The 57,671-nt window shown below is 39.8% G+C and carries 49 protein-coding genes, 1 tRNA gene and 3 pseudogenes (2 of these 53 running past the window's edge); 23 read left to right on the top strand and 30 right to left on the bottom strand.

Features of this window, described 5'->3' with window-relative positions:
• The 8 genes from PVV57_RS02890 to PVV57_RS02855 form a co-directional block, all read right to left on the bottom strand.
• On the bottom strand, positions 1-776 hold the 5' portion of the coding sequence (locus tag PVV57_RS02890) for a DUF6990 domain-containing protein (RefSeq protein WP_273783401.1). It extends 367 nt beyond the left edge of the window; 776 of the gene's 1,143 nt are visible here — the first part of the coding sequence; it begins with the start codon at positions 774-776; its stop codon lies off the left edge, out of view.
• Between the two features lie 13 nt (positions 777-789).
• Positions 790-1,167 (bottom strand): hypothetical protein, encoded by a 378-nt coding sequence (locus PVV57_RS02885; RefSeq protein ID WP_273718934.1) that lies wholly within the window; start codon positions 1,165-1,167, stop codon positions 790-792.
• Positions 1,168-1,420: 253 nt separating this feature from the next.
• On the bottom strand, positions 1,421-1,771 hold the full coding sequence (locus PVV57_RS02880; protein ID WP_273783399.1) for a hypothetical protein: 351 nt from the start codon (positions 1,769-1,771) through the stop codon (positions 1,421-1,423).
• A gap of 587 nt (positions 1,772-2,358) precedes the next feature.
• Positions 2,359-2,703 carry a hypothetical protein gene (locus PVV57_RS02875; RefSeq protein ID WP_273718932.1) on the bottom strand — a complete coding sequence of 115 codons (345 nt, stop codon included), beginning with the start codon at positions 2,701-2,703 and terminating at the stop codon, positions 2,359-2,361.
• Positions 2,700-2,897 (bottom strand): hypothetical protein, encoded by a 198-nt coding sequence (locus PVV57_RS02870; protein WP_273718931.1) that lies wholly within the window; start codon positions 2,895-2,897, stop codon positions 2,700-2,702. The genes PVV57_RS02875 and PVV57_RS02870 overlap by 4 nt, the downstream gene beginning before the upstream one ends.
• Positions 2,887-3,444 carry a hypothetical protein gene (locus PVV57_RS02865; protein WP_273718930.1) on the bottom strand — a complete coding sequence of 186 codons (558 nt, stop codon included), beginning with the start codon at positions 3,442-3,444 and terminating at the stop codon, positions 2,887-2,889. Before PVV57_RS02865 ends, PVV57_RS02870 begins: the two co-directional genes overlap by 11 nt.
• A 45-nt stretch (positions 3,445-3,489) precedes the next feature.
• Positions 3,490-4,050, bottom strand: coding sequence for a hypothetical protein (locus PVV57_RS02860; RefSeq protein ID WP_273718929.1), 561 nt, complete (start codon positions 4,048-4,050; stop codon positions 3,490-3,492).
• Between the two features lie 12 nt (positions 4,051-4,062).
• A complete protein-coding gene (locus tag PVV57_RS02855) occupies positions 4,063-4,578 on the bottom strand; it encodes a hypothetical protein (RefSeq protein ID WP_273783398.1) in 516 nt (171 codons plus the stop codon).
• A gap of 2,319 nt (positions 4,579-6,897) precedes the next feature.
• On the opposite strand from PVV57_RS02855, the gene PVV57_RS02850 reads away from it, so the two are divergent.
• On the top strand, positions 6,898-7,467 hold the full coding sequence (locus PVV57_RS02850) for a hypothetical protein (protein WP_273718927.1): 570 nt from the start codon (positions 6,898-6,900) through the stop codon (positions 7,465-7,467).
• 677 nt (positions 7,468-8,144) lie between these two features.
• Here the strand turns inward: PVV57_RS02850 and PVV57_RS02845 are convergent.
• Positions 8,145-8,387 (bottom strand): hypothetical protein, encoded by a 243-nt coding sequence (locus PVV57_RS02845; RefSeq protein ID WP_273718926.1) that lies wholly within the window; start codon positions 8,385-8,387, stop codon positions 8,145-8,147.
• A gap of 890 nt (positions 8,388-9,277) precedes the next feature.
• Positions 9,278-9,451 (bottom strand): hypothetical protein, encoded by a 174-nt coding sequence (locus tag PVV57_RS02840; RefSeq protein ID WP_273718925.1) that lies wholly within the window; start codon positions 9,449-9,451, stop codon positions 9,278-9,280.
• 782 nt (positions 9,452-10,233) lie between these two features.
• Here PVV57_RS02840 and PVV57_RS02835 point away from each other — a divergent pair.
• The 3 genes from PVV57_RS02835 (at position 10,234) to PVV57_RS02825 (ending at position 13,866) form a co-directional block, all read left to right on the top strand.
• Entirely contained in the window at positions 10,234-11,202 is a 969-nt protein-coding gene (locus tag PVV57_RS02835) for a YopJ/AvrA family T3SS effector serine/threonine acetyltransferase (RefSeq protein WP_273718941.1), read from the top strand.
• A 391-nt stretch (positions 11,203-11,593) separates the two neighbouring features.
• Positions 11,594-12,526, top strand: a complete 933-nt coding sequence (locus tag PVV57_RS02830) for a YopJ/AvrA family T3SS effector serine/threonine acetyltransferase (protein WP_273783408.1) — start codon at positions 11,594-11,596, stop codon at positions 12,524-12,526.
• A gap of 389 nt (positions 12,527-12,915) precedes the next feature.
• On the top strand, positions 12,916-13,866 hold the full coding sequence (locus PVV57_RS02825) for a YopJ/AvrA family T3SS effector serine/threonine acetyltransferase (protein WP_273783396.1): 951 nt from the start codon (positions 12,916-12,918) through the stop codon (positions 13,864-13,866).
• A 265-nt stretch (positions 13,867-14,131) separates the two neighbouring features.
• On the opposite strand, the gene PVV57_RS02820 is transcribed toward PVV57_RS02825, so the two are convergent.
• Complete coding sequence (locus PVV57_RS02820) at positions 14,132-14,362, bottom strand: hypothetical protein (protein ID WP_273718923.1); 231 nt, start codon at positions 14,360-14,362, stop codon at positions 14,132-14,134.
• A 142-nt stretch (positions 14,363-14,504) separates the two neighbouring features.
• Here PVV57_RS02820 and PVV57_RS02815 point away from each other — a divergent pair, with 142 nt between their 5' ends.
• Genes PVV57_RS02815 through PVV57_RS02800 form a run of 4 tightly spaced genes read left to right on the top strand, consistent with a single transcriptional unit; the run spans position 14,505 to position 15,741 of the window.
• On the top strand, positions 14,505-15,167 hold the full coding sequence (locus tag PVV57_RS02815; protein ID WP_273783395.1) for a lysozyme: 663 nt from the start codon (positions 14,505-14,507) through the stop codon (positions 15,165-15,167).
• Positions 15,164-15,400, top strand: a complete 237-nt coding sequence (locus PVV57_RS02810; protein ID WP_273718921.1) for a hypothetical protein — start codon at positions 15,164-15,166, stop codon at positions 15,398-15,400. The genes PVV57_RS02815 and PVV57_RS02810 overlap by 4 nt, the downstream gene beginning before the upstream one ends.
• The gene (locus PVV57_RS02805; protein ID WP_273718920.1) at positions 15,324-15,536 is read left to right on the top strand and encodes a hypothetical protein; all 213 of its coding nucleotides are present in this window, start codon (positions 15,324-15,326) and stop codon (positions 15,534-15,536) included. Before PVV57_RS02810 ends, PVV57_RS02805 begins: the two co-directional genes overlap by 77 nt.
• Complete coding sequence (locus PVV57_RS02800) at positions 15,529-15,741, top strand: hypothetical protein (protein ID WP_038474185.1); 213 nt, start codon at positions 15,529-15,531, stop codon at positions 15,739-15,741. Before PVV57_RS02805 ends, PVV57_RS02800 begins: the two co-directional genes overlap by 8 nt.
• A gap of 907 nt (positions 15,742-16,648) precedes the next feature.
• Here PVV57_RS02800 and PVV57_RS02795 read toward each other — a convergent pair.
• Positions 16,649-16,813: a hypothetical protein gene (locus PVV57_RS02795; RefSeq protein WP_273718919.1), complete on the bottom strand. Its 165-nt coding sequence runs from the start codon at positions 16,811-16,813 to the stop codon at positions 16,649-16,651.
• A 908-nt stretch (positions 16,814-17,721) separates the two neighbouring features.
• Between PVV57_RS02795 and PVV57_RS02790 the strand changes: the two genes are divergently transcribed.
• Together PVV57_RS02790 and PVV57_RS02785 are read left to right on the top strand one after the other, a co-directional pair.
• Positions 17,722-18,564 (top strand): radical SAM protein, encoded by an 843-nt coding sequence (locus tag PVV57_RS02790; RefSeq protein ID WP_273783394.1) that lies wholly within the window; start codon positions 17,722-17,724, stop codon positions 18,562-18,564.
• Complete coding sequence (locus PVV57_RS02785; RefSeq protein ID WP_273718917.1) at positions 18,557-20,341, top strand: MFS transporter; 1,785 nt, start codon at positions 18,557-18,559, stop codon at positions 20,339-20,341. The genes PVV57_RS02790 and PVV57_RS02785 overlap by 8 nt, the downstream gene beginning before the upstream one ends.
• A 63-nt stretch (positions 20,342-20,404) precedes the next feature.
• Here PVV57_RS02785 and PVV57_RS02780 read toward each other — a convergent pair.
• The 3 genes and pseudogenes from PVV57_RS02780 to groES form a co-directional block, all read right to left on the bottom strand.
• Positions 20,405-20,864 (bottom strand): annotated as a pseudogene (locus PVV57_RS02780) (integrase arm-type DNA-binding domain-containing protein); the annotation flags it as partial.
• 336 nt (positions 20,865-21,200) lie between these two features.
• Entirely contained in the window at positions 21,201-22,844 is a 1,644-nt protein-coding gene (gene groL, locus PVV57_RS02775) for a chaperonin GroEL (protein ID WP_273718916.1), read from the bottom strand.
• 60 nt (positions 22,845-22,904) lie between these two features.
• Positions 22,905-23,201, bottom strand: coding sequence for a co-chaperone GroES (gene groES / locus PVV57_RS02770; RefSeq protein WP_005774667.1), 297 nt, complete (start codon positions 23,199-23,201; stop codon positions 22,905-22,907).
• A 232-nt stretch (positions 23,202-23,433) separates the two neighbouring features.
• On the opposite strand from groES, the gene fumC reads away from it, so the two are divergent.
• Entirely contained in the window at positions 23,434-24,822 is a 1,389-nt protein-coding gene (gene fumC, locus PVV57_RS02765; RefSeq protein WP_273718915.1) for a class II fumarate hydratase, read from the top strand.
• Between the two features lie 390 nt (positions 24,823-25,212).
• Here the strand turns inward: fumC and PVV57_RS02760 are convergent.
• Positions 25,213-25,982, bottom strand: a pseudogene (locus PVV57_RS02760) (Arm DNA-binding domain-containing protein); the annotation flags it as partial.
• Between the two features lie 1,040 nt (positions 25,983-27,022).
• Here PVV57_RS02760 and PVV57_RS02755 point away from each other — a divergent pair.
• Positions 27,023-27,916 (top strand): outer membrane protein, encoded by an 894-nt coding sequence (locus PVV57_RS02755; protein WP_273718914.1) that lies wholly within the window; start codon positions 27,023-27,025, stop codon positions 27,914-27,916.
• Between the two features lie 2,614 nt (positions 27,917-30,530).
• Here the strand turns inward: PVV57_RS02755 and PVV57_RS02745 are convergent.
• A tRNA-Leu gene (locus tag PVV57_RS02745) sits at positions 30,531-30,615 on the bottom strand.
• 194 nt (positions 30,616-30,809) lie between these two features.
• On the opposite strand from PVV57_RS02745, the gene PVV57_RS02740 reads away from it, so the two are divergent.
• The 3 genes from PVV57_RS02740 (at position 30,810) to PVV57_RS02730 (ending at position 33,076) form a co-directional block, all read left to right on the top strand.
• The gene (locus PVV57_RS02740) at positions 30,810-31,415 is read left to right on the top strand and encodes a YqaA family protein (RefSeq protein ID WP_273718913.1); all 606 of its coding nucleotides are present in this window, start codon (positions 30,810-30,812) and stop codon (positions 31,413-31,415) included.
• A 12-nt stretch (positions 31,416-31,427) separates the two neighbouring features.
• Positions 31,428-31,997, top strand: coding sequence for a disulfide bond formation protein B (locus tag PVV57_RS02735; RefSeq protein ID WP_273718912.1), 570 nt, complete (start codon positions 31,428-31,430; stop codon positions 31,995-31,997).
• A 548-nt stretch (positions 31,998-32,545) separates the two neighbouring features.
• On the top strand, positions 32,546-33,076 hold the full coding sequence (locus PVV57_RS02730) for a type II toxin-antitoxin system PemK/MazF family toxin (protein ID WP_273718911.1): 531 nt from the start codon (positions 32,546-32,548) through the stop codon (positions 33,074-33,076).
• Positions 33,077-34,669: 1,593 nt separating this feature from the next.
• Here PVV57_RS02730 and PVV57_RS02725 read toward each other — a convergent pair.
• The 3 genes from PVV57_RS02725 to PVV57_RS02715 form a co-directional block, all read right to left on the bottom strand.
• The gene (locus tag PVV57_RS02725) at positions 34,670-34,879 is read right to left on the bottom strand and encodes a hypothetical protein (protein ID WP_273783392.1); all 210 of its coding nucleotides are present in this window, start codon (positions 34,877-34,879) and stop codon (positions 34,670-34,672) included.
• A gap of 287 nt (positions 34,880-35,166) precedes the next feature.
• On the bottom strand, positions 35,167-35,352 hold the full coding sequence (locus PVV57_RS02720; RefSeq protein WP_273783390.1) for a hypothetical protein: 186 nt from the start codon (positions 35,350-35,352) through the stop codon (positions 35,167-35,169).
• Positions 35,349-35,810, bottom strand: a complete 462-nt coding sequence (locus PVV57_RS02715) for a hypothetical protein (protein ID WP_273783389.1) — start codon at positions 35,808-35,810, stop codon at positions 35,349-35,351. Before PVV57_RS02715 ends, PVV57_RS02720 begins: the two co-directional genes overlap by 4 nt.
• 1,112 nt (positions 35,811-36,922) lie before the next feature.
• Here PVV57_RS02715 and PVV57_RS02710 point away from each other — a divergent pair.
• Positions 36,923-37,741 (top strand): VIT1/CCC1 transporter family protein, encoded by an 819-nt coding sequence (locus tag PVV57_RS02710; RefSeq protein WP_273783387.1) that lies wholly within the window; start codon positions 36,923-36,925, stop codon positions 37,739-37,741.
• A gap of 397 nt (positions 37,742-38,138) precedes the next feature.
• Positions 38,139-38,675 (top strand): dUTP diphosphatase, encoded by a 537-nt coding sequence (gene dut, locus PVV57_RS02705; RefSeq protein WP_273718906.1) that lies wholly within the window; start codon positions 38,139-38,141, stop codon positions 38,673-38,675.
• A gap of 999 nt (positions 38,676-39,674) precedes the next feature.
• Here the strand turns inward: dut and PVV57_RS02700 are convergent.
• Positions 39,675-40,274: a biopolymer transporter ExbD gene (locus PVV57_RS02700; RefSeq protein WP_273718904.1), complete on the bottom strand. Its 600-nt coding sequence runs from the start codon at positions 40,272-40,274 to the stop codon at positions 39,675-39,677.
• Positions 40,271-41,146 (bottom strand): MotA/TolQ/ExbB proton channel family protein, encoded by an 876-nt coding sequence (locus tag PVV57_RS02695; RefSeq protein WP_273718903.1) that lies wholly within the window; start codon positions 41,144-41,146, stop codon positions 40,271-40,273. The genes PVV57_RS02700 and PVV57_RS02695 overlap by 4 nt, the downstream gene beginning before the upstream one ends.
• A gap of 1,070 nt (positions 41,147-42,216) precedes the next feature.
• Here PVV57_RS02695 and PVV57_RS02690 point away from each other — a divergent pair.
• On the top strand, positions 42,217-42,555 hold the full coding sequence (locus PVV57_RS02690) for a YqjD family protein (RefSeq protein ID WP_273718902.1): 339 nt from the start codon (positions 42,217-42,219) through the stop codon (positions 42,553-42,555).
• A gap of 3 nt (positions 42,556-42,558) precedes the next feature.
• The gene (locus PVV57_RS02685; RefSeq protein WP_273718901.1) at positions 42,559-43,011 is read left to right on the top strand and encodes a phage holin family protein; all 453 of its coding nucleotides are present in this window, start codon (positions 42,559-42,561) and stop codon (positions 43,009-43,011) included.
• Here the strand turns inward: PVV57_RS02685 and PVV57_RS02680 are convergent.
• On the bottom strand, positions 42,994-43,170 hold the full coding sequence (locus PVV57_RS02680; protein WP_273760952.1) for a hypothetical protein: 177 nt from the start codon (positions 43,168-43,170) through the stop codon (positions 42,994-42,996). The genes PVV57_RS02685 and PVV57_RS02680 overlap by 18 nt on opposite strands.
• Before the next feature lie 492 nt (positions 43,171-43,662).
• Here PVV57_RS02680 and PVV57_RS02675 point away from each other — a divergent pair, with 492 nt between their 5' ends.
• Both PVV57_RS02675 and PVV57_RS02670 read left to right on the top strand, forming a co-directional pair.
• Positions 43,663-43,956, top strand: a complete 294-nt coding sequence (locus PVV57_RS02675; RefSeq protein WP_273718900.1) for a hypothetical protein — start codon at positions 43,663-43,665, stop codon at positions 43,954-43,956.
• A 65-nt stretch (positions 43,957-44,021) separates the two neighbouring features.
• Positions 44,022-44,396, top strand: coding sequence for a hypothetical protein (locus PVV57_RS02670; protein ID WP_273718899.1), 375 nt, complete (start codon positions 44,022-44,024; stop codon positions 44,394-44,396).
• 687 nt (positions 44,397-45,083) lie between these two features.
• On the opposite strand, the gene glmM is transcribed toward PVV57_RS02670, so the two are convergent.
• From glmM to PVV57_RS02640, 6 genes are all read right to left on the bottom strand, one after another.
• Positions 45,084-46,442: a phosphoglucosamine mutase gene (gene glmM / locus PVV57_RS02665; protein ID WP_273783385.1), complete on the bottom strand. Its 1,359-nt coding sequence runs from the start codon at positions 46,440-46,442 to the stop codon at positions 45,084-45,086.
• A 520-nt stretch (positions 46,443-46,962) separates the two neighbouring features.
• Positions 46,963-49,104 carry an ATP-dependent zinc metalloprotease FtsH gene (gene ftsH, locus PVV57_RS02660; RefSeq protein WP_273718897.1) on the bottom strand — a complete coding sequence of 714 codons (2,142 nt, stop codon included), beginning with the start codon at positions 49,102-49,104 and terminating at the stop codon, positions 46,963-46,965.
• A 115-nt stretch (positions 49,105-49,219) separates the two neighbouring features.
• A complete protein-coding gene (gene tilS, locus PVV57_RS02655; protein ID WP_273718896.1) occupies positions 49,220-50,707 on the bottom strand; it encodes a tRNA lysidine(34) synthetase TilS in 1,488 nt (495 codons plus the stop codon).
• A gap of 18 nt (positions 50,708-50,725) precedes the next feature.
• Complete coding sequence (locus PVV57_RS02650) at positions 50,726-52,666, bottom strand: tol-pal system protein (RefSeq protein ID WP_273783383.1); 1,941 nt, start codon at positions 52,664-52,666, stop codon at positions 50,726-50,728.
• A 53-nt stretch (positions 52,667-52,719) separates the two neighbouring features.
• Complete coding sequence (gene pal, locus PVV57_RS02645; RefSeq protein ID WP_273718784.1) at positions 52,720-53,238, bottom strand: peptidoglycan-associated lipoprotein Pal; 519 nt, start codon at positions 53,236-53,238, stop codon at positions 52,720-52,722.
• Between the two features lie 189 nt (positions 53,239-53,427).
• Positions 53,428-54,123 carry a DUF1013 domain-containing protein gene (locus tag PVV57_RS02640; protein WP_273718783.1) on the bottom strand — a complete coding sequence of 232 codons (696 nt, stop codon included), beginning with the start codon at positions 54,121-54,123 and terminating at the stop codon, positions 53,428-53,430.
• A gap of 376 nt (positions 54,124-54,499) precedes the next feature.
• Between PVV57_RS02640 and PVV57_RS02635 the strand changes: the two genes are divergently transcribed.
• Positions 54,500-55,246 carry a YebC/PmpR family DNA-binding transcriptional regulator gene (locus PVV57_RS02635; protein ID WP_273718781.1) on the top strand — a complete coding sequence of 249 codons (747 nt, stop codon included), beginning with the start codon at positions 54,500-54,502 and terminating at the stop codon, positions 55,244-55,246.
• A 590-nt stretch (positions 55,247-55,836) separates the two neighbouring features.
• Positions 55,837-56,762 (top strand): annotated as a pseudogene (locus PVV57_RS02630) (tyrosine-type recombinase/integrase); the annotation flags it as partial.
• A 45-nt stretch (positions 56,763-56,807) separates the two neighbouring features.
• Here the strand turns inward: PVV57_RS02630 and tolB are convergent.
• A protein-coding gene (tolB, locus tag PVV57_RS02625; protein ID WP_273718779.1) for a Tol-Pal system beta propeller repeat protein TolB crosses the window boundary here: on the bottom strand, positions 56,808-57,671 show its 3' portion. Its footprint extends 462 nt past the window's final position; the window shows 864 of its 1,326 coding nt (coding positions 463-1,326); its start codon lies off the right edge, out of view; its stop codon occupies positions 56,808-56,810.

Genomic DNA, 57,671 nt, shown 5'->3' with positions numbered 1-57,671 from the left:
CCCAACCTCTCACCTTCCATAAAGCTTTTGTGATAGGAATCTAAAGTTTCAACATCACCGACCAAAGCCAAAGCTGCGAGATAACGCAGCGCATAAGACGTCAACTGAGGAACCACAATTTTGTTTTCCCAAGGAAGAATGCGATATTGAGAGCGGAGCATGTTGCCAAGATCAACCTCGCCCATTGCTTTTTCTAAAGCTCTCTCAAGTGCATGGCGTAAACACCCCGCGCTCACCTTTTCTTCAAAAATTTCCAATCCCTTCACATCAAAACTCAATTCGAGAGCAATCAAGCCTCCAGAATTATAAGGGTCTATCGTTTGGCAAGCCGCCGCATGGATACCAGAGACCACCGCAATTCCACAATCAAATTGCGGATACCCCTTCTCAGCATTATAAAGAAACTGTACTTCACGGTCTGGTAAAAAGAAGGTTGCCAAATGATTTCCTTTTCCGTCAATTTCTATCCTCCACCCCAAACTCTTTAAAAGTGCCGTTGCACTTTCCAGCGTGACAATTTCCTCATCAGAAAGAGAAAACGCTTTGAACTCTTTTTCCTCAAATGACGGCTTAAGCATCGGTGTTTCCCCAAGTAGCTCAAAGGCAACCGGTTCTTTAAGCACACGTCTTAATTCTTTTCTCACTTGGCAATACAGTCTCACCCGCTTGAAAGTAGAACAGCACAATGCCAAAATAAACATCGTACACAGAGCAGAAAGCAGCGTGAAGAAAAGAATGCCGACACCCCACGAGAATAAAACAACTATATCTTTCATTTTCCCCTCCCCTTCATGTGCTTTTTTGTCGATACGCAGCCGCTATCCGCTCCCAAGTTGCCTGCTCTAACTGATCAATCTTTTTGTTCAACAAAACCGTGAAGATGACACGAACCACAAGAGCAAAAGCAATGGGGATGAACATCAAAAAAAACTCTAATATAAACTCCATGCTGAAAAATAAAACTATCGAGATATTTCCTTCCCATCCCGTCAACTTCGACTCAAACAACATAGGTATTATGGAAACCGTTCTCAAAACTGAAATAATGAAAGCAATATAAAAGATAACTTTATAATTTTTGCGTGTCAGAAACGCTTCTTCAAGCGAAAAAAAACGTGGTTCCCTTCGTTCTCTATCCCATGTTGCATTTTGTTCATTGCTTCTCATTTTTTACCCCTCATGTGTCTAAAATTTTAAGCTATTTTCATTGATTAAAACTTTTGTCCTTACAATGAATTCAATTTTTATATCAATTCATCACGATCAATCGCTTGTTAGATCAATCACTTGGTCTTTCCTCATCTTTTATGCGCGATAGCGTCTTTTCCCTTGCCTCTAAACATCACACCAATAAAAGCGTGCCCTATAATACATAAAATATAGAAAGACCAACTTTCATTTTGCCCTCTTCTTTACGCTCTTATTTTGTTAAGAAGGAATTTTTCTCCGCTTGGCCAATTGCTTGATCCAACTGATCGATCTTTTTTTTCAACAAACGCGTAAAGATGACACGGACCACAAAAGCAATAGGGATCAATAAAACAAGAAGCACCGATATAAAAACCAATATTAAGATGAGAATGAAGAGGCTATAATTCCACCACCCTGTCAAATCCCACTCAAATAACAGCACAAGCACTATTTTAAAAGCCTCAATCATAAAAGTAATACAAAAAATGACTATATAATTTTTACGTGTCAGAAACGCTTTTTCCAAAGAAAAAGACCGTTGTTCTTCATCCGATATTGAATTTCCCCCACTGCCCCTCATTTTTACCCCTCATTTGTCTAAAATTTTAAGCTATTTTCATGAATCGACGCTTTTGTCCTCCACAATTTTTATATCAATCGCTTTTATCCCCCATCTTTTATAAAAACAATATCAGAAGTGCATAAGAGTCTACTTTTTTCCCATTGACTTCAACCATCATGTTTTCATCCCTAACAGTGTATCTCTATTGTCTTAGATACCTATTTTGTCTCCTCGAGACATTTTTTATAAAAGAGATCTTTCTATGGCATAAATTGAAATGTCTGGCTCTAAAATTCTGAGTGGTGTTTTTTCCCCAAGAGAAGTACCTTTCAAAAAAAGAAGCAAAGCGGTTCAAGAAAATCATCCGCGCGTTGCTTTGTCTTGAAAACAGCTTAAGTTATCAAGCCATCACCAAAGCCTAGCCACGCACCTTCTCTTAAACCATCCTCAAAGCATGGTGGAAATGGATTTTATGTGTGTCTCAAAGCCCAGTCTCTCACCGTCCCTAAAGCTTTTGTGCTCAAAGGGTCTCACCACCGCCCCTCAAAGCGCGAAAGCCCCCCAAGATATGCACAGCATAGAATGCTTTATTTTCTTCTTTTTCTTCACTTTTCTCCCTCATCTTCATGAGAGAGTTCATGAGAAAGGATCATCAGTGTTTTTTTCTGCTCAACCTCTTCTTCCAGTTGTCGCATCATTTTCTTCAACTGATGATTTAAAATAAAAAGCATTATAAAAACAATGGGTAAGAATAAAAAAGTACAAGCCAACATCCATGCCAATGGCTCTAAGAGAGTCGCAGAAAAAAAATCCTTCCTTCTCCATATCTTAACGATAACAGCAATAACTGTTGGAAGTGTCACCATGACGGTCGAAAGATAGAATATTTTTTTATAATCGCCCCAAACAAGCGAAAGCTGTTTTTGATCAAACAGGCTGCTACTTTTCATTTTTGGACGATCTGTTCTAAGGCACTATCGCGTTCATTCAACACGCATTTCAGTTCCTTTTTTACGCGGCAATAGAGCCGTGCACGCTTGATAAACAGATAATAAATGACCAAAATTGGTACCCATATTAAAGCATTTAAGGGTGTAAAGACTAGGAAAGAAAGGGCTGCTAATACTATCATACTACTCGTCATTTTGTCCCCCTTGCACATTTTGCATACGGATTTCCTGGTCGCGTTGTTTGATTGCTTCTTCCAATTGTTGAAGCGTTTCTCTCAATTTTCTCGTTAATCTTATGCACACCATGCCAATGATCGGAGACAAGAGAAGAATTCCCATCGATATAACGCTCAACAGCATCATGATAAAGCCAATCCTATCACTTTTCCACCATGCCAAATTTGCGATAGAGAAAACCGATTCTAGAAGAGAAAAGAGGATAAAGACAAAAAGAATTATTTTACATTCTTTTGAAGAAAGAAACAGAGATTCTTTGAAGTTAAGAAAGCGCATTTTTGCATCAAGGATCTCAAGCGCGAGATTGTGTCTTTTCATCTCTCCCTGATCATTGCGCAATTGTTGTATGGCTTGCTTTTGTTGCGTCGTCCTCTTTTTCAATTCTTGAGTAAGTTTAAAGGACAACCTCACATGCCTGATCAACCGATAAGGCAGCCTGACAATGACCATAAACATTAAAATGACAATAATGATGAGTCCTAAAAAAACGAAATGTCCTATCATAACGTTCCCTCTTTTTCCCTATCGCATTGATGTGCAATCATCATTTTACTTTCTACTCAAGCAAATTTTTTTCATTTCTTCACTGCTTTTTTCACGCCATAATAAAAGGAGATTATGGAGAATTAAAATGACAGGCAAAGTGACAACAATACACGTCCACAACCCAAACAGCAGCTGCGCGACCAAAGAACCAATGTGAAGCAAGAAAGGTGCATGATTGTGCAAAAAAATCGCAGATTTTGGGAGAAAAACCGCAAAAATAATAAGAACTGTAAAAAGCACAAACATAACAAAAGTGATAGAAAAGAGTATCGAATAATCTTTTTTTGAAAGTTCCAAAGATTCTTTAAAAGAAAGAGCACTGAACTGTGTTGCAGGAACTGTATTCTGTCCTCGTCCCTCTGCCTGATCATACCTCAAATCCTCTGCTACACCCTTTTGTAATTTCCGCCACATGGCCCATAACAAGATTGTTCGTTTTATAAAAGAATAATAAAGTGCCAAGATTGTCATCACGGTGGAAAAGAATACCGAGAAAAATGCAGCATAAATAAAGATAATTACCCCTGCGCCAATCAACCTTCCAATGATTAAAGAAGTGCTCACATGTTCCCCCTATTATATTCTGTCAAAAGATTGATTGTCTAACTGTTGCGGCTCTGGCTCTGTTTCCCACAGCTGCATCATTTGTTTCACATCCCGTTTCACCATGGCGAGGAGAATAAAAAAGAGTGGAAAGAACGCGAAAAGAACGCCCAAAATTATTTGCGGCATAAGACATAAAAAAGCCCAAACACTATTCCACCCCGCATCACGCACATACCCGATGATAGGACTTTTAAAAGGCTGTGCAAGGTTCTCCTGAAACATTTTTTGAATATCTTCTTGTTTCATTTTCGCCATTGCTTGAAACTGTTCTTTGGATATAACGTGAAAAAATTCCCAAGGCTGCATATAGGTAGACGCGGCAAAAAGCCCAAATAAGAGGATAGCCAAGCAACAAATGATGACATAATCTTTTGTCGAGAGAGGCATTCCTTTTTTGAAATCCGCCAATTGATCCGACAATGGCTTGGAGACAAAAGCCTCATTCCCCTCATGGACAGATGGATGTTGTGATTGATCTCTCATCATACGGATAATCCCCCACTTCTAAAATCCCCACGCTTCAATATTTGACACCACGCGATCAGCGTGACAAAACTGCTTAGCACTCTTCTCATCATGAAGCAAGCGTTAATAATTCCTTTTAAGTATTTTTTTAATGCCTTGAGTACGGAACAACAAGACACCCTCCCACGCTTACAAGCCCAAACGCGCCTTTTTCCCTTCTGATCGATCACCAACCCTAAAGCCCCCTCCCCTTAAAGGGCGCTGTTTGACAAAACCCAATCAATAACACTTTTCAATTCAAAAAAAACATCCCCTGGGGAAATTTTACCTGCCCGCCATAAACGACAGTGTTTACCACCGCTTCAATGAAACCGCACCTATACGAGACAAAGGATAATGATCTTCCTCTCTGCCCTCCAAAGGACAAAGATTCTAAAACCCATATCAATTTGTAAACAATCTAATTGCTCTTAGTGGATTCCACCTGCTCATCACTTATGAGCTCCATTTGCATAAGGCCCTACGAACGAGCTCTTGCTTTAATATTCGCTGCTGATTTTAAATATTTAACGGATCAAGCGTTGTATGCCTTATGAGCTTTATATCACCGCCTCAAATGACAGTATTTTATCGCATAAAAGGATAAAATATTTTCACAAGCTCTTTGTGTCTTGATAAACAACACATTGATTTATAATGATGAATCATCATTTTTTTAAACTTGAATCATCACACCGCGATACTGTAAGATTCTTTCATCACATCCCCATATTAAAATCAACCCAAAGCATATCGTTTGCAGATTACAAGAGGGAGAAGCCCGTGTGGAGTAAAAACGGTACAAGAAAGACATAGCTTTTCATGAAGAGTGGCAAAATCCCGTAAATTGGGAACGAGCAAAGAGGGGGGGCCGGCTTCCTCTTTTTATGAAACCTAAAATGAGGGGGCTCAATAAATCCTTCATGGGGCATTTTATCCTTGCATAAAGAGCCCTTCTATTCTTCACGGACACCGTCGCGAAATTGGGATTGAGAACTTTAAGACATGCCTCTTTAAAACAAGCCCGTGAATGCGCAGCTCCAAGGTATGTGGTTTGGGTATGTGGTTTGAGACGTTCTGTTTTACGGGAGAGATGTGCCCTCATAAAACAAAAGAAACAAAAGCGTGAGACCAGCAACATCCCACAGGACAAACAAACAATTGATTATCTAAAATTGCACCAACAGCAGCCTTAAAATTTTTCAATTCTCATTTTAAAATTTCTTAAATTAAAAAAGCGCCTCTTTATAAAATTAATAAAGAAATATCTCGTATCTCACAAATCCCGCCCCCCCAGCTTTATAAAAGCCTCTCTTATCAAGATATCTTCTTATAAAGTTTCTTTGGGTATTGCATCGCGCCATTTAAACGACAGCCACCCCTTCTTATGATAAAATCCATTAAAACGGAAAAAATTATCCTCTATAAATGATGACTATAAAAGTAAGACGCTACACCAGATCACTTGACCTTCTCAGTTTATTTTGAACCAATAAACGATTATTTTATTTGAAAATAGAGGGTGCCTTATGCTATAATGATAAAAGTGGGTAAGTTCGTTTTCTATTGTTCTCTACCCCTTCAACACCAGGCAAAATCCCTCTATAAAGGATAATCTTTAAAGAAGGCTCTATCTATAAAGGACGACTCATAAAGAATAAGATCTGCTTAAACTGCGTGATGAAGACCTGGCATCTTGGTCCTGCGTTCAAAAACAAAAACCTCACTCCCCCAATAGCAAACCCCAAAAACAAAACCTTTTCAAAGGAGGAATTAAAAAGTTTCCGCAAAACGCGCGTAAAAAAAGCTCTATCATTCCCAGATAACTCCCAATAAGCCCTCAATCATTCTATGAAATAAAGACTTCATGAGAAAAAATAAGGAGAGCACCCCCATAGAGCTTTATTTTTTCATTCACATTTGACAAAAATTTCTTTTACTTTTTCCAAAGGAGTTGAGAAATCTGTAGAAAGAAAATTCCTTGGCTATCGATGCTCAAAAGATAAAAATAAGCATGATGGGGGAAAATAACACTGATAGGGTCAAGAAAATGCTAGGAAACACCAGATGATCTTTTCGCTCTATAATGTTGCTGTTCTTTACGCTTAAAGACTTCGTTTCTCCTTTGCTCTGCAACAATTCATATCCCCAAAGAATTTTCCTCCCCACAGTATTTGCCCCCCGTATTTGCTCTCCCCTCACTATTTACTCCCCCCCCCCTCAATATTTACCCCAAGTGCTTTTTACAATCACTGTCCCCCAAAAGTAGACAGTTTATTTTTCATTCAAATGGTTAAGTTCATGAAAATAGGTAAAAAACGCGGTAGACCGAGAATAACAGGCAAACTGAGAGAGCCCAATGGTCGTATTTCACGTGCCAAAGGTCTCCGAAAATCTGCATCTCAATCAGCCATTGAAATGCGTGCAAAACGCTTTGGTTTGAGCCTTGAAGAAGCGAAAAATCCGCTTGTGGGGACCTATATTGGGCGTCTTTGTTTGCTTGGCTATAAAGATGCTTCATCAGGCATCAGTAAAGAGCAATATGAAACAGCGCAACAATACTTGCAAATCAGAAACGACTATTTATGTGCCAAAGGTTTACCAAATGGCTATTATGATGGCTTTAAGCCTAGCACATCTGATGAGAAAGCCAAAAAGCAATGGGTTGCTCTTTCAACCCAACGCTATGAAGCGATGCAAGAAGCCATTAAAGAAGCACAATATCTGCATCGCCAACACAATTTTCATGCGGCATTACAATATCTCGTGAGTGAAGATCAACCACTGCCAACGCTTGTTGGCTCACTGCGCATTATTCTTGATGCTCTTTATAAACATTTTGACTGTTTCAGCCACAAGCGCCTTCGCTAAAATATCCTTTGTTGTCCGCCCCTCAAAAAAGAACAAAGATTCCACAACCTACGCCCCGTTTGCCAAGCCCCCTCTTTCAACCGGATACACTTGAGATCCACAGAGAGCTTGCCTTTTCATCGGACTTTCAGATTTGCGAACTTAAAACGGCGCGCCAATAAACAAGCTTAAAAACAGCCCTCACGCCCTCAAAAGCACATCACAACCGATCCAAGAAATATATGCCCTCAAAGGACAAGACGGCATAACAAGACAACCCCCTCTTCAGACATTCCTCCTCCGTTGTAACCAGCCGCGCCTTTCATACACACTGCCCCCCATGGTCATGCCGTGACAACTTTAACACTTGAGACAATTCATGATAGGCATTTTGAGTTCTTTCCTGTACAATTTATAAGGCTTCCCCTATTTTATGACATACAAGATATGATTTTGCTTCAACATAAGTTTTAAATGAGAAAATTTTACGTATTTGGATCTTTCATTCAAGATGAATAAAGATTAAATGATCATTATCAATCAATCTATTGATATTAAAAACAACAGGTTGGCTTTTTACAAAATGAGTTGATTTTTTTACAAAATTAAAAGCATGAGCTTTTAAACCAAAGAAAAAGCCCTCAGCAACAATCTACCCCCCCTATCAACATCTAGATTGGCAACAATCCACTCCCCATCTACGCCCCTCGCTCATAGGACAGCCACCACAGCCTCAATCGCTCCACACAATCGCAATAATCTCGCCTTTCTCCCCCACCAACACCTGCCCCCCCAACCTGCCAACCCCAACCTGCCAGCCAAAGCCTCCCCAATGGCATTGATAAAGAACCACGGATTTCAAAACGACAACTTAGCCTCCCCCTCGCCCTTCCTTTCTCAAAAGAAAAAATGTTCTTTGCCGCATCAAAAAACTTTCCCATAAAGACAGCATATTTTACGGTACAATCAATGAATTTCTATAGATTTATTTCCGCGATAAAAAAGCAAAAATAATCGTTTTTCTGTTGACAAAATATGAAAAATCGTATTTAATGACGGATGCGGTAAAGGGGTATTTGTGCCCTAATTTCATCATAAAATGTTTCTCTTGTGATAGGCTGTTATAGATTGTTATAAAACAGTGTATTTTGCAGCAATGTATAAAATGGTGTGAATTTTTACCATTTGAGAAGATTAAGCAGTGACTAAGGGTTTAAAAGTTTACTGTCTGACGGTATCTTCCTTCTTTTTTTAAATTGTCTTTCTTTTGCATCACAAAAACCAGTATTTTGAGATGTTCAGGGAAAACAGTATCCACACCCCCCCAAAAAATACCCCAAAAAACACCGATGTAATCTCTCATAAAAGTGATGTGCAATACACGAACAGCAATAAGCTAGAGCTGTTTCTGTTGATACAGAGTACATTTTATTCGCCCCACACTTCAAAGCCCCCCCACTTTAAAGGGCGCGGCTTTTAAATCCACGTTGCTTTGTAAAGAAACGATGGTTTTTGGCAAGATGCACTTTTGATCCACAAACCTTTCCCCTTAAAATTTCCCCATGCTCTTCACTCAAAACTTAAAAGCACAATAAACAAACTTAAAAACAACCCTCACGCCCTCAAAAGCACTTCACAACCGATCTAAGAAACATATGCCCTCAAAGGACAAGACGGCATAACAAGACAACCCCCTCTTCAGACATTCCTCCTCCGTTGTAACCAGCCGCGCCTTTCATACACACTGCCCCCAATGGTCATGCCGTGACAACCTTAATACTTGAGATCCACAGAGAGCTTGCCTTTTCATCGGACTTTCGGAGTTGTGGACTTAAAACACGCGCCAATAAACAAGCCTAACAATAGTTCCCACGCCTCTCACCACCATACCCACGATAACCACACCAGCCCCCCCAACAACTATATCGGCAACAATCTTAGCCGTCACACCACCCCCTATACGACAAACACCTCCTATACGACAAAAACCATGGGACCCAATCACCAACAAAACCGCAATGGACCACGCTTATCATGCATCAGCCCAACACCAAGCCCCCACCAACACGACTCCATCAAAAAAACAACACAAGGTCCCAAAACCAACACCAACCATCTCTCCCAGAGGAAACACCTTACTTTTTCGCACCACTGCCCCTTTTTTCAAAAGAGGAAGAAAACTATGACACGCAACGCAACCTTTATGAGAAAATTTTTATAGAGAGGAACCAATCAACAGCCACTCTAAAAGCCCCCATACCCTTCAATACTCAAAACGTATCAAGGAGGCTTACCTTATATCACAACACCTCAAAGGACCGTGTTTTACGGCTTAACAGTATTTTTCAGCATAACAGGATCATTTGATAACAAATGATTTTTCCAGAAAAAAATCCAAAAGAATGTTCTTTAAAAAAATAGGCATTATTGTATACCAAACACCGATTGCGGATGGTTTCATTGTTTCACACGCAAAACTGTTGAAAAAAGCTGTCATCTCTTCATTGAAATAAGCCATGCGATAGAAATAACTTAAAATATAAAGATAACGTTGCAAATCCCCCCAAATTTCTTCCAATTTTTATAGATTTTACAGCTGTAAAAAATATGCGGATTTTTTAAAACTTAAACAAAGCCTCAAGCTTTAAAAGCCTTCTTATAAAAACGCTTTTAAATAGGATTTTTCCTTAATTTTCAAGAGATAAAGGCTTTCTTTCAAAACATCATTTGGTCAGAATTTAAGAAAATAATATTGGCCTATCGCCCCTCAAGAGAAAGGTTAATATGATGAAACCACAAGATTCAAAAGACGTTCCCCCTCACTCCTCACAAACACTCGAAGGAGCAAGCGCACAAGAAGGAGCAAGTGCACAAGAAAGTCCGAGCGCAGATGCATCCTTAGAAAATCTTGCGACACATTTAGAACGGCTCAATATCGAAAAAATACACAATACCCCCTTCAACCGTGCGGAATTAAAAGATATCATTAAAGGCTTAGAAAAGCATAATGCTAATGGAAGTTGGATCAAAAATTATTATGATATTTTAGATCTTTATATGATGCCAGCCTTAGTCGATCAAGCAAACCGTAAATATCCAGAGATGAATCTTAAACTTACAACCCCCCCTGACGGCTTTGCCCTTGCTCTCAAAGACACACTTGAGAGCGGCATAAAATCTTCCAGATTTATTGTTAATGCGCAAGATAGAGGCATCCATTTTGCAGTTGTTGATCATCAAACCATCGGTGATCAAACATCTTTGATCTTTTTTGAACCGACCTCACTGCGTGAAACGCTCCCCACATTACTCGCATTAAGGACACGACAATCCCTTGAAGAGCGGCAATTTCCTCCTATTCATTTTTCCACAGCGGAAATGGACATTCAACGCAGTTCCTCTGAATGTGGAATGTTCAGTTTAAGCCTCGCCAAAAAGCTTTACCTTGAATCTCAAAGATTAGAAAGACTGCACAAAGATAATATTAAGGGCGTATTATTTGAACCGGATACGCCTTTACCGGCTGAAAAGTTAGATCCCTATCTTCCAGCCCGTTTATACAAACACGTGCAAGGAAGAAGACGTCTTGGAGAATATCTAAAAGCCAATCCAGAAGCAGCCCATGAAAAAGTCAACAGAAAAGGCGAAACTCTTGCCGAGAGGTTTGAAAGAAGCTTAGTGACAACAGAGAGAAAAACGGTCTCAATTTCACAACACAGAAAAAGAGCAACGGAATACAAATCTCTGATGATGTAATTGAGATTTTTCTCTATTCCCTCCATAAAGAATGAAACAATGCCTCTTTACGGCTAAGTTTGCGATAAGCAAAGCGGCTTTTCCGTTTAAAAGAGGTAAACGACAAGCAACGTGTCTCTTAAAGACAAAACAGAGTATTCTATAAAAATTCTATCAAAATCAGCCCAGAGCCCATATTTTAAAATGAGCCCATATTTTAAAATTTTGAAGAAACAAAAAGCACGCGAGAATTGTAAAAACCCCGCCCGCACCTTCTTATAAAAACAGCTAAAAGATGATCTTTTTTCCTTAATTTTCAAGAGAAAAAGGCTTTTTTCTTTCAAAACATCATTTGGTCAGAATTTAAGAAAATAATATTGGCCTATCGCCCCTCAAGAGAAAGGTTAATATGATGAAACCACAAGATTCAAAAGACGTTCCCCCTCGTTCATCACAAACACAAGCAGGTCCGAGTGCAAATGATCCTACGGAAAATCTTGCTACACATTTAGAACAATCCAACAGCGAAAAAGGAAGAAATATCCCTTTTGATCGTGAAAAGTTAAAAAATATTATTGCAGGCTTAGAAGATGACATTTCAACGGGGCGTTGGTTCACAGCTGATTATGCAAGTACAGATCTTAAACTGATGCCAGCCTTGGTCGATCAAGCAAACCGTAAATATCCCGACATGCGTCTTCAATTAGCAGAATCATCTCACGACTTTGCCCTTAAACTCAAAGACACACTCGAAAACGGCGTTCAATCTTCCAGATTTATCATTTACACAAAGGATAGAGGAATCCATTTTTCAGTGATTGATCATAAAACCATCGATGACAAAACATCTGTGATATTTTTTGAACCTACAACATTCAACAGTATGAAACCAGCGGTGCTAGCATTAAGGACACAATTGGCCCTTAAAGCACATGAGTTGCCCAACTGTTCTTTTTCTATGGTAGAAATGGATATTCAACGAAGCACTTCTGAATGTGGAATGTTCAGCTTAGCCCTTGCGAAAAAGCTTCATAACGAATCTGCTAAATTAGAAAGACTGCACAAAGATAATGTTAAAGGTGTCTTATGTAAACCAGATACGCCTTTACCTGCAGAAAAATTGGATACATATCTTCCAACCACTTTTTATAAACACGCACAAGGAAGAAGACGTATTGAACAATATCTAAAAGCCAATCCGGGTGCTGAACATGAAACAGTCAACAAAAAAGGTGAAACTATAAGGGAGAGATTTGAAAAAAACTTAGAAACAGCAGAGGGAAAAACTGTTTCTGTTTCACAACATAGAAAAAGAGCAACCGAATACAAATCTCTGATGATGTAATTGAAACGTTTTTACTTTATCCCTATACCATATCCATAAAGGATGAAGCAATGCCGCTTTACAGCGAGGAATGAATTGCTATTAGAAAATCTGCTTTTCCATTTGAAAGAGGTAAAGATGCAAACAATAAGCAATTTACCTCTTAAAGGCAAAACAAAGCTATTCTATCAAAGTGAGCATGTTTTAATAGAGTACTATACAAATTTAGAAATGCACGGGGATGCTCAAATTTTTACATTCAAGAGAAGCATAAGCCTTACGCAACGCTCTGAAAACACCCCTTTTTAACCTCACCTTCCAAGGTGCAAAGGCTTTCTTTCAAAACATTGTTTAGTCAAAATGTAAGAAAATAATATTGCGGATCGACCATCAATATGGAGGCTAATAGTATGAAGCCACAAGATTCAAAAGACATTTCCTCTCGTTCATCACCAACACAAGAAGAAGCAAGTGCACAAGAAGAAGTCAGCGCGAATGAATCCTTAGAAGAGCTTATTGCCCGTTTAAAGCAAAACTCCCTCCAAACAAAAGAAGAACATGTCACCCCAAATTCTGAAGAATTACAAGCTATTATTGCAGGCTTAGAAGATGATCTTATCACCGGCCGTTGGATTTTTGCTGATTATGAAGATACCGATATTAGACTGTTGCCGGCTCTCGTCAAAAAAGCCAACAGCAAATACCCAGGGATGAATCTCAAATTGGCTCTTACAGCTGAAGATCTTACCCACGCACTCAAAGAAACAATTGAAAGCGGTGCCAAATCTTCCCAATTTGTTGTCAACATGGGGAGCAGAATCCATTTTGCGGCAATGGATTATAAAAAAGTTGATGACAAAATCTCTTTTATTATGTTTGAACCGACAACATTTCAGAATATCGCTGCTTGCAAACTAGGGATAAAAATAAATCAAACCCTGCAAACTCTTCAACTGCCTCCTTATTCTTTTACCATGGCCGAAATGGATATTCAGCGAAGCTCTTCTGAATGCGGGATGTTCAGCTTAAGCCTCGCCAAAAAGCTTCATCTTGAATCTGATAAATTAGCAAGACTGCATAAGGATAATGTTACGGGGCTATTATGTGAACCCAATACGCCTTTACCGGCTGAAAAGTTAGATTCCTATCTTCCCGTCAGTTTATACAAACATGCGCAAGGAAGAAGACGTCTCGAACACTATCTAAAAGCTAATCCGGGCGCTGAACATGAAACAGTCAATAAAAAAGGTGAAACTATAAGGGAGAGATTTGAAAAAAACTTAAAGGAAGAAGGGGCAAAAAACGTCTCTGTTTCCCCCCACAAAAAAAGGATTACGGAATACAAATCTTTGACAATGTAATTGACGTTTTTTCCTATTTTCTCTTCATAAAGAATGAAGCAATGTTGCTTTACAGTGAAGATTTCTCTAGGAAAACCAGCTTTTCTGTTCCTAAAATAAAAAGAGCAAACAACTTGCCTCTTAAGAGCAAAACGCCGTTTTCCTATCAAACCATTCCCTCTTAGAATTGTATCAAAATTCCAAAGCTCTTATTCGCTCAAAGCTCTTTTTAACAACGATCCTATTTAGATATGCAGAACGCTGAACCCATGGAATACTTTCGTCTTCAGTAAAAGCCTATGTCTTGTTTTCCTGAGAGTGTCCGCTTTATCTCAAACGCCTCCACCATACCCCCAAACAACCGCAATGAACCAGGCATACCGTGCATCAGCCAAACATCAGCCCCCACCAACAAAATACCATCAAAAAACCAGCACAAGCTCTCAAAGCCAAACCATCTACCAAGGGAAACACCACCACAAACACCCCATTTGCTAAGGAAAACATCACCAACCATTATCCACTTGGAATGTCATAACCAACCTTTTGATTTCATCAAAGTTTTACGTCTCTTCTATTCTTGAAGCGAGAAAAAATTCATTTTTAATCTTTCAACCAGCCTCACATGACCTGTGAGGCTTTATTTTATGGAGAAGCAAATGAGAAAAATATCACCAAAAGGGCTTGCACTCATTAAACAATGGGAAGGATTGCGTTTACAAGCCTATAAAGATGCCATCGGGGTGTGGACAATCGGTTATGGCCATACCAGCACGGCTGGCAAACCGTTTGTACACAAAGGCATGGTCATCACAGAAAAACAAGCCGAAGAAGTTCTTTCTCAAGATTTAAGACAATTTGAAAATACCGTTGAAAAAAATGTGACGGTTTCCTTAACAGATGAACAATTCGCAGCACTCGTATCGTTTTGCTATAATGTAGGGACAGAAGCATTTTGCAAGTCGACCCTGCTCAAAAAACTCAATAACAGCGAATATGAAGCTATCCCTTCCGAATTACAAAAATGGACCAAAGCAGGGGGAAAACGTCTTCACGGTCTTGTGCACCGTCGTGCAGCAGAAGCGGGATTATGGGCAAAAGGGGCTTATGTTTCTCCCAACTATCAAACCGTGGAAACAAAAGAACCCATGGGTTTTTTCAAAGCAGAAGCGCTCACACCCATTATTGGTTCTTTTTCTGGACTTGGAGGCTTATTGGCCGGCAATGGTCCCATCCAATGGGCTTTAGCAACCATCATGGTTTTAGCCGCCTGTGTTGGTATTTTCTTTGTGGTAAAACGCTTTCGGGAGCAGCGCTTATGATGGGGTGGTTGAAAAAAAATTTGATGATAATGGGCGCGGCTCTGACCGCTTTTTTTATCGCTTTAGCAAAAGCTTTTACGCTTGGAAAGAAGCTTGAACAGCAAAAGCAAATAGAAAAAACGCTAAAGTCATCAACAACACGGCTAGAGGTGGAAAATGAAATTAATCAAAAAAGTGATCCTGATGTGCGCGCCGCTCTTACTCACTGGTTGCGCAATAAAAACAATAAATGAGCCTTCATCTTGCGTTGGTTGGCTGCCCATTTATTTAGACCAAAAAGATCTCAAAAACATCAGCTCAAATCTCGCCAGAGATATTTTAAAGCATAACAAACAAGGGGAAGGCTTGTGTGGGTGGAAACATGGCTAGAAAAAAAGTAGAAAAACAAACAGAGCTTACAGAAAAGGAAAAAGAAATTCTTCAAGAAATCATCATGACTTATAAAAGTATAAAAGTGATGTCACGCTATACGAAATGGATTATATTCATTATTTTCCTCTTAGTGCTTGATTTTTCACGCATTATGGATGCGTTGGCAAGTATTTTTACACAAAAATCAAATATTCAGCTCTAAAATAAACAATCAAACATGAGACGTGTTCAATCTTAAAAAAATATCCGTTATTTTTTAAATAACACGGGAAGATTTTATTGATGATTTTTCACGTCTCATGGAAATTTACACACTTTACAAACACTCTTATGCAATAAATTTTCAAAGCATTATAGTGACATTAATGCTATCGGTATGAGAAGAGATTAAAAAAAACCATAAGGAAGAAACTTAAGCTGACGCAAGAGAATAATCTTGAAAAACAAACATGCCAACGTGCATTTTTTAAATAACGTATTGATATGCAGAGAATTTTATCTTCATCATCCATACCATTAAAACCACTCAAAGAGTTTTCTTTTAAATAAACGCATCAGTAAGCAACAAAAATCACCTTATGAGATACACCCCTCCATCTTTTATTGAAGCATAAAGGATGTCTCCTATAAGTTTCATACACTTCCCGTTCCACACACCAGCCCCGTATCACGCACCAACCCCATACCACACACCACCCCCATGACGAAATAGGCTTGAAAGCACAAGGTCTTTTCCCTACTGCTTTCTGTAAATTTGCAAAATCGTAAAAACGTAGAGCTGTAAAATGAACCATAAGAATGTGCACTTTAGCCCCCCATACCCCATACCAGCCCCGCATCACGCCCCCCCTATACGACAGACACCATAATCCCAATCACCAACCCAACCGCAATAAACCACGCTTATTGTGCATCAACCTAACACTCGCCTCGACCAACAAGACTCTATCAAAAAACCATTACAAGACCTCAAAACAAACCCCAAACCATCTACCAAGGAAAAACACCGGCACAAACAACCCACTTTACTCTTACAACGCAATTTACTGTTTCGCACCACAGCTCCTTTTCTCAAAAGAGCAAAAGAATGATGACACGCAAAGCAACCTTTATTGGGAAGTTTTTACAAGACACCAGCAATTAACTGTAACTTCTAAAAACACCATCCCCCGTACACACACCAGCCCCGTATCACGGCACCAATCCCCCCGCGCACCACGCACCAACTCCGCACCACGCACCAAACCCATCACGAAATAGGCTTGAAAGCACAAGGTCTTTTCCCTACTGCTTTCTATAAATTTGCAAACTCGTAAAAACGTAGAGCTGTAAAATGAACCATAAGAATGTGCACTTTGTAAGAAAAATGACGGGTGTAATAAGGAAGGTCGAGAAAAAGGCACAAATGAAAGGGATGAAATAGCGTGCTACTCGTGGAGACATCAGAGCTGTGATATATTGGGAGCTATAAGGATAGACTATTAAAGATAGAGGATTAAAGCAAAGATAAGGCGAAGCTTCTTTTCCACGTAAAAAAAACCGCTTTCCAGAACAAAAAAATAATTGAAAAATTTTTCTTCTGAGAAGCTGATTTACGCAACAACTATACTTTATTTCAGCCCCAAAAAACCTTTTTAAAATTACTTGATAAAGCAGAGCATTGCATATTTCTTATTGCGATTGAAGTGAAATAGCCATTGAAATCAGGAATAATACTTTTTGAATGAACTTAATAATTAAAATGGAAATTAGCTGAGCACAAGAGTTTTTCGATTTATACCGGTATAGGCCAATTTGTTTTCCAAACTGAATATTGCGTATTACAGTTAAATTGACTTTACAATTATAAAGTTGTAAATCAAAATGTCTTGAATATAAATAAGGTACATAATAACAATATGAGGAGGATATATTGTTGCGGCAAGGCTTAATGTAGAGACAGAGATTTTAGCATAAGATTTTTCAATCTTGTTAAAAGAACTAGAAAAGAATGGTTTTCTTTTAAAGAAGGAAACCTTGATTAGTGCGTCAGATTCGATTTTTGATCTTAAAAAATTATGGGTACCTGTAACACCTATTATACATATTATCCAGAATTGCAATAGCCCTTGTACCATATGCGATTGCTGGAAGATTAAGGAAAAATTGGCATACTCCAGAAAGTTTAATACCCTTATTTAGAATGTTGAAAGAAAAAGGAGCGGCCTCAGTGATGCTTTCTGGGGGAGAACCTTTAATGCATCCGAAGCTTAAAGATATTTTATTAACGTTGAATGAACTAGGTCTGCCTGTTGAATTAAATACTAATGGCATCTTATTGCATAAAAATTTATGGATTTCACAGTATGACATAAAAGAAATTGTTATTTCTATGGATTCGACGAGTATCCAAGGATATTATGATATACGGGGGGCGAATAAATTTGATCGCGTGTGGAAAAACATTGAAACCGTTAAAAATCTTCAACCTCTGCAAAGTATAGGAATAAGAGCGACAGTTACCAAAGAGATTCTAGAAAATATTATTAATTTTATCGATTTTTGTATAAGCAAAGATGTCGATTATATCGGATTCAGCCCGCTCGATACGTCGTCATTTAGTTTTTCTAGAAAAAATAATACAAAGGATCGATCTAAGGCTTTAAGAAACAAAACTCTTCCACCAAACGCTTCACTTTTTCATTTGAGAGATGAATTATCAAGGAAAGAATCCCCCCTCCAGGTTTATATAGATAAAAAGTTTCAAGAAAAGAAAATCTCATGGACGTCACAAAATTTTGTAAATTGTATTAATTATTACTTAGGCGAAAATTCTACGTACGTTTCGTCGCCGTTAATGTGTTTATTTCCATTTTCATCCTTGGTATTGGACTATAATGGAGATTTAAAAAATTGCTTTTATTCAGAAGCTTTTGGGAATCTACAAAATTATGAGGCAATAGATTGGTCTGCTCAAAGCGTTTTAAAATCTTTGAAAGAATCTGGCGCATGTAGCGGATGTCGTGGGAAGGTATTTTGTGGATAAGGTTAAGCAATTTAAGATTTATAGTGTTAGCAAGTCTACTGCTCTAGTGGTTGCTGTTTTACCACTTTTTTTGTCAGAAAAATTGCATTTGTCGCAAGCGGATATTGTTTTAATAGGTAGTTATTTTTTATTGCTTCCTTTGATCTTAGAAATCCCCTTGGGTTTATTATCAGATGTTTATGGAAGTAAACGCGTTATTTATACTGGGCTGTTTTTCTTTCTTTGCGGTTTTTTAGCTCTTTTTATGAATTATGCATATTTTGCTTACGCCACTTATTTGTTGTGTATTACATTAGCAGCCGCTTGTTTCTCAGGTGCGGAAGATAGTTTACTCTTTTCTGTAGTACCAAAGCATCGCACACTGTTTTCCGTTAAGTCCGAAGTGGCTGCTGTTACCTATAGTGTGACAACGGTACTTATTTTTTTAGGGGGAATACTTTATTATGTGCATCCTGCATTGCCTGTGCTTTTTCAAGTCCTTTCATTAATTTTTGCTATTTTTATGTTTTCAAAACTGACGAAAGGATTAGATAGTTTTCATATCAACGCTCATCCGAGTATTTTCACAGTTATGTGCGCCAGCCGTAAAGAAGTCAAAAATCCTTATCGCTTCACTCTTATTTTTTTAAGTGCAGTTTCAGCTTTTGCTATTTTGGTTAATAATCGAACTGTTTCTATCGCATTTTCCGATTTTTTGCCATTTCAACCTGCTATTTTGGTTTCGATTATTTTTATCATTGGGAATTTTTTTTCAGCAAGTTCCAATATATTGTTTCAGAAGTATTTTTCAAAGTTTCAAAATCCTATTTTTCCCGTCTTAATGATTGGTTGTATGGTAACCATTGCTTTTTTTCTCATGTCATTTCAAATCATTGCGGCTCTTATATTAGGATTTTTGCTGCTATGTGTTTTTAAATCCGCTTATCGATCTTATCTGTCGTCTCTTCTTATAAATTCACTGATTGATCCCAAAGCTATCGCGACTGTTTTATCATTTACAGCTATTATTACAGCTGTTGTATCCTTTGCATTCAGTTTTTTATACGGTCATGTTTTTTCAACATTCTGGCAAGCTAATTTGTGGTTGGCAGTGATTATGGCTGTGATTTTTGGGGTGTCTGCTTTAATTATTTTTGTCAGAAAACAAGAAATCATTTGGTTACAGCCTGAAAATGCACAATCGTCAAAACAACATTTCTTGAAACGCAATCATCAAGAGTTTTGCTATGGGCAAATTTATCCGGAAGCATCGTGTATTAATGAAAACATCAAGGATGGCTCTTTTCGACAAAGTCTCTATCCTGCACCAAATTTGATAACACTTTGCGATGAAGTAGTCGAATGGGAGTTTATCCGAGGGACTGTATTGAGCCAAATGGATTTGCTACATCAAAAGACGATTATTGATCAAATCAATAAGATCTTTCAAGATCGATTAAGCAAGAATATAATCTTATCACATGGAGATTTACATCCTGATAATATCATTGTTACTCCTGATAGTTCTTTTATGGTAGTGGATTGGGATTTATGTCAAGAAGCCAGTCCGGAATTGGATATCTTAACATTTTTCACCAGTCCAAGATTATCTCTCAATTTAGAAGAACGGATAGACTATATTTCTCATTTGCTGTCTATATCAAAGGATGAAGCTTTACCAATGATAAAAGCGTTTGTGGCTAAAAAAATTTCTGATCTTTGTCTATACCAAAATATTTTCATGAAACAATTGGTATTGGATTATATGAACTTGAATAAGAAATTTCATGGGCGATAATATTGTAATTTGTAATAAAAATTGCAGTGCGGGCTGCAATCATTGTCCGTATTGGATGCCTCATGCAGCCGCATGTTTGAGACAAGGATTAAGGCATATAAGTGCTTTTTCTGCTGTTCCTGCTTTTGTATGCCAAATAGGAGCAAGGGTATTTGGTATCTCTGTTTGTGTAATCTTTGAAACGGGTAAACAGCCTAGTTTAGGGAGAATATGAAGGCGTAAAGGTGAAAACCATTTACCATTTTGACCATCACCTTTTAATTCGGCTTTACGGCTTTCAAAAGCATCCATGACAATATCTTTTAAATAATGAAGATGGCGCATTGCCTCACGCTTTTGTTTATTGCGTTCTTGAATAGGATCACGCCCCTCACGAAAACCGAACGCCATTGATTTGCACATTCACGGGCTTTTTTAAAGAAAAGTTTCGCAACGCACCCAATCCCATTTCACAACGGCGCCCGTGAAGGGTATAACGATAAAGCCATTAAGCACCACCATCTTTACGTTTATGAAGAAGCAAGTCAGCACCATCATACTATTTGCCAACCCGTGGGTGTTGCCGACAGATCTTGGCACTTAAGACGCTTCATAAGAGCCATTTTTACTCCTTTCTTATATAAATTTGATTCACACACTCATCCCGCTTGTGATGTGCAAATGAGTGGTTTTGATTAATTCAACATAAACAGCTTTGAAATGAGAGAAACTTGCGTTATTCGAGGGGCTAATTCAATATAAATAACGATAGATTATCATTATAAATCAATGTGTTATCTAGAACAAGAAGAAGAAAAGAAAGAGACAAAAAAAACGGGCCGCAAAGACCCGTTTCTTTATTCTCTCTAGGGAACAGAGCTTAGAAATCCATTCCGCCCATTCCGCCCATTCCACCAGCTGGCATTGGAGGCATTGGAGCATCTTTCTTTGGCATTTCAGCAACCATTGCTTCTGTTGTGATCAGAAGGCTTGCAATTGAAGCCGCATTCTGAAGCGCAGAACGCACCACCTTCACAGGATCAACAATTCCCAAAGCAATCAAATCACCAAATTCACCGGTTGCGGTGTTGTAACCATAATTGTCAGCATTATTTTCCAACACCTTGCCAACAATAATCGCTGCTTCTTCACCGGCATTGGTTGCAATTTGACGTGCTGGTGCTTGGAGAGCACGACGAACGATATTGATACCCGCTTCTTGGTCCGGATTGTTTCCTTTAACGGTCAACGCACTTGCTGCACGCAACAATGCGGTACCACCACCAGCAACAATACCTTCTTCCACAGCAGCGCGTGTTGCATTCAAAGCATCATCCACACGGTCTTTCTTTTCTTTCACTTCAACTTCTGTTGCACCACCCACACGGATAACAGCAACACCACCAGCGAGTTTAGCAAGTCTTTCTTGCAATTTTTCACGATCATAGTCAGAAGTTGTTTCTTCAATCTGCGCTTTAATCTGATTGACGCGTGCGGTAATTTCAGCCTTTTGTCCAGCACCATCAATAATGGTGGTGTTTTCTTTAGAAATATTCACTTTCTTTGCACGTCCAAGCATATCCAAAGTGACATTTTCAAGCTTAATGCCGACATCTTCAGAAATCACCTGTCCCGATGTTAAGATAGCGATATCCTCTAACATTGCTTTACGACGATCACCAAAGCCAGGGGCTTTTACAGCAGCAATTTTCAAACCACCGCGCAATTTGTTGACCACGAGCGTTGCCAAAGCTTCACCTTCCACATCTTCAGCAATGATAAGAAGGGGTTTGCCAGACTGCACAACCGCTTCCAAAACTGGAAGTAAGGATTGTAAATTAGACAATTTCTTTTCGTGAATGAGAATGTAAGGGTCATCAAGATCAGCAACCATTTTCTCAGCATTTGTGACGAAGTAAGGGGAAAGATAGCCACGATCAAACTGCATACCTTCCACGACTTCCAATTCCGTTTCAGCGGTTTTTGCTTCTTCTACGGTAATAACACCTTCATTGCCCACTTTTTCCATGGCATCAGCAATCATTTTACCGATTTCAGCAGCACCATTGGCAGAAATAGTTCCAACTTGCGCAATTTCTGCTGAAGTTTGGATTTTTTTAGCTTTTTTGAAAAGATTAGCCACCACTTCATCCACAGCAGCATCAATTCCGCGTTTAAGATCCATAGGGTTCATGCCCGCAGCAACGGCTTTGACACCTTCTTGTACGATAGCTTGCCCCAAAACAGTTGCCGTTGTTGTTCCATCCCCAGCAATATCATTGGTTTTAGAAGCAACTTCGCGCAACATTTGCGCACCCATATTTTCGAACTTATCTTCCAGTTCGATTTCCTTTGCCACGGATACACCATCTTTTGTGATGCGCGGCGCACCAAATGATTTATCAATTACCACATTGCGCCCTTTAGGGCCGAGTGTCACCTTAACCGCATTAGCAAGGATATCGACACCGCGCAACAAACGCTCACGCGCTTCACGGCCAAATTTGACTTCTTTAGCAGCCATTTAATTTCTCCTTGGAGTTTTTCTCAAAATAGTACACAATGAAAAATTGAGCGCTTTTAATTAGCCCATAATTCCCATAATGTCAGATTCTTTCATGATTAAGAGGTCTTCCCCATTAATCTTGACTTCAGTTCCAGACCATTTTCCAAACAAAATACGGTCTCCTGTTTTGACTTCGAGCGGCACGCGCTTTCCGTTATCGTCGAGAGCGCCATTGCCAACGGCAATAACTTCACCTTCTTGTGGTTTTTCTTTAGCTGTATCTGGAATGATAATCCCACCAGCGGTTTTATTTTCAGATTCAACCCGACGAACAACGACACGGTCGTGAAGTGGGCGGAATTGTATATTAGCCATGTTTTAAATCCTTAAAACTGAACATAATTGCATTAATCTTAGAAAGTTCTTGCTAGCACTCTTAAGTCGTGAGTGCTAACGCTGTTTAAGATATAAAATCGGCATTTCTCAATGTCAAGGATAGTCATAAAATAATTTCTCTATATAATGAAGCTTCCACGTCTTGCTTCTTCTTGCACTTTCGCGTTATCTAGCTTTTTTTAAGAACCCGTGAACAAAAAAGGATCTTATCATGGTTGAAACACGTCAGGAAACGGATAGCTTTGGAACGATTTCGGTACGCGAAGATCGTTATTGGGGTGCACAAACTGAACGTTCTCTGCATAATTTTAATATTGGCAGTGAAAAGCAGCCTCTTACCATCATTTATGCTTTAAGCCTTATCAAAAAAGCCGCCGCCCTTGTCAATATGGACAAAGGCAAACTTTCTCAAAAGATTGGAAAAGCAATTGTCACAGCTGCCGATGAAGTTCTCTCTGGTGCCTTCGATACGCATTTTCCTCTTTCTGTTTGGCAAACAGGCTCCGGGACACAAAGCAATATGAATGTCAACGAAGTGATTGCCAACCATGCCAGCATGCTTTTAGGGGGTAAACTGGGAAGCAAAAAACCCGTTCATCCGAATGACCATGTCAATATGAGTCAATCCTCCAACGATTCCTTTCCCACGGCACTTCACATTGCCACCACGCTGCAAACACGCCAACATCTCTTTCCTATTCTTGAAGCACTCATTACCACTTTCAAGAAAAAAGAAGAAGAATTTGCCGACATTATCAAAATTGGACGCACCCATACACAAGATGCAACCCCCTTAACGCTTGCACAAGAATTTTCAGGTTATCGAGTCGCCCTGGAAGCCAATCTTCATCGTATTGAAACAGCCCTTGCTGATGTTCAAATGCTTGCTCAAGGTGGAACAGCTGTGGGAACAGGACTCAACGCCCCAAAAGGTTTTGACGTTGCCTTTGCACAAACCATCAGCACCCTCACAGGAATATCCTTTAAGACGGCGCATAATAAATTTGAGGCGCTTGCTCATCATGGCGCACTTGCGCATTTCCACGGAAGCTTGAATGCTCTCGCCGCTGATCTCTTTAAAATTGCCAATGACATTCGGTTTTTAGGTTCTGGTCCACGTTCCGGCTTAGGCGAACTCAACTTGCCTGAAAATGAACCAGGCTCCTCTATTATGCCCGGCAAGGTCAACCCCACCCAGTGTGAAGCGATGACCATGGTTGCAGCCCAAGTTTTTGGTAATCATACCAGCGTAACCTTTGCTGCCAGCCAAGGACATTTTGAACTCAACGTCTATAAACCTCTTATTGGCTATAACGTTTTACAATCGATAACCCTTCTTGGTGATTGCATGCGTTCTTTTGATATGCATTGCATTCAAGGATTACGCGCCAATCGCGTTCATATTCACGCGCTCATGGAGCGCTCACTGATGTTAGTCACAGCTCTTGCTCCAGAAATTGGCTATGAAAAAGCCGCTGAAATTGCCAAGGCAGCGCATAAAAACGATACAACTTTGCGCACCGAAGCCCTCAAAGCAGGCGTTTCTGGAGAAGATTATGACCGGCTGGTTGATCCCAAAAAGATGATCGCTCCCCAATAAAGAAGCCTTGAGAGAAGATGCAAACTTCTTAAACCTTACGCATAAAAAACATCGGGGCGCCCACGCCCCGATTATGATTTCTCACAGTGTTCATTTTAGGCTCTCATCCCCATTCCAGCTCTTGTCCAAAGGAGATAATGCATTGATTAATGATACTACAAGCATTATCCAACTTGAATGAACGACCTCCCGTACGATTCTCTCATTTAAAGTCCATTTATGTTGAATCAATCAAAATCACTTGCTTGCACACCACAAGAAAGATGAGTGTGTCGCGTAAAATTGCGTAAGACAAGAAAAAATGCCTCGAATGAACTATCTTAAAAACCCGAGGGGTGGTCCACAACATTTTAGAGCAGCCCTAAATGTGTGATGGTAGCGGCTTACTCTTTTATGAAGCATAACGATGGGCGTGCTCAATAGACAAACAACTGTTGGAACAGAAAAGCGTAAAGCCAGTTGTGTTATGGTTGGTGTTTTGCAAAATATTTTATAAAAAACTGGTATATCTCTCCAATTCATTGCTAGTAAGCTTTATTTTTATAACATTGTTGCCCTAAGAGAGCGCGTGCTTTTGCTGTTTCTTGTAAATCAACCGCCACCCCTAAAGCAGCCGCATATTTGAGACAAAGATTAAGACGCATCAATGCTGTTCAAGCAGTTCCAGCTTTTGTATACCAAATAAGGGAAAGGGTATCGCGTATCTCTGTTTGTGCAATCTCTAAAACAGACAGACAGCCTAATTTAGGGAGAATATGCAGTTTTAAAGTAAAAACCAATCCCCCAAGCCATCACCTTTTTACGGCTTTCAAAAGCATCTAAAGCAATATCTTTTAAAGAGTGGAGCTTACGCATTGCTTCACGCGTTTGTTTTTCTTACGTTCTTTAATGAGGTCACAACCCCTCATACAAAACAGAACGCCACCCAGTTGCCCATTTACGGGCTTGTTTTAAAGAAACATCTCTCAAAACGCACTAAAGCCCATTTCACGACGACACCCGCGAATGGTATAACAGCCCCCATGGAAATAATATAAAATCTATTGTTTCTCCCCCCATCTTTACGCTTAAGAAGAAGCAAGCCGGAACCATCATTATATTTGCCAGCCCTAAAATGTTGCGACAGCTCTTGGCATTTGAAGACGGTTCATAAGAGCCATTTTTACTCCTTTCTTCTATAGTTTTTACCCCCACGCCAGCCCCGCTTGTGACATGCAAGCAAGTGACATTAATTGTTTCAATCTGAGAGGATTTGGAATGAAAGAATCTTACGATATTCGGAGTTTTAATTTAATATGCATAGCGGTAAACTATCATTATAAATCAATGTTTTGTAAAAAGCCCCCCCGAAAGGTTTTGACCTTAAGCTTTCTATCTTTCCTAAAAACAATCCGCGCCCTCACAGGGATTATGCTTGGATAGCGCACAATAAATTTGAAGCCCATCATGGCACTCTCATCCATTTCCCAAAACGCCTAAATACCTTAGCCACTGCTCTCTTTAAAATGATCAATGACAGTCAGCCTAAAGGCTCCAATCCACATTCCAACTGAGGCAAACGAGAAGAATAGTTTATCATTTTACATGAATAAAAAATCTCATGGAAAAATACTCTCCCCCTTTCCCCTTTTTATTCTTCATATACCCCTTTCTTATTTTTCATATTCCATTGAATCAATCCAAACGATGCACTTACATCATCACAAGAAAGCGTGGCATATCAATAAAAAACAATTGAAAAAAGTTGCTCTTCTTCTCAATTCCCCAAGACTATCGGCATACAAGAGGAGTCAACAATATTGAACAAAGAAAGGGGCCACCATGCACTTTTTTAATACGAAGTACATTTATATTAAGCATAAAGATAATAATCATTATGTATAATGCATTTATCGTTAAACAATAAAAAGTATTTTCGTATCTACAAAATGATATTTTTTAAAACAAGCTAAAACATTATTTATTACACCATAATGTTTTCTAAAACACAGAGAACACTAAAGAAATATATCCAAAAAAAATCCTAAAAATTAAGTCTTACAAGGGGAAAAGACAAACTAAACATTGTTTTAAAAAGCCTAATGATGAAAATTTATGGATTTTAGAGTATTTTATTTTTCCATAATGATATTAAATATAGATTTTTTTAACCAATTCATGCATAATGCATTATGTAATTGAAATAAATTGGGGACGTTTTATGAATACAAAATGTTTAATTGCACTATCTCTTTTCACTTTCATGACCGCTTCAACAGCGCAAGCAGCCGATACGGTAATCGTTAAACAATCACAACCGAATGTTTCAGCGCCAAGTGATTTATCACCAAGAATCTCACCGGTTATTGTTTCAGCACCTTTTTCTTGGTCTGGTTTTTATTTTGGCGGACAAATTGGACATCTTTTCAGTAAAAGCACTTTAAATTACGCACCAGAAGCGCGAGACGGAAAATGGGCTTGGGTCGATAGAGATTTATCACCAAAACCAACAGGATTTGTTGCCGGTTTTTATGTAGGTTCTAATATTGATCTAGGAAATAACCTTGTTGTCAGTTTTGATACGGATATGATCTGGTCTGGGAGAAAAGACACCCAAACGAACAGAGGAAAGAAAATTCTCGATGAATTAGACTCTATTAATGCTTCCTTTCACGAAGCTGGGATTCCTATTATAAAACCAGCCGCTCAGGATGAAACGATCCCCGACTATAATGATATTGTTGTGAGCAGTGTAACATTGAAAGAAAAGTGGGCTGGTGCTGCCCGCGCGCGTATTGGTTTTGCTTCCCATCGTCTTATGCCTTATATTGCAGGGGGTGTCGCCTACACAAAGATGCAATATATCCTATCACTTTTAGCAAAATCGCAAGAGGATTCGACAGTCGTCTTTGCTTCTGGCGATGTATTCGATAAAACAAAAACAATGATTGGTTACACTGTTGGTGGTGGCTTTGATCTTGCCATGACAGATGACATTATCATGCGTACAGAATATCGTTATACAGATTTTTTTAAACAGAAATTTGCAAATGATGAACTTAAAATAAGCAACCAAACGCATAATTTTCGCCTTGGCATCGCTTATAAATTCTAATGTCTTGTAGAAAAAATGAAACGTTTAAAAAACCCTGCTAAAAACAGGGTTTTTTAATGCCTCGCTTCCCCCTTAAAAAGACGAAGTTCTTAAAAACCAGCGCTAAATTGTCACCAAAGGATCGCGAAACAATCTAGCGTCTCAACAAGTTTCTATCCTCTAATCCTTTTATAGGACGCATTTGAACGATAAACATTTGACCCGCACACCATTGGACCATTAGTGCCCTCATGAAATCAGTGAGAGCACTGATATTTCTTTAAAACAAATATGGATATTGCGCATCAAGTACAGCTGATGATGATAACGGGACAACAGCATAAAAGAGGAGCTTGTATGTGTTCATTTTTCAACCTCTTCTTCACGCCTAAAAAGGAATGCTTCTAAATCGACAAACAATCTGTTTTTTTTCAATGTCAATTCACCTCTTTTTTGCTTAAACAAGATCATAGGCTAATGAGAATTAATTTTCTCGCCACATCTCAAAGCACAAAGATTTTAAATCCCATTTACCCCCCCCCTAAAACCCCATGGCAGTTTATCAAGAAATGCAACTTTTAAAAGCGTTTCCTCTTGACGTCCCATTTCATGGGGATTCACATAAACTTAAAACTATGGCAAGCCGTGAGCTGAATATTCAATACACACTGAAAAAAACACTCTTGAACGTTTCAAAAAGCTGCCTTCTCTCACCTCATCACACTTTAAATAACGACATTTTACAACTATTCTACGCCAGAGAGACGCAATGGATATTGCCGATCTTTATCGCTGTAAATTATTACACATTGATTTATAATGATAATTAATTATTTTGAATGAGAAACCTAAAATACCCGCGGATTCTCTCATTTCAAATCTGTATCTGTTGAACCCAACAATCCCGTGTCTCTCGCACGTCACAAGCAGGATGATCTCGCGTAACGTAAAATTGTACAAGAAAGGCATGCCCCTTTTGAACCGTCCTCAAGAGCCAAAGGTTGGTCTGCGACATTTTAGGATAGCCCCAAGTAGATTGATGGTGACAGCTTGCTTCTTTATAAGCGCAAAAATGGGGGGAAGCACAATAGATTTTATATTATTTCATGGAGACGCTTTACTGTATACCTTTCACGAGCACCTTCGCAAAATGGCTGTAATGTGCCTTTAAAAATATTTCTTAAAAAAAGCCCGTGAATGAGCCATTCAATAGTATTCTGTCTTGCATGAGAAGCGTACCCAAAAAAAGACAGGTGAGAAACAAAAGCGTGCGGCAATGCGTACTCTCCACTCTTTCAAAGATATTAATTAAGATGCTTTTGGAAGCCGTAAAGCCGAATGAAAAGATGATGATAAAGATGAAAAACAGTTTGCGCCTTTACGGCTTTATATTCTCCTTACTTGACGTCCCATTTCATGGGATTCACGTAAACTTAAAACTATGGCAAGCCGTGAGCTGAATATTCAATACACACTGAAAAAACACTCTTGAACGTTTCAAAACGAGGCTGTTTATCTGTTTCAGAAATAACTCAAACAGCGATATGGAACACGCTTCCATTTGGCATATAAAAGAAGCAACAGCTCATAGAGCTCTTATCCGTCACAATGTGTGTCTTAAAACATGCTGCGCATGAGTGGTTGGATGTTGATTTAAAAGCAGCAGACACAAGCTTTTTTAGGCAAACAAAATCATAAAACCGCTAATAAATCCACTATGAATTGGAGAGATAGTCCATCTTTTTACAAAACGATTTGCTAAACAACAACCATAACAGGAATTGGCTTTACGTTTGCTTATTCTGTAACGACATGCCCTAAACGCCTTAAATGATGACGTTTTACAAAACTGTTCTATGCCAAAATAGAGCAAGGCTATTGCTAATCTCTGTTTGTGTCATTTCTAAAACGAAAAGGCAATCTCACTTGGGGAAAATATGAAGTTGTAAAAACCCAAAAACCATTTTTGAAACCCCATTTCCAAGCCCGCTCCTATCCTTCTGCTTCGGCGAGCAAAAGCCAAGAACACTCTTTTAATAAGCACGCTCTTTTAAAGAGTGGAGATTACACAGAATCTGGCGCGTTTGTTTCTCATCTGTCTTGGATCACACCCCTCACAGTATAGGAGAGCGCTCCAAACCACGCCCCCCTCAACACTTGCTCATGCACGGGCTTATTTTCAAGAAACATTAAACCCGCAAACCCATTTCGCAACAGCAGCCATGAAGAATATAAAATCTATAGAGCACCCTCTTTACACTTCATCAAAGAGCAAGCTTAAACCATCATGCACTTTGTCCCCTCCAATGATACCCCATCACATTTAATAAGATGCATGAAAAGGCACGCTTTTCTTGGACAACTTTATGCCACACAAGCGCATCCTGCTTGCAATGTGCAAGAAGACATGGTTTTGATTGATTAACGATAAACAGACTTGAAGTGAAAGAATCCTCCAGTATTCGAGGACGTTTATTCAATAAGCAAAACAGTGAAGACTCTTTACACATCACTGATTTAAATGCCAAGATTTTATAAATCCCAATATTTTACAAATCCCAGAGGTTTATAAATCCTATGATTTTATAAATTCATGTGATGCGACACAATAAGCTAAAGGGGGATATTTATAAAGTGGTGCGGGTGGTCGGACTCGAACCGACACTCCTTTCGGAACCAGATTTTGAGTCTGGCGCGTCTACCAGTTCCACCACACCCGCACTTGTATTATAAAAGACAGACTTGTCGATTATCTCTTTGCACTATATGAAGAAGAACAGATTCGTCAACACCAGTCTTCTCATTTTTTAAGAATTTCTCTCATTTTCTTCTCTGTTTTATGGAATATTTTCTTTATCGAATTTATAACAATTTCATTTGTAAAGTTTTTACCTCTTAAATTTATAAAAATCTCATGATATTAAACAAATTAAAGCTTTGGACGATTTCTTTAGCAAATCGGCGTACAGCACCACACTGGCTTGGTTTCATTGCCTTTATTGAAAGTTCTGTTTTTCCAATACCCGTAGATGTTTTATATATCCCGCTGCTGCTTATCCGTCAAAAGCAGGTTTATCGCTATGCTTTGATTGCGACGATCTGTTCTGTTTTGGGAGGCATTGTCGGTTGGTTTATCGGACATTTTGCCTATGACACCCTTGCCAAACCCATTTTAGAATTTTACGGGAGAGTTGAAAGTTTTGAAACTCTGAAAAACAGTGCCACCCTGCAATTTCTGATTATTTTATTGATAACATCAGGTTTTTTTCATCTTCCCCCCATCAAAATTGTCACAATTTTGGCCGGTGTGATGAGTGTACGTCTTGAACTTTTCATTCTCATTTGTATTTTTTCCCGAGGTGCACGTTTTTATCTTCTCGCGTGGCTGATTAAACATTTTGGACAAAAAGCAATGAATTTTCTAAAACGACATTTCAAATGGATTATCCTCTTCGGTTTTGTGAGTCTTGTTTTGATTTATGGAATTTTCATCGTTTTTTTAAACAAGCAGCTTTTATAAGGAACAGACCCAATGGCATGTGTTTTGTCTTCCCATTCATTTTTAAAGAAGCACCTTCATCTTGAACCCAGTAGAAAAGAACAAAGTTTATGGGCTTTTTTTCTGGCTTTTTGCTTATCCGCCACAATAGGTCTTGCCCTTGGTTTTGAACATCTTGGCGGGTATCTTCCTTGCGATTTATGTCTTATCGAGCGTTTTCCCTATTACGGTGCCGTCCCATTTCTGCTCTTAGCAGGTTTTGGAGCGTGGTTTTTTCGCATGTCTTCTTGGATACAACTTTTATTTTTATGTGTTTTTGTCTTAATGAGCATCAGCCTTGTTCTCGCCATTTATCATGCCGGTGTTGAATATGGCTTTTGGGAAGCTCCTCTCAGCTGTGGTGTAAACGCCGTGCGAAAAACCACCAATATTAACCAACTGCTTAACCAATTAAACAACATTCACCCTCCTTCTTGTTCTGAAGCACCCACACGTTTTCTTTTTCTCTCATTTGCCGGTTGGAATGTTGTTGCAAGCCTATTTTTCACCCTTATGAGCCTCTATATTACTTCAAAAGGCATTCTTTCAGGCCACAAGACATAACAATCACCCGCCCCCCACGCGCACAAGAGCATACTTGCTCTTAAAAAAAGCACCACACAGCCGCACATAGGGGCTCCAACAAGCCAAAATGACACCTATAACCCCTAGAGCCCCCATGCATCCCACACACATCATCTCCAGACCACAAGACAAACCAACCGCCCCCCGCACACAAGAGCATACTTGCTCTTAAAAAAACACCACACAGCCGCACATGGGGCTCGACAAGCAAAAGACACCCATATAACCCCTAGAGCCCCCACGCACCCCACACGCATCATCTCTCCTCAAACTTCTGCTCATTTTTAACGGATAAAACAACCTTTTGTTGTAAAATATTCCTCTCTTTTCTTTTTCATGTCTTTGCTGATTTAAGGTTGTTATCCATGTTTTTCTCTCTAAAGGGAGGAGAAACAACAAAAACAACGGATATCTGTATTTTATTGTTTTGCTTCTCTGTACTTATAAGAAACATTTTGATAGAAACAGGCGTTAGAAAAGCGATCAAATAATGCGTGAGGGGACCCATAAAAATTGAATGGTCAACCATGCCTGAGGATAAAAACACAGCACCTCCCTCGCTTACTCCTTTAGATATCTGTCACCTTGAAGCCCCCCCTACTGTAATGGAACATGATCATGCTGCCTGGCGAGAACATGAGAAATTCAGGGATTTAAATGCTCCTTACACAAAACCCCCGCATATAAAACCTCGGCTCAAATCAGCCCCTCGCATTCGACAAGTTTTTTGGTGCGATTTTCCTCATGATTCGATCTTACCCGAATTCTGGAAAAAACGTCCTGTTTTAGTACTCTCTAAGAATGCAAAACTCTACGGGAATGTTACGGTTTTGCCATTTTCGACAAAATCGCAACCAAACAATCCTGCAGCTTATGCCTTACAATCTCCGATAGAACGTAAAAAAGCATGGATTATCTGCAATTATGTGACAACAGTTTCAGTAAGCCGTCTTAGTTGTTCACGGAGTGTTCCAAGGTTATCGGAGGAAGAATTTCATAAAGTTGTTGCGCTTATGCTTAAACATTTACCTCGTTTACATCATTGTTTACCCCATTGACTTTTTTAAAGAATAAGCGTATATAAATAAGCACATACGGCATCAGCAATGGTGGCCGCTTCCCTCGCAAGGGGAGATAGGAACGGAGGAGTGGGAAACCACTCCTTTCGTCATTTAAGTGCTCCCTTTTACTTAAGATATCCAACAATATCATCATCCTAATCAACGCAAAAAAAAGAACGGTGACAAACTGAAATGAAGAAGCTTACCCGATAGGAAGGCTTATAATTTTCCCTTAATTCTCCCTTTAGAAAACGAGTTCATAATAAACAGCCGGATCTATTCTCCTTACAGGGTTGCCTATTTCCTTCGAAAAAGCAAGAGATCACTAAAATCTAATCCGAGGTCAGTGCTTTTAAAAAAAATGATAAATCACTCACAACACACAAAAGAAGCCTATTGATAATAGCCCTCACCCTCCCCGCCTTCTCCAGCAAACATCTGCTTACCATTTGTGAACTTTCGTCATATCATTTTACAGAGAGAAAGAAGGAGAGTTTTACATCTTTCTCTAACCCAAGTAGATAACCAAGTAGAAATCAGCGCACCACCCGTTTTTCTCCTTGCACAAAGAACATCATAGTTACTACCTTAAACTTCAATGCACTGCCTCATCTCTCATAGCTTTCAGTCGCGCAAATAAATTTTCAACCTTGTCTTATCTTTTTGCCTCTCAAACCCTCTTTTCACAAAAAACTTCACCTTTTGAGAATACAACCATGACAAGCAGAAAGATTCTCGATAAATGGGAACATTTCTCATAAAAGCATAAATGCTTTGATTTATAATGATAATTTACTGTTTTGTATGTTGAGTGAGAGTCTCGAATAACGTAAGATTCTCTTATTTCAAACCTGTTTATCTTGAATCAATCAAAACCACTCATTTGCACAGAACAAGTGGGATGAATGTGTGGATCAAATTTATATAAGAAAGGAGTAAAAATGGCCCTTATGAACGCTCTTAAATACAAGATCCGTCGCAACATTGGTGGCTGGCAAAGTGTGTCATGGTGCCGGCTTGCTTCTTCACAAGCAAGAAAAGCTCCCGTATATATATAGGCTCATAGACGATAAGCTTCACATCAACAAAAAAACTATGCCAAAGATTGGATTGATTGTCTTTACTGCCAAATTTCTGATGCTCTCACCGCCTCTTTTTTGCACCCCATATCAATACCTCTTTTTTACACCCCATAAAGGATAAAAAAACTTTTCTTTGCAAAAAGAGCAATTTTAATGCTCGACTTTATTTCCAAGAAACACACCCCTTTAGCGCGAGATATATTCTCTTGCCCTATCGCCAACACTTGTCATTCCCCAACATTGATCCCCATCACACCCTAAAGCATAGGCCGTTCATCACTTCCATTGAAAAGAGATAATAGACAAGAGATAAACGAGAATGTTGATCATCTGCATATCAGCAGCGTAGCATTCCATCGAGACCACGCCATGCCCTTATTTTTCTTTTCGCATTTCCCACATGATAAATCATGAGCTATCCTTTTCATATTGTGCCATAGAGAGGGTTTTGCTTTTGTGCAAATCTTTCAAGAGAAATCCTTTTCTGCTCATAGATGACAAGGTTTCTTTATGGAGAGCGCGCATGGCGTTCAGCTTTGGCCTTTTCCATAAAAAAGGTAAGTTCAAACTTTAACCAAAACGACAATACACCTATTCTAAACGATTTACGCACCACCTCATTGGCATCAGGCTGCTCCAATATCGGTGTATTCGGTGCATTTACTTGAGAATTTTTTGCACTTCCACGCCCCATAAAAAAAGAAAATATTTTGATCATATTCAATTCCATAGTGATGATTCTGGATTGAACGATGCCAAAAAAAATCAAACAAAAATAGAGGGATAAGTTATGAAAACTATAGGGTAAATTTTGCTGCCCCAAAATGTCTATTTTTCTTCCTCTAAACAATCATTGAAACATTATAAATATTTTCTTATGTAAAAACAATTACTTATAATCTAGGGGAGAAAGGTAAAAACTTTCCCCAGAAAAGGAGATTATCTTCAAGATTATCAAAAAAAGCAGCACAATTTTAGTAATCTTTTTGTTTTTTTTTGATAAAATCAATTGGCAGGTGTCTTAGGAGCCCCTCCTTTAGTTTGCCAATTCGCAACACTTGAAACCTGCTCAATAACATCCTCTTTTAACTCACCAGTTTTCTTATTGCGTAAATCATATTGATCAGCATTCTGTCGCAACCATTCTGCAAGTGTTTGTTTAACAGTTTTACTTGGTGCAGCCTCGCTCACCGCTTCCCAAGCTGCAACAGCTGCAGCAAGCTTTGGAACATAGTGTGGATGCATTGGATCTTGAAACGCATATTTTTTATCCTTAGCGTCACGAGAATCATCCTCAGGAAAAAAAACGCAGGGCGCAGACCACGCGATGAAAGCCATTCTTTTAAATCTTCAACGAGAACATATGAGAAATCTGCATCTATAAAATCCAAAAAATTATAGTAAGACCATTCTATCTCTAATCGATCGTCTTTTCCTGCTGAAACAATGGCATGATAAGCTTCTCGGAAATTAGCAGTACTTTCTAATGATAAAAGAAGCTTACCTTCGTAAATATCACTCTTTTCTGGTTCTATTTTGTTGACAAAACGACATCTTCCTGGATTTAATCCAGCTATTAAAAATGCTGCGTGCGGTATTGTTAGTTTTTCAGGCAGCCGCCATAAGTCCAAACCTTCATCAATGTCCATATATGCTCCATTTTTTCTGCACAACTTAATTCTTTTTTAAAACATCAAAAACGTTTGTTAATGTACAATTGGGCTCTTTCACGTTGCAACTCATCCCATACTGTATAAAAACACAGCAGCCATACACCTCCTTGTGATCTACAAGCAAATAATTTGAATTGATTCAAGATAAGAAGTTTTGAAGTAAGAGAACCCTACTGAATTTAGGGCTTTCATGCAAGATATAAGGCAAGTTACAAGGCGATAAATTGCCCTTTATAAAGCATCAATTTTCGTGCGTAATCAAACAATTGGATATGATCATATCTCTCTCATTTATGCACTCCCTTAAATCTACCCCCTGCAATCACAGCCCAAAAGATAATTTGTTAACACTGACAGATCCACCTAAATGCAAAAGCTATAACAGTGCTGAATGTGCGTAAATATCATAAGCGTACGGACTTACACCTAAGCAGGATGCAATGCGTAAAACTATCCAAATAAAATGCTATAATGAATCATGCTAAAAGCTGTCGTAACATTAGGAGCAAAGGGGTATGAGAGTGCCGGCTTGCTCTTTTATGAAGCTTGAAAGTGAGAAGACTCAATAATGTTTATATTATTTCATGGGGGCTTTACCACTCTCCCCTTCTATATTCTTCACCTATACGCTTCACGAGCACTCTCGCAAAATAAGCTTTTGTTACTTGAAAAAAGTCTCTTAAAAAAAATGATCTCAAAGTGCAAAAGTTGTTATAGCCTTTTGAACGCATCAAATAAATGATGACGCTGATCTCTTTCTTTCCCTATATTCTTCAAGCATCAAATACACATGAGAATGCGCCATTGAAAACTCTCTTTTAGCAAAATTGAGCAAAATAAAGCATATTTTCTCTCAAGGTTTTCACACAGCCCCTCTCAAACCCCACTTTATAAATCACCCCATTTGATAAATTCTCTTGTACTTCCTTGTATTTGCCAGATTTGCCAACTTTACTTGCATAAGCCCCAGCGCTCTTTTTTTTCCAGCGCAACCTTTTTGCACTTTTTCAGTTTCTAACTTTTAGGTTGACTTTCAGTTTATTTTTCTTCATGTTTTAGAATTATTCTAAAGTGCAAAGGAACAGAGAATGTTGAAATCGTTTTTTTCATTTGTACAGCGTAAAGCTCTGTCCTTTCGTTCAGCACAAAAAATGATGCTTCAAGCGCTCAAAGCAAAAGAGCAACATGTCGCGCTCTATTTAAAATATGCAAAAGCTCTAGAGCCTTATTCCTCTAAGGAAGCCGCGGTTTTTACCGCCATGGGGCTTCAAGAGCTTGAAAATTATAAGCAACTTTTGTGTCTTTCTTGCCACAATCGCGCCCACACAGCGGGTGGATCGGGTGGATTATGTGAGCAAACTTCTTTTATAAAAAGCAAGGGGAGACAAGCTTCCCCGAAAAAGACAGCAGCAAATCACACCATAAAAAAGCCCTCGAAAGCGGAAAAACAAACCCTTTTGACATGGATTCAACCTGGTCTTGCGGGATTAATGGACGGCTCTGTCTCCACCCTCGCCCCCATTTTTGCTGCAGCTTTTGCCACAGGAGAAACGCATCAAACCTTTTTGATAGGGCTCTCAGCTTCCATTGGTGCGGGGCTTTCAATGGGTTTTACAGAAGCAGCCCATGATGACGGGAAATTATCAGGGCGTGGTTCACCCTTAAAAAGAGGTCTTGCCAGCGGCATTATGACAACATTAGGGGGGTTAGGTCATACGCTTCCCTATTTGATCCACTCTTTTTACCTCGCCACAGTGATTGCCTTTATCATTGTTTTTTTCGAACTAGGCGCCATCGTCTGGATCCAGAACAAATACATGTCAACGCCTTTTTGGCGCGCCTCTTTACAGGTCATCATTGGGGGAGCTTTGGTTTTTGCCACAGGGATTCTTATCGGAAATATTTAAAAAAAACGTGTCCCCACAATTTCAATCTCTCATATAATTTCGATCTCCAAGAGGGGTCCCTCTTAGCAAAACATCAAATTATCATTGGAAATGCCCTTATTAAAAGGGCTCTTATGGTGCTTTGATATTTTGACCTTTAGTATCTAAGAAATCTTCTCTGTAACAAATCATTGAGATCGCAAATGCACGTGTTCCTTCATAGCCATAAGCCATCATTGGGAAGGCTATTCCGGAAAATTTCATTGGTGCTGATTTGGAATTTTGTGGATCAACAAAAGATGATAACCACGCCCTGGGGACAACCTATATCAAAAAACCTTTATTGACTTGTTTTATGGCTATCTTTTGTTAAAGTGTTATTTTTTTCGAGACCTCATATTTTGGACATACCTTGATCATGCCGAACACTGAAACCAACGCTCCTCTAAACAACCAAGAAAATGGTGTTTCTTCTCAATCTTCACACCCGGTGACTTTATTCGTTCAACGTCTTGAACACGGACAAGGTCTAGAACTTCCTCACTACGCAACAGCGGGTTCTGCCGGTCTTGATCTGCGTGCAGCCATTGGAGAAGAAGAAACGCTTGTTCTTGCGCCAGGGCAGCGTGCTCTTATTCCAACGGGTCTCATTTTTCATTTATCACTGGGGCTTGAAGCACAAATACGTCCACGCTCTGGCTTAGCTTTAAAGCATGGCATCACATGCCTCAATACCCCTGGAACCATTGATAGTGATTACCGTGGCGAAATCAAAGTCCTTCTCATCAATTTGGGTCAGGAAGACTTTTCCATTCAACGGGGCATGCGCATTGCCCAAACAGTCATCGCCCCCGTAACCCAAGTCAATGTTTGCGCCATTGAACCAGAGCAAAATACTCAAAACCATAACGAAAGCCGTGGAACAGGCGGTTTTGGTTCAACAGGACACAACTAAACAGCTCTGAAAAATCTGTTTTTAAAGCAATACGGGCTCACGACTCTTTCACGTCCCGATCCCTTGATTTTTGCGTCTCTTGGGCTTTTAAAACGCCGAAGGTGTATGCCGTTTTATGCCCAAGACGCCTTGGTTAAACCGGACCCTTAGAGCGGCATCCTTTTTTCTCCTATTTCTTCTCAAGCTTCACACCCCGTTCCTTTATCCATTCAGCATCGTAGCATTTGAGACAAGAAAACTTTCTTGCGATGGCTGGTTTTACTGATCTTGATAAATATACAAGCCCTTAGAGAAAAAAACCTTTACACGTAGTGCCCTTAACACGTCTTTCCTTGATCACTTAGGGCTTTTAAATTTCTCAAGCACGCATCCTTCCACGCTTCTCATTTAGCACTCCCCTCACATGCCCCCTGCGATGATTGACGATGATAATTGAGACAACACATCATCTTGATTGGATTAAGAAGAATTCATTGTCTTGTAAAATGAGCAATCCAAATGCCATAAGACTTTTTCATGACCAATCTGTTTTTTCATCCATCACCCTCCAAATTTCTTATTTGTTACAAGTCCATTAAGCGCTGCTTGCCGGTGTAGATAAAAACTGGAAAAATGCCCTATAATAAACCTCACCAATAACCGTCACAACATTGGAGGAGTATCATGATATCCACTTTCTTTCTTATGAAGCACCAAAATGATAGTGCTCAATAGATTTTTTTATTCTTATTTTATGAGAACATCATCCATGAACACCGTTGCAAAAGCTTTTAGACGCATTAAGACACAAAGAACAATGACAACGGTTGATACCGCATTTCTTGCGGCACTATGATAATATTGAGAGAATTTTGTCATCCGATAAGACTTAATTTTACGCTCTCCAGCGCATGCGTGATTTAATTAATCGATGAGAGTTCCATCATCAATTTCACTCTGTAACTTTGATGAAAGTGCTCTATTTTCTTCAAAATTTCCTTGTTTAAAAGGCGCTTTTTATCACGGGGCGGAAGCTGTTCCAGAACTATGCGCATTGACGGCATCGCTCATTGTGACCGCCTTCACATGGCCCACCACGTTAGTGCCCGCTCCCTCAAGGGCACCGTCTGCCACAACAGGTCCATTTGTCGCATCAGCTGTTTTATGATTGCCCCCACCTCTTGCAGCAAGATTGGGAGAATTTTGCAATCCAACAAGACCAATTTTACGATATCCAGCCATGCGTATTTGATTTAATAAATCGATGACAATGCCATAATCCATTTCACTATCTGCTTTGATTAAAATTTTTGTTTCTAAATTTTGCTTGGTTTCTCTTAACAAAGTTTCTCTCAAGGCTGCTTGTTCTATAAGATGATCATCAATGTAAAGAGAATGATCTTTTTGCAAAGTGACATAAAGGGGCTCATCAGGTTGAACCACTGAAGGCGTTTGCGTTATAGAAGGAAGTTGAACAGGAATGACAGATGTTGCCAATGGTGCGGCAACCATAAAAACAATCAACAACACCAACACAACATCAATAAAGGGCGTCACATTGATTTCACTGTGCAACCCACTATCCTCTGTTTCCCAATCATCATTAAAGCTTGCTTTCATTTTTTATGACTTTTCTGTTGTTTTTGTCGATCAAGTTCACGGCTCAAGAGCCTTTCAAGAGCAGCAGCGATATCCCCTAAATCACTGCGATAACCATTCAAAGCACGCATAAGGCTGTTATACATAACAACAGCAGGAATAGCCACAAAAAGTCCAATCGCCGTTGCAAATAAGGCCTCAGCAATTCCAGGAGCCACCACATCAAGCCGCGTTGTTTGCGATTGAGCAATTCCAATAAAAGAATTCATAATTCCCCACACCGTTGCAAAAAGCCCCACAAAGGGCGCAATAGCACCAATGGTTGCAAGAACAGCGTTCCCACACGCAATACGGCGTGTCGCAGCCAGCAAGCAGCGCGACAAAAGCGAATGAACCCTTTCTTTTAAACCTTCATGAACATCGCGAACATAAACATCGCGAGAAGCATCTTTATATTGATCATTTTCCTCATAAAAGAGAATATCTTCAAGCGTTTGTACATTTTTCCTTGTATTGGCTCTCTCAACAGAGCTTTCGCTTATCCCTTCAGGAGCAACAAAATTAACCTGTTGTGTAGAAAGATAGACCTCTTTAAGAACCTCTTTGAGAAAAAATACCCCCGCCCCTTTGCTTTCTTTCAAGCTGGCAGCTAAACGCGTAAGAGTCTGAGCATTAAGAACCAATTGGAGTTCCTGGCGCACGCGTCGTTTTGCCAAAGTGATCTCAACAATTTTCACAAAAGCAATTGTCCAAGACATAAGAGAAGCAAGCAACAAAAGAATAATAACAGCTTTCACCACCCAATCAGCAGCCATAAACATAGAAAAAGGAGAAAAATCATGCACTGCCAATACAGCAGAACTATTCTCTAAAGGGACTGTTTCAGATTCCATTTTTGTCTCGCACTCTTGTGGTCTTAATCTTCTTTATACACTGGATCGTCATCCCGCATAGCATTACTGTTCCACAATGCCATTTCCCTTCAACGTCACTTTCGCATTCCTCTTAAAAAAGAAAACTTGATAAATCAAGTATAGTTTTCTTCCTTAAATTCTCTCTTATTCTAAAGAAACTCTTCAACAAATTTATCTTACTCACTCAATTTACGCTGTAAATTTGGCAAAATGATAAATATGTCAGAAATATCCCATAATAATATTTCAATTTATAAAAATAACGCATCATCTTTCTACTTACAACACATTGACTTATAATAATAATTTATCTCATTTCTGTTGAATGAGCCCCTCATATTGCAAGCTTTTCTCATTTCAGCCGCTCTTGAATAAACCCAACAAAATATTTCCCGTCATGGGATAATTTGTACGGAATAAACAGCAAAGATGGAATACTTGAAGAAAAAGATATTCACCTCTTAAAAAAAATCAATTCTCTGAAATCCCCTTTTTACAATTAAAAAGGTGCCATAAGGCTTTTAAAAAGGACGATCGCAATATTTTAACAGGTAAAAAAAAGGATAATGGAGATAGGCTTTAAGACTTCAAATATATAAAAAAAAGAGCAAGCAACATTATTTTCTCTTCTCTGCTTCAAAAGCCTAAAGACGGCATAACTTCTCTTGCAAAATTTCTCCTGCAAAATCGCTAAAACCGTTTTTTTACCTATTACCAAGTTCTTAAAAAACAAGTCTCAATGTACCACTTTAACAAAACTTTTATAAAAAAACTTACACCACAAAAAGCTGGAGAATGATGCTGAATTCCTTTCAAAAGCATAAGACAATTTCAACAGAGAAGATCCTTTATGGGAAAGAGCCCATCTTATAGGGCGAATTATAGGCGAGATTTATTTTATCAAAAACAATTTTAAATTCGACAAAATGAAGGGAACCAAAAAAAACTTTGAGCGTTACCCAAGCAGTAAAAATTTTCACTCCAATGCAAATGATTACGATGAACACACCAACACAAATATAAAATAGATAAGAGAGGGAAAAAACATCATGGCCAATAATAAAACACCACAAAAAAATAAAACCGCCGCAGAAAAAGACCTACAAAACGAGCTCCAGGGACAACTAGAAACGTTACGCCATGAAATTTCAGGGATGACCTCAACACTGACAGATCTTGGTGCAAAAAAATTCAATGCAGCCAAAGACAAAGCGGAAAAACTGTATCACTCAGCGAAAGAAAGCAGTGAAGACATCATGTCTCAAGCAAAAGACAAAATCAGTGATTTGGAACAAACCATGAACCAATGCGTTCGCAAAAATCCTGGCAAAAGCGTTTTGTTTGCCGCAGGTGTTGGTTTTATTCTTTCTCAATTACTGCGTCGTTAAGCAATGCATAAATTTATCGCTCCTCTTTTAAACCATCTTGTCGGTGGAGGGCTTAAAAGCACGGTTAAGCAAGTGCGCCTTCAAGCAATTTGCTGTGGATTGATTGGCATTTCATTATTCATGGCTTTACTTTTTTTATGTATCATTGGTTTTCTTGCGTTATGGACTGTTATGAAGCCTCTTGCCGCCGCCAGTATCATGTTTTTAATTTGGCTTTTTCTTGCAGGATTAGCATTTATGATCAACCGGATTCTCAAGGCTTATCAACGCTATGACCAACAAAAAAAGACCGAAGAACAACGCCACAAACTGGTGACAGAGGCGACAATTTCCAGCCTAGCTGCTCTCAGTCAACATCTCCCTTTTGCCAAATTGGGTGTCCCCATTCTGGGACTAGCAACTTATTTTCTGTGGAAAAAAGATAAAAAAGACCACCTTTCAGATGAAAATATGTAACACTGCCATTCTAATCCCCCCGGGTGTTTTCTTTCCTTCGAGAGAGAAAACACCCTTTTGTTTTCCAAGTCTTTTCCCCCATCCTTTGGAACAATCTTGATTTGCCTCATTGTCATGAAGTAAAGGGACGATTGCCACACGCCCTATCATCTTCATCACTCCCTCATTCTCCCTTGTCCTTGCAAAGGCAATCCTGTATCAAGATCTCCCTTGTCGAGATCTCTTTTGCCAAAATCCCCCCTTTTGCAGCAACATTCAATAAAAAGCAGAACAATCCATTACCGCCTCTAAGTAAGCAATCCAACCCCCTCCCTATTTACTGTCTGCTCCATCGGGCAGAGCCTCCTTTAAAATACGGATATTAGGAATAGCTTTTACACGCTTTTGGTAGAATTCGCTTTTTTATTGATTGTAGAGCCTGCTTTGTATTTTCGGATGTCACAAAGCACTCTCCCCAGAGAATACCCCCCCGCAAATGCTAGAGATTTTAAACGATACTCCCCCCCTCTTGCGATACCCATACACGACAGGCAAAAAACAGTGTTATGAGGGGCAATTTACGACACATTACCACCCCAGAATAACACATATTGATACATTCGGCGTGAATCAGTTAAAAAGCTTTAATTTATCATCATCAAGGTTCAAGCGATGAAATCTTTATCCATAACGCTCGCCATCATATTTATAGCTTTCTTTTCAATATCAGTATTATCAAAATATACGAGTGTAGAGAATTTAGAACAATACGATAAACTTTACGAAGAATATGTGCATAAAAATTATAAAAGCTTAGAATACCACCAGAAATTAGCAAAAGCAAAAGAATCGATAGAATATTTAAAAACGCAGATGGGAGATACTGTAGACATACCCCATGATAAGAGCCCATTTTGGAGGTATTTAATAACATTACCAAACAATCCTCCAGAATTAATATTTTAAAACATTATCACATATTGCTTGTTTTTTGTGGACGCTTTGCCGATTTATGGCAAGGTGATAAAAGTATGCCGACACTTACATTTAATGACTTAACAATAAGACTGGAAGCTTTTAAAGCTAACGGAATGAAATATAGGAAACATTGGGATTATATAGAACATATTTTCTTCAAAGCAAAATTTGACACCAACTTTAATGATCCAATGTTTGCATACGCAGAAAAATTTTTAGACTCTCCAAATGGCATTAGTAGAAAAGAACAAACCATTCGTACAGAGCAAATGATCGTAGAAAATGAACTCTCTCGTTTTCAAAACACAGCAACAATGTGCGCTATTGCGAGAAACGTATACCTTGAAATGATGCCCAAAGAACATGTAAGACCACCTGTGAGATATAGCACTTTTGAAAAATGGAAGCGATATTTAACACGTTTTTAAACGAACGATCAAAATGCTTTTGAAACCCACTAAGCGCTCTTTCTCATGAATTCACAAGATAGAATAGTGCTTGATTCTTCTCCAATAAGATACCGCACTGCCGCTTAAAGATTACACTATCGATAGAGGCATTGTGCTTCTTTTATTGCTTTTTGCACGAACTTATAACGATTTATTACTTTTTCAGCCCACCATTCAAAACGATTTTTATCTTAATTTTTCAACATATTGTCATAAAAAGGGCTAAGGCAATCCCAATGCCTTCACATTTCCTCAAAGCACAAATCCTCAAAGCACAAACACCCACAAGCGTACATGATAGGTAATAACTTGGCCGAACCTCCTGCACGGCACATCCAAAATTTCTCGCGCGCCACCGACAGCCATCATCCAGAGAGAAGGCTTGGTTCCAGAAAAACAAACCATCCACTTCTGTTTTTCACCAACACCACCCCACGAATAAAATCTGCTTTTTGTCCCTCTCCTCAATCAGCAAATTTGCCAGATTTCCCTCAAGGGCCGCCCCCCTCAAAGATAGCTTAAATATCTTGCAAACCTTCTCGCGCCTCCCCTTCCACCATTACACGACCAACCAACACGCTTGCAAAAATAGATTACACCCTCTGCTCCAAATCTTAGGCCAATGATACCATAAATCCTCGCAAAAAACTCAAGATTCCTTAAAGTTCAAGCACCCATGAGGGCATCATGATGGGTAATAATATCCATCAACTCTGTCACGACCGTATTCAATACTTCTCGTGCATCACCTTCAGCCATAAGGCGGATAACCGGCTCAGTTCCAGAAGCACGGATTATCAGCCGTGCCTCTTTTCCCAACCGCTTCTCTGCTTGATTAATGGCCGTTTTGACGGGATTTTTTTTCAAGACATTTTTATTTTTAATCGTTACATTTTTTAAAATTTGCGGTACAGGTTCAAACCGTTTACATAATTGGCTCATAGGGGTTTGACTCTCCTTCATACAAGCTAAAATTTGCAAAGCTGCCACCAACCCATCACCTGTTGTCCCAAAATCACTGAGCACAATATGCCCCGAAGCTTCACCTCCAACATTATATCCCTTTTGGCGCATGGCATCGACCACATAACGATCCCCAACTTTTGTCCTAATAAGGTCTAACCCTTTTCCGTTCAAAAACCGCTCCAGTCCCAGATTGGACATAATCGTTGTGACAACTCCATTGCACCGTAACCGTCCCATTTTATGCCAATTTTCAGCAATCACAGCAATCAACTGATCCCCATCAACCATTTGTGCTTTTTCATCAACAATGAGAACACGATCACCATCTCCATCAAGAGCAATCCCTACATCCGCACGCACTTCATGCACTTTGCGTTTTAAAGAGCTTAAATCAGTTGAGCCACATTTTTGATTAATATTGGTCCCATTGGGTTCATCATGAATAGCAAAAACCTCAGCCCCTAATTCCCATAAAGCACGGGGTGCCGCTTTATAGGCAGCCCCATTGGCACAATCTACAACAATACGCACAGCATCTAAGCGAACATCACGCGGCAATGTTCGTTTGGCGTATTCAATATAACGATAAATATCCCCCTCGACCCGTTTTGCGGAACCAATTTCAGCAGAACTTGCTAAAGATTTTGAAAAATCTGTATCGATCAATTGTTCAATTTTTGCTTCCATCTCATCTGAAAGTTTAAAACCATCAGGACCAAAAAGTTTAATTCCATTATCATAGAAAGGATTATGAGAAGCAGAAATCATCACCCCAAGATCGGCGCGCAAAGAGCGGCAAAGCATTGCAACAGCAGGTGTTGGTATTGGTCCTAATAAAAAAACGTCCATCCCCGCAGCAGTCAATCCTGACACCAAAGCATTTTCCAACATATAACCAGATAATCGCGTATCCTTGCCAATCACCACACGACGCGATTGATGTTGTGAACGGAATAAAAACCCTACAGCCATCCCCACCTTCATGGCAAAATCCGGTGTCATAGGAAATGAATTAGCTTTCCCCCGAATTCCATCTGTACCAAAATATTTTTGCACCATGCCTCTTTCCTTTATACGTCTTCCCTTGGGCTTTTTTTAAAGCTCTAACAGCCCCCTTGGTACAATAGGCTTCCTCACCCTATACCCTTCACCTTATAAATAAGACTAACTCGATCCTCATCTTTTTAGATCATTAAAAACCCTCTTCACCCTCTACACATCTAAACCACGCTCAACCAATGAGGTTTCTACACCTCACCTATAAAGCAATATCCTCTTCTAAAAAAGCTTTACACATCCCTTGAACACAATCAAAGAATAATCTCACACCCTATCACCAAACCTCACACCCTGAGCCCAAATCCACACAGCACCCCATCGCCAAACCTCACACCCTTACCCAACTCGCAAAGCAACAAACCAGCTTATCCCCTGCTAAACCATCATAATACAACGGCTTTGCTTAATTTTTTCTTCCATATTTTGGAAAACATTACATCAAAGGCGCAAGCAATGCTCGCGCCTTTCTCAAAGAATTTAAAATTTTTCCCAAAACATAATCACTCAAACGTTAAAGTTTTTATTTTCCTTTATCAGATCCCACAGGTTTTGACTTTTTTTCAGCACTGCTTTTACTTTGAGAATGATTAACTGACTTTGTGGAACCTTTTGCGCTTTGCGCTTTTTTAGGCTCCATATCCTTGGATTGAGTATTACTGGAATTTGCTGTTTTCTTCCCAACAGCGCCCTCTGCTTTTCTTGCCTCACTTTTAACGTTCTCTGCTTTATGGGCAACTGTTTTAGGTGCTGTTTTGGCGTCTTTTTCATCGACCACAGAGTCCTCTGCCTTCACTGTTCCAGTTTTTGGAACAGAGGAAGTCCGTGGTGCCGCCCCCTCATCTTTCTGTGTGCGTGAAGGAGGTTTTCCTGCAATGACCTCGTTAATTTCAGCACCCGTTAAAGTTTCATATTCCAACAAGCCCTGCGCTAAAGCAAACCACTCTTTTCTTTTTGTTTTTAAAATATTAGTCGCATTTTTATAGGCATCATCAATAAGCTTACGCACTTCCATATCAATCATGCGTGCTGTTTCTTCAGAGACATTTTGTGTTCGTGCAACAGAATGCCCTAAAAAAACCTCATCTTGGTTATCGCCATAAGCAACATTTCCAAGCAGATCAGAAAATCCCCACCGTGTGATCATAGCCCGTGCTAATTTAGTTGCTTGCTCAATATCAGAAGAAGCCCCCGATGTGATATTTTCTTTTCCAAACTTCAATTCTTCAGCCACACGTCCGCCCATCATGATAGCCAAACGAGAAATCATCCACCGATAACTCATGGAATAGCGATCACCTTCAGGCAATTGCATCACCATTCCCAATGCCCTTCCCCTTGGAACGATTGTTGCTTTGTGAACAGGATCAGCAGCAGGAACATTGAGAGCCACGATAGCATGTCCTGCTTCGTGATAGGCTGTGAGTTCTTTTTCCTCTTGTGTCATGGCGGTTGAACGGCGTTCAGCCCCCATCATCACCTTATCCTTTGCATCTTCGAATTCTTGCATCGTCACGACTCTTTTATTACGGCTCGCAGCCATAAGAGCAGCTTCATTGACAAGATTCATCAAATCTGCACCGGAAAATCCTGGTGTTCCCCTTGCCAAAACTTTCAAATCAACATTCGGTGCTAAAGGTACATTGCGCACATGCACTTTCAAGATTTGTTCACGCCCAGAAACATCAGGATTTGGCACAACAACTTGTCGATCAAAACGTCCTGGTCTCAATAAAGCAGGGTCAAGCACATCAGGGCGGTTTGTTGCAGCAATAAGGATAATACTTTCATTGGGCTCAAACCCATCCATTTCGACCAGCAACTGATTTAAGGTCTGCTCGCGTTCATCGTTTCCACCCCCCAGTCCAGCCCCCCGATGGCGTCCAACCGCATCGATTTCATCAATAAAGATAATACAAGGCGCATTTTTTTTAGCCTGTTCGAACATATCACGCACACGGCTAGCCCCAACACCAACAAACATTTCAACAAAATCAGACCCTGAGATGGTAAAGAATGGCACATTGGCTTCACCCGCTACAGAGCGCGCTAACAAAGTTTTACCGGTTCCTGGGGGACCAACAAGCAAGACACCGCGAGGAATACGCCCGCCTAAGCGTTGAAATTTTTGCGGTTCGCGTAAAAATTCAACAATTTCTTGGAGATCTTGTTTGGCTTCTTCAACGCCAGCAACATCCTTAAAGGTAACACGTCCTTGTGCTTCATTAAGCAACCTTGCTTTTGATTTCCCAAATCCCATTGCGCCGCGTGATCCATTTTGCATTTGTCGCATAAAAAAGACCCACGCCCCAACAATAATAATAACAGGCAACAAAGAAAAAAGGAGATTGAGGAAGATACTATTTCCAGAGCTTTCAGGAATAGCTTTAACATTGACGTTTTTACTTTCCAATTTTTGTATCAAACCGGGATCACGTGGCGCAAAAGTTGAAATAGTTCTATGTTCGACAGTTTGTCCTGTTAACTTTTGACCTTGAATAGTCACCGATTTCAGCTCGTTATTCTCAACTTTTTGCAAAAATTCAGAATAGGAGACTTCTCCACCACCAGAACGTTGGCTATCTCCATTAAAGAAAGAAAACGACACAATCAAAATCAAAGCAATAACCCCCCAAATGAGGAGAGAGCGGTAATTGGAATTCATATTCAGCCCACTTAATCAAATATAGATTTCAAACAGTTCCCTTTAACATATAACCTTGTCAGCCCCTTGCCAAGGGATGAGAGACGGTTTATTCTCTTTTAGAGTTATTTTTTCTTTATCTTTTCACCTCAAGATTAAAAAAGTGTTCCACAACATTCACCAGCACAGCATCTTCGCGTGAGGAAAGCCAATCGAAAGGCGCCATAATTCGCTTGATAATAACATTTTTATGAATAATCGCTTGAGAAATCAACTCGGGAATATCACACCCTTTATCATTTGAAATCATCGGCAAGGATTGTAACGAGGGGAAATGAGGCTTTTCAAGATCAAAATCACTGTTTTGCAATAAAAATTTCAGCTGTTCTAAATTTGCTGCTCCAACCTTTATAGTCTCAGATCCATGATTGGTAATGTGATAGCGCGCATCCCATAGAAGAGTTTCCTCTGGCTCCACAAGAGCCTCTTTCATATTTCGCCCTTCACGCCACAAAGCAATGCCATCTTTGTTATATTCAATAACACAGCCCGCATAAGTAAAACGCCGCTTTTCTGGAGAATTCAGACAGAGTTTTTGAACAAGCATGCTCAATTTTTTATTGGGGAGCAAATAAAATCCCCCGCCCATCAACACCGCAAAAAGCCCGACAACGAAAGAAAAACCGGAATGTTTTTGTAAAAATGGTGCAGGCTTTTTGATGAAACAACGCCCATGTTGAACCGTAATATCCAGAGCTAAGATTAAATCGGCAATATTTTGCGCTTGTTGACGACGCTGCCATGCGGCTTCATTTATTTTTTGAGCAATATCAGCAAGCTTTTGGGAAGAAAGAGATTGGCGCACACGTACACGTTCAAAATTGCGGTCTTCATTGGTTGGATCATCAATCCATGTTTTTCCTTGTAAGCGTAAATAATTCCGCAATGTTTGACGTTTTACACCAAGAAGCGGCCGAATCAAACGCACTTTTCTCTGCAACAATGCCTCACGCGGAATACAGGATAAACCACGCTCATAGAGAACCCCATAGCTTTTTTCGGTAATATTTTTTTTCGTTTCTCTAACATAATCTTCATCACGCATGGCATCAGCTTCACCACGCAACGCACCGGCAAAACCGCTCTCAGACAACCCATCACGCATGGCATCAACTTCACCGCACAACACACTTCTACTCTTTTGGAGACGTTGAGAGCGCATTTGATAGGTTTCAACCTGATCATTGAGTGTATGGCCCGTCATAATAAGGGCTGCGCCTTGTTTTTGCGCTTCCTGAACCAAGAGATCATAGCGTGCAACACGAGCGCTAGAAGCAATATGTGTCTTTGGTTTTTTGCCTTCCCACCGCACAGTGATATGCTTAATGTGATGGGCACGACAAATCTCCGCAACGGTTTCTGCTTCACGCGCTGATTCTTTACGCAATTGGTGATCAACAGTAACAGCAATTATTTCCGGAGGGACTAAGAGCGTTTCGAAATACTCTTTGACCAAGAACATCAAAGCTAAAGAATCACTTCCCCCTGAGACAGCAAGAATCACTCGTCGACACTGAATAAAATCCGATGTTTTAAAGAGATTTCTTGCCAGTCTAACACACACCGAAAATGACCTCGCTACTTATTTTGCGGGTTTACAAAACACAGACTCTAACATTTGATGACGTTTTTTGTTTTTTGCAAAAAGAGCACAATCCTCTTCATTTGTCTCAAGAGCGACCATACTTCTTGCTAATTTCAGCAAAATCTCAGAGGTATAGAGCTTCTTTTTATCTGCATACCATGCGGTCAGATAAACTTGTGCTGCTTCATGATAGCGTTTTTGTCCCAACAAAGATTCAGCCAACCAAAATAAAGCGTCATCACTCAAAGGATCTTTTTTGTAACGATTTTGAAAAGCGCAAAAGCTTTTTTCAGCACCAACATAGTTGGCAGAACGAATAAAATCATACCCTTCCTTATACAAAGCTTTGGAAGAAGAAAGAGTGTCACTCTGATGTGCTTCGATATGAGCACTTACGTCATGCACTTTTTTTAAAATCTCCTCAGTTTCCTTCACATCATGGTCTTTCACATCAGCAACATTTGTCTGGTTATCCACGCTCAGCTGCTGCACCATCTCTTCTTTTTCAGTCTGAGATTTCTCATCCAACGCGGCACTTTCAACGGAACAAGAATAAACAGAAGAGTCTTTTTTATCAAAAAGCCGGTGAAATTGCTTGTTAACATTTTTTAGATTGTTATGCTCAAGCACCATCCGTATCTTATGCAAAAGCTTATCTAAATCATAATCTTTAAATAAAGCCTGCTGATTCTCTAAAATAATCCCTTGGTGCGCCGAAACATCAGAGATTTTTTTCACGGCATCGGAAGCGGCTTTATCAGCAGTATCAGTGGCTTTCTTTACCACATCGGAAGCTGCTTTTTTAGCCGCATCAGGTACTTTCTTCACCGCATCAGAAGCCTTATCAGCAGCCTCAGTGGCTTTCTCCACCACATCGGAAGCAGCTTTATTAGCCGCATCAGGTACTTTCTTCACCGCATCAGAAGCCTTATCAGCAGCCTCAGTGGCTTTCTCCACCACATCGGAAGCTGCTTTTTTAGCCGCATCAGGTACTTTCTTCACCGCATCAGAAGCCTTATCAGCAGCCTCAGTGGCTTTCTCCACCACATCGGAAGCAGCTTTATTAGCCGCATCAGGTACTTTCTTCACCGCATCGGAAGCCTTATCAGCAGCGTCAGGTGCCTTTTCCATCGCATCGGAAGCTGCTTTTTTAGCCGCATCAGGTATTTTCTTCACCGCATCGGAAGCCTTATCGGCAGCGTCAGGTGCCTTTTCCATCGCATCGGAAGCTGCTTTATCAGCAGCCTCAGAAGCTTTCTTCACCGCATCAGAAGCCTTATCGGCAGCGTCAGGTGCCTTTTCCATCGCATCGGAAGCTGCTTTTTTAGCCGCATCAGAAGCTTTCTTCACGGCATCAGAAGCCTTATCGGCAGCGTCAGGTGCCTTTTCCATCGCATCGGAAGCTGCTTTATCAGCAGCCTCAGAAGCTTTCTTCACGGCATCAGAAGCCTTATCGGCAGCGTCAGGTGCCTTTTCCATCGCATCGGAAGCTGCTTTTTTAGCCGCATCAGTGGCTTTCTTCACGGCATCAGAAGCCTTATCGGCAGCGTCAGGTGCCTTTTCCATCGCATCGGAAGCTGCTTTTTTAGCCACATCAGTGGCTTTCTTCACCGCATCGGAAGCCTTATCAGCAGCGTCAGGTGCCTTTTCCATCGCATCGGAAGCTGCTTTTTTAGCCGCATCAGTGGCTTTCTTCACCGCATCGGAAGCCTTATCAGCAGCGTCAGAAGCCTTTTCCATCGCATCGGAAGCTGCTTTATCGGCAACCTCAGAAGCTTTCTTCACCACATCGGAAGCTTTATCGGCAGCGCCAACTTTATCCGTATCATGTGCTGGATATTCAGAAGCGTTTCGTGCCGCACTTTCAGCAAATGAAGTAGAACAAGCTATGAAACCTGCCATATAAAAGAGTGTTTTCCAATTGATTTTACGATACATCCTTTTCTCCCCTTAAGAGTTCATTGAATGGTTGAAACCAACCATTTGCTTTCTTAATGACTGTTCATGTTACTCAGTGTTGTCACAGCACGTCGATTTTGATTCCAACAGGAAATATCATCACATACAGCTACAGGTCTTTCTTTTCCATAAGAAATTGTTTGAATCCGTTGTGCAGACACACCAAGAGACACCAAATAGTCTCGCACAGCAACAGCACGGCGCTGTCCAAGTGCCAAGTTATATTCACGTGTTCCCCTTTCATCAGCATGACCTTCGATCATAATAGAATAATAAGGATAATGAAGCAACCATTCTGCTTGACGCGTTAAAATGCGTTCAGCATCCGCATCCAATGAAGAAGAGTCGAGACTAAAAAACACGCGATCCCCCACATTAACCGTAAACTCTTGTCCTGAACCTGGTCCTTGATTCAAAGCAGCATCATTCATATAAGCGCCATTCATACCATTAAATGCACCGATATTTTTTTTACCACACCCACCCAAGCACAGTGAGAAAAAAAACAGGATAGCTAAAGAATGAGAGAGGGTATTTTTGGTAGAGCGCATAATTTGTTTCTCCTCGAATTGCGTAAAGAAGGACACATTCTTAAAAATATTTTTAAGAATAACCGTTAATTCCTAATGAAGAAGAAATTTTTCTGTTTTTTTGTCATCATTTTTCAGTCTCTGCCGATTTTTCTTCCCTCCATCTATTTCTTTAACATCTCCATGAGAAATATTGCCCTTTCATGTTGTTTATGCCTCTTCTTGCTCTTGACGATTTTTTTGCAGCGCGTTCAATTTTGCAAAAACTTTATCAGCATCAAAAGTCTTGTGTGGATTTTCTTCACTCTCATTTTCCTCTAGAGCAGCATTTTCCGTCACAGAGGCGGGAAGCAACGATCGATCTTCTTCTGCAGCAACAGGGCGGCCTTTTGCCGCACGCTGGAGTTCAAAATCTAAATCGATCTGCGAACACAAGCCAAGTCCTACAGGATCAAGAGGAGACAAGTTCGCACTATTCCAATGGGTTCTGAGGCGGATTTGTTCAATCGTTGCTTTTGTTGTCCCAATCAACCGTGCAATTTGTGCATCTTTCAATTCGGGATGGTTTGTGACCAACCATAAAATACCATTGGGACGATCTTGACGTCGGGAAAGAGGGATATAGCGCGCCCCTTTACGTTTTTTTTCAGGAATGTGCACCCTCGATTGAGAGATTTTCAAACGTGCGTTTTGATCCGCCTCTACCCGTGCAATTTCACTGCGCGTCAACTGCCCAGAACTAATCGGATCGAGACCTTTAATACCATAAGCTGCCTCTCCATCGGCAATAGCTTTTACTTCCAAGACATGTAATTTACAAAATTCTGCAATCTGCTCAAAAGAAAGAGCTGTATTATCAACCAACCAAACAGCTGTCGCTTTGGGCATCAAAAGTTGCGTTGCCATTTTTATAAATCCTCTTCTGCGCCTCTTCTATTATGAGGCAGGTTACCGCCCACTCAAGAGCACTGGAACTTCTTAATTATATGTTCGTTTTCTCCCACCCACTTTTATAATTAAAGCGAGACATGGAATAAACCATTTTGCCATGAGATTATATTCTGTTATAGCGTGATTTTTGCTCAACGACAAGAGATCTCTCTTGGAATGATCCTCAACGAAGGTCTCTTTACCTTTAAGATGAATTTTCTTATAAAGGATTTATTCGATTATTTCACCTCATGCTGTGGCATATTTGTTCTGGTTGGATGCATGTTTTATCGCCTTAAATTCTAACAAAGCATCCAACTGGAAGGACAGCCCTCAAATAGGAAGGAAAACTATGGCAGGCCATTCACAATTTAAAAATATTATGCATCGTAAAGGGCGTCAAGATGCGGTGCGCTCAAAAATATTTTCTAAGCTTGCACGCGAAATTACCGTAGCAGCAAAACAAGGTGCTCCTGATCCAGCCATGAATCCACGTTTAAGGCTGGCTGTCCAAAATGCCAAAGCACAATCAATGCCGAAAGATAATATTGAACGCGCGATTAAAAAAGCTTCAGGCTCCGATGTCGAAAATTATGATGAAGTGCGCTATGAAGGCTATGGACCAGGCGGTGTTGCCGTCATTGTTGAAGCTTTAACAGACAACCGTAACCGCACTGCTTCAAACGTGCGCGCGGCCTTCACCAAATCAGGAGGAGCGTTAGGGGAAACCGGGTCTGTAAGTTTCATGTTTAATCGGATTGGGGAAATCATTTATAAGTCAGAAGCAGGAACAGCAGATAACATCATGGATGCTGCCATTGAAGCGGGTGCCGAAGATGTACAATCAGAAGAAAGCGGGCATCATATTACTTGTGCATTTGAAGATATTGGTGAAGTTTCAAAAACACTTGAAGCAAAACTTGGTGAAGCAGAATCGATTAAAACGATTTGGAAAGCCACCACCCTTGCTCCAATCGATGAAGAAAAAGCTTTGTCCGTTTTACGACTGATTTCAACATTAGAAGAAGATGATGATGTGCAAAATGTTTATGCTAATTTTGATGTCAGCGATGAGATTTTGGCAAAACTGTCCGTATAATTTCCCATCATTGGCCCTCTCTTCACCAAGTGAGGGACTAAAAGCATCTATCACTTTTTTCCCACAATATAAAAACCCCGCGTCAATAGCGGGGTCAATCATTTGTAAAGCCAAGAAAACCACAATCAATCGCAGAAAAAAAAGCGGATTAAAAAAAGAAAGCATAAAGCAAATACCCTTGAACGCTCAAACAGTTCTGATGATAAAAAACTTTGTGATCTCAAGCTTTTCTTATATATTCTAAGAATTACCCCTACAGCCCCTCTCTATTTATTCTTTAAGATTGCTCCCCACCCTCAAATGATGAAGATGTCACCCCAATCTGGTCTGTAAACAAATCAGATCCTCTTAGACATATTCCTCTTCTCACGCATGAGATTCACTTGAAACTGAAACCCCTAAATACTTATCACATTGATTTATAAGGGGAGTTTAGCGTTATTGAACTTGAATGAGACCCTCTAAATAGCGTCAAATTCTCTTATTCCAAATTTGTGTGTGCGGTGCATCAATCAAAGTCATGCGCTTGCACATTATTTAAGCAGAAAAAGCCCGTTTGGCGTAAAACTTAAAGGAGAAAAAATTCCCTTATGAATCGTCTCAAAGGCTGTAGGGCTGTTGGTAAAACTGGGGGCTGGCAAATATAACGATGATGCCGTCTTTCCTCTCCACAAGCTTAAAGATGGTGGTACTCGATGAATTTATCGTTATACCCTTCACGGGCGCCGCCGTGAAATGGACTTGAGTGCGCTTTAAGAGATGTTTCTTTAAAACAAGCGCGTGAATATGCAACTGGTTGGCGCTCTGTTTTACGTGAAGGGTGTTCCCCCATTAAAGAACGCAATAAACAAAAACGTGAAGCAATGTGTAATCTGCATTATTTGAATAAGATATTGCTTTGGGTGCTTTTGAAAGCCGTAAAGCTGAATTAAAAAAAGATGGCAAAGCTGGAAATTGGTTTTCACCTTTAAAACTCCATATTCTTTCCAAATTAGGTTGCCTCCCCGTTTCAGAGATTACCCAAACAGAGATACACAATACCCTCGCCCCTATCTGGCATACAAGATCTGGAGTTGCTTATAGAGCTTTCAAGCGCCTTAATATGTGTTTCAAACATGCGGCTGCGTTAGGTTTAGATGTTGATCTACAGCAGCAGAAAAAGCACAAGCTTTGTTAGGCAAACAACATCACAAAACTCCTAATAGACCCGCACTGGATGGGAGAGATGTTCCGGCTTTTTATAAAACACTGTGCGAAGCATCACCCCCTAACACTATTGGCTTTGCATCTGCTTATTCTTACAGGCGTTCGTGCAAATCCCTTGCGTCATATATGTAAAGAACAGATTGATGGGGATATATGGATAATTCCTGCTGAAAATATGAAAGGACGGCGTGATGCTCCAACAGAATTTCGTGTGCCTTTATCAATAGAGGCATTAGAAATTAAAAAAAGCACGTCTGCTTTCTCGCAATGATTTCTTTTTTCTGCAACCGGTCGCGGTCCTCTTTCTGATAAGACTATATTCCCTCTATGTTTTTGTATTTTTATCAAGCATTTTTTACTGTACGTTGAGCAATGGCGACCATGCGGGATCAGAAGCATCATTGGGTGTGGGGAGTTGGCGTTCATTGTGTCCCGTAATATCAATGGTATAGATTTTGGGTCCCATACCGGGATTTTTGCGAAAGAACATCAGTACACGACCATTGGGAGCCCAAGTCGGTCCTTCATTGTGAAACCCTGTGGTTAAAATTCGTTCTCCTTGTCCATCCGGGCGCATAACACCGATAGAAAATTGTCCACCTGATTGTTTTGTAAAAGCGATATAATCCCCCCGTGGCGACCAAATAGGTGTCGAATAACTCCCCTCGTTTGAAGAAATACGCTGAATATCACTGCCATCCGCATTCATTTTATAAATTTGTGGCTTTCCGCTACGATCTGAAGAAAAGACGATTTGTTTTCCATCCGGTGAATAAGAAGCAGAGGTATCAATAGCAGAAGTTGTTGTAAGGCGCGTCATTGTACGGGTCCGTAAATCCATGGTGTAAAGATTTGCACTGCCGTCATTTTGCAACAAACTCATGATGACCTTTTGTCCATCAGAAGAAAAACGCGGAGCAATTGTCATGTTATGAAACGTTCCAATCAACTCCCTTTGTCCCATTTCAAGTTGTTGGAGATAAACATGAGGCACTTGATTGTCCTCATAAGCCATATAGGTCATTTCTTGTCTTTTAGGTGAAAAACGCGGTGTAAGCACCAATTCACTTCCATCAGACATATAAATCAAATTTGCGCCATCTTGATCCATCATTGCTAAGCGTTTAATGCGTGCATTTTGAGGGCCTGTTTCATCAATAAAAACAATTCTTGTATCAAAATAACCACTTTCTCCTGTCATCTCACTGTAGATCTCATC

The organism is Bartonella sp. AU15XJBT (assembly GCF_028618615.1).
Taxonomy (GTDB): domain Bacteria; phylum Pseudomonadota; class Alphaproteobacteria; order Rhizobiales; family Rhizobiaceae; genus Bartonella.
This window is presented reverse-complemented; position numbering and strand designations above follow the sequence as displayed.

What these genes read in the sequence shown, in the direction of transcription:
- PVV57_RS02640 (WP_273718783.1), bottom strand. Translation starts at nt 54,123, where the DNA reads ATGGCAACGCAACTTTTGATGCCCAAAGCGACAGCTGTTTGGTTGGTT.
- PVV57_RS02845 (WP_273718926.1), bottom strand. Translation starts at nt 8,387, where the DNA reads ATGGGAAAGTTTTTTGATGCGGCAAAGAACATTTTTTCTTTTGAGAAA.
- PVV57_RS02635 (WP_273718781.1), top strand. Translation starts at nt 54,500, where the DNA reads ATGGCAGGCCATTCACAATTTAAAAATATTATGCATCGTAAAGGGCGT.
- PVV57_RS02670 (WP_273718899.1), top strand. Translation starts at nt 44,022, where the DNA reads ATGCCGACACTTACATTTAATGACTTAACAATAAGACTGGAAGCTTTT.
- PVV57_RS02690 (WP_273718902.1), top strand. Translation starts at nt 42,217, where the DNA reads ATGGCCAATAATAAAACACCACAAAAAAATAAAACCGCCGCAGAAAAA.
- PVV57_RS02855 (WP_273783398.1), bottom strand. Translation starts at nt 4,578, where the DNA reads ATGATGAGAGATCAATCACAACATCCATCTGTCCATGAGGGGAATGAG.
- PVV57_RS02815 (WP_273783395.1), top strand. Translation starts at nt 14,505, where the DNA reads ATGAGAAAAATATCACCAAAAGGGCTTGCACTCATTAAACAATGGGAA.
- PVV57_RS02700 (WP_273718904.1), bottom strand. Translation starts at nt 40,274, where the DNA reads ATGAAAGCAAGCTTTAATGATGATTGGGAAACAGAGGATAGTGGGTTG.
- PVV57_RS02790 (WP_273783394.1), top strand. Translation starts at nt 17,722, where the DNA reads ATGTTGAAAGAAAAAGGAGCGGCCTCAGTGATGCTTTCTGGGGGAGAA.
- PVV57_RS02755 (WP_273718914.1), top strand. Translation starts at nt 27,023, where the DNA reads ATGAATACAAAATGTTTAATTGCACTATCTCTTTTCACTTTCATGACC.
- PVV57_RS02695 (WP_273718903.1), bottom strand. Translation starts at nt 41,146, where the DNA reads ATGGAATCTGAAACAGTCCCTTTAGAGAATAGTTCTGCTGTATTGGCA.
- PVV57_RS02710 (WP_273783387.1), top strand. Translation starts at nt 36,923, where the DNA reads ATGTTGAAATCGTTTTTTTCATTTGTACAGCGTAAAGCTCTGTCCTTT.
- PVV57_RS02685 (WP_273718901.1), top strand. Translation starts at nt 42,559, where the DNA reads ATGCATAAATTTATCGCTCCTCTTTTAAACCATCTTGTCGGTGGAGGG.
- fumC (WP_273718915.1), top strand. Translation starts at nt 23,434, where the DNA reads ATGGTTGAAACACGTCAGGAAACGGATAGCTTTGGAACGATTTCGGTA.
- glmM (WP_273783385.1), bottom strand. Translation starts at nt 46,442, where the DNA reads ATGGTGCAAAAATATTTTGGTACAGATGGAATTCGGGGGAAAGCTAAT.
- PVV57_RS02675 (WP_273718900.1), top strand. Translation starts at nt 43,663, where the DNA reads ATGAAATCTTTATCCATAACGCTCGCCATCATATTTATAGCTTTCTTT.
- PVV57_RS02875 (WP_273718932.1), bottom strand. Translation starts at nt 2,703, where the DNA reads ATGAAAAGTAGCAGCCTGTTTGATCAAAAACAGCTTTCGCTTGTTTGG.
- PVV57_RS02825 (WP_273783396.1), top strand. Translation starts at nt 12,916, where the DNA reads ATGAAGCCACAAGATTCAAAAGACATTTCCTCTCGTTCATCACCAACA.
- pal (WP_273718784.1), bottom strand. Translation starts at nt 53,238, where the DNA reads ATGCGCTCTACCAAAAATACCCTCTCTCATTCTTTAGCTATCCTGTTT.
- dut (WP_273718906.1), top strand. Translation starts at nt 38,139, where the DNA reads ATGCCGAACACTGAAACCAACGCTCCTCTAAACAACCAAGAAAATGGT.
- PVV57_RS02715 (WP_273783389.1), bottom strand. Translation starts at nt 35,810, where the DNA reads ATGGACATTGATGAAGGTTTGGACTTATGGCGGCTGCCTGAAAAACTA.
- ftsH (WP_273718897.1), bottom strand. Translation starts at nt 49,104, where the DNA reads ATGAATTCCAATTACCGCTCTCTCCTCATTTGGGGGGTTATTGCTTTG.
- PVV57_RS02730 (WP_273718911.1), top strand. Translation starts at nt 32,546, where the DNA reads ATGCCTGAGGATAAAAACACAGCACCTCCCTCGCTTACTCCTTTAGAT.
- PVV57_RS02740 (WP_273718913.1), top strand. Translation starts at nt 30,810, where the DNA reads ATGATATTAAACAAATTAAAGCTTTGGACGATTTCTTTAGCAAATCGG.
- PVV57_RS02805 (WP_273718920.1), top strand. Translation starts at nt 15,324, where the DNA reads ATGAAATTAATCAAAAAAGTGATCCTGATGTGCGCGCCGCTCTTACTC.
- PVV57_RS02810 (WP_273718921.1), top strand. Translation starts at nt 15,164, where the DNA reads ATGATGGGGTGGTTGAAAAAAAATTTGATGATAATGGGCGCGGCTCTG.
- PVV57_RS02850 (WP_273718927.1), top strand. Translation starts at nt 6,898, where the DNA reads ATGAAAATAGGTAAAAAACGCGGTAGACCGAGAATAACAGGCAAACTG.
- PVV57_RS02885 (WP_273718934.1), bottom strand. Translation starts at nt 1,167, where the DNA reads ATGAGAAGCAATGAACAAAATGCAACATGGGATAGAGAACGAAGGGAA.
- groL (WP_273718916.1), bottom strand. Translation starts at nt 22,844, where the DNA reads ATGGCTGCTAAAGAAGTCAAATTTGGCCGTGAAGCGCGTGAGCGTTTG.
- PVV57_RS02830 (WP_273783408.1), top strand. Translation starts at nt 11,594, where the DNA reads ATGAAACCACAAGATTCAAAAGACGTTCCCCCTCGTTCATCACAAACA.
- PVV57_RS02870 (WP_273718931.1), bottom strand. Translation starts at nt 2,897, where the DNA reads ATGACGAGTAGTATGATAGTATTAGCAGCCCTTTCTTTCCTAGTCTTT.
- PVV57_RS02800 (WP_038474185.1), top strand. Translation starts at nt 15,529, where the DNA reads ATGGCTAGAAAAAAAGTAGAAAAACAAACAGAGCTTACAGAAAAGGAA.
- PVV57_RS02865 (WP_273718930.1), bottom strand. Translation starts at nt 3,444, where the DNA reads ATGATAGGACATTTCGTTTTTTTAGGACTCATCATTATTGTCATTTTA.
- PVV57_RS02725 (WP_273783392.1), bottom strand. Translation starts at nt 34,879, where the DNA reads ATGATCAAAATATTTTCTTTTTTTATGGGGCGTGGAAGTGCAAAAAAT.
- PVV57_RS02650 (WP_273783383.1), bottom strand. Translation starts at nt 52,666, where the DNA reads ATGTATCGTAAAATCAATTGGAAAACACTCTTTTATATGGCAGGTTTC.
- PVV57_RS02880 (WP_273783399.1), bottom strand. Translation starts at nt 1,771, where the DNA reads ATGAGGGGCAGTGGGGGAAATTCAATATCGGATGAAGAACAACGGTCT.
- PVV57_RS02835 (WP_273718941.1), top strand. Translation starts at nt 10,234, where the DNA reads ATGAAACCACAAGATTCAAAAGACGTTCCCCCTCACTCCTCACAAACA.
- groES (WP_005774667.1), bottom strand. Translation starts at nt 23,201, where the DNA reads ATGGCTAATATACAATTCCGCCCACTTCACGACCGTGTCGTTGTTCGT.
- PVV57_RS02735 (WP_273718912.1), top strand. Translation starts at nt 31,428, where the DNA reads ATGGCATGTGTTTTGTCTTCCCATTCATTTTTAAAGAAGCACCTTCAT.
- PVV57_RS02820 (WP_273718923.1), bottom strand. Translation starts at nt 14,362, where the DNA reads ATGGTTGGTGATGTTTTCCTTAGCAAATGGGGTGTTTGTGGTGGTGTT.